52 protein-coding genes and 2 pseudogenes are annotated in these 57015 nt (G+C 58.3%); 24 read left to right on the forward strand and 30 right to left on the reverse strand.

Annotation, left to right across the window (positions count from 1 at the left end; translation table 11 throughout):
- The first annotated feature begins 279 nt into the window (after positions 1 to 279).
- Positions 280 to 711, forward strand: a complete 432-nt coding sequence (locus BV390_RS22050) for a VOC family protein (protein WP_032687806.1) — start codon at positions 280 to 282, stop codon at positions 709 to 711.
- A 36-nt stretch (positions 712 to 747) separates the two neighbouring features.
- Here the strand turns inward: BV390_RS22050 and fdnI are convergent, their stop codons facing one another.
- From fdnI to fdnG, 3 genes are read right to left on the reverse strand one after another with little or no spacing between them, the layout of a single operon-like run.
- The gene (gene fdnI, locus BV390_RS22055; RefSeq protein WP_085397345.1) at positions 748 to 1416 is read right to left on the reverse strand and encodes a formate dehydrogenase-N subunit gamma; all 669 of its coding nucleotides are present in this window, start codon (positions 1414 to 1416) and stop codon (positions 748 to 750) included.
- A complete protein-coding gene (fdxH, locus tag BV390_RS22060; RefSeq protein ID WP_032687809.1) occupies positions 1409 to 2293 on the reverse strand; it encodes a formate dehydrogenase subunit beta in 885 nt (294 codons plus the stop codon). The genes fdnI and fdxH overlap by 8 nt, the downstream gene beginning before the upstream one ends.
- Before the next feature lie 11 nt (positions 2294 to 2304).
- Positions 2305 to 5352, reverse strand: a complete 3048-nt coding sequence (gene fdnG, locus BV390_RS22065; protein WP_139156007.1) for a formate dehydrogenase-N subunit alpha — start codon at positions 5350 to 5352, stop codon at positions 2305 to 2307.
- Between the two features lie 223 nt (positions 5353 to 5575).
- Here fdnG and yddG point away from each other — a divergent pair, with 223 nt between their 5' ends.
- Positions 5576 to 6454, forward strand: a complete 879-nt coding sequence (yddG, locus tag BV390_RS22080) for an aromatic amino acid DMT transporter YddG (protein ID WP_032699929.1) — start codon at positions 5576 to 5578, stop codon at positions 6452 to 6454.
- Here the strand turns inward: yddG and benD are convergent.
- The 7 genes from benD to BV390_RS22115 all read right to left on the reverse strand — a co-directional run bounded on the left by benD (position 6451) and on the right by BV390_RS22115 (position 12749).
- On the reverse strand, positions 6451 to 7224 hold the full coding sequence (benD, locus tag BV390_RS22085; protein ID WP_032687814.1) for a benzoate diol dehydrogenase BenD: 774 nt from the start codon (positions 7222 to 7224) through the stop codon (positions 6451 to 6453). The genes yddG and benD overlap by 4 nt on opposite strands.
- 9 nt (positions 7225 to 7233) lie before the next feature.
- Positions 7234 to 8247, reverse strand: a complete 1014-nt coding sequence (gene benC, locus BV390_RS22090; RefSeq protein WP_032687815.1) for a benzoate 1,2-dioxygenase electron transfer component BenC — start codon at positions 8245 to 8247, stop codon at positions 7234 to 7236.
- A 9-nt stretch (positions 8248 to 8256) separates the two neighbouring features.
- Entirely contained in the window at positions 8257 to 8742 is a 486-nt protein-coding gene (benB, locus tag BV390_RS22095) for a benzoate 1,2-dioxygenase small subunit (protein ID WP_032687817.1), read from the reverse strand.
- Positions 8742 to 10124 (reverse strand): Rieske 2Fe-2S domain-containing protein, encoded by a 1383-nt coding sequence (locus BV390_RS22100; protein ID WP_032696248.1) that lies wholly within the window; start codon positions 10122 to 10124, stop codon positions 8742 to 8744. Before BV390_RS22100 ends, benB begins: the two co-directional genes overlap by 1 nt.
- 141 nt (positions 10125 to 10265) lie before the next feature.
- Positions 10266 to 11195 (reverse strand): catechol 1,2-dioxygenase, encoded by a 930-nt coding sequence (catA, locus tag BV390_RS22105; protein ID WP_032696249.1) that lies wholly within the window; start codon positions 11193 to 11195, stop codon positions 10266 to 10268.
- A gap of 77 nt (positions 11196 to 11272) precedes the next feature.
- Positions 11273 to 11563: a muconolactone Delta-isomerase gene (catC, locus tag BV390_RS22110; RefSeq protein ID WP_032687819.1), complete on the reverse strand. Its 291-nt coding sequence runs from the start codon at positions 11561 to 11563 to the stop codon at positions 11273 to 11275.
- Positions 11564 to 11582: 19 nt separating this feature from the next.
- Complete coding sequence (locus BV390_RS22115; RefSeq protein WP_369804349.1) at positions 11583 to 12749, reverse strand: muconate cycloisomerase family protein; 1167 nt, start codon at positions 12747 to 12749, stop codon at positions 11583 to 11585.
- 112 nt (positions 12750 to 12861) lie between these two features.
- On the opposite strand from BV390_RS22115, the pseudogene BV390_RS22120 reads away from it, so the two are divergent.
- Positions 12862 to 13759, forward strand: a pseudogene (locus BV390_RS22120) (IclR family transcriptional regulator domain-containing protein).
- Between the two features lie 2 nt (positions 13760 to 13761).
- On the opposite strand, the gene BV390_RS22125 reads toward BV390_RS22120, so the two are convergent.
- Complete coding sequence (locus tag BV390_RS22125; RefSeq protein ID WP_085397347.1) at positions 13762 to 15252, reverse strand: SmvA family efflux MFS transporter; 1491 nt, start codon at positions 15250 to 15252, stop codon at positions 13762 to 13764.
- A 120-nt stretch (positions 15253 to 15372) separates the two neighbouring features.
- Here BV390_RS22125 and BV390_RS22130 point away from each other — a divergent pair, with 120 nt between their 5' ends.
- From BV390_RS22130 to BV390_RS22160, 7 genes are all read left to right on the forward strand, one after another.
- Positions 15373 to 15963: a TetR family transcriptional regulator gene (locus BV390_RS22130; RefSeq protein WP_032696252.1), complete on the forward strand. Its 591-nt coding sequence runs from the start codon at positions 15373 to 15375 to the stop codon at positions 15961 to 15963.
- A 276-nt stretch (positions 15964 to 16239) separates the two neighbouring features.
- The gene (locus BV390_RS22135) at positions 16240 to 17628 is read left to right on the forward strand and encodes a NarK family nitrate/nitrite MFS transporter (protein WP_032687826.1); all 1389 of its coding nucleotides are present in this window, start codon (positions 16240 to 16242) and stop codon (positions 17626 to 17628) included.
- A gap of 137 nt (positions 17629 to 17765) precedes the next feature.
- Positions 17766 to 21506 carry a nitrate reductase subunit alpha gene (locus tag BV390_RS22140; protein ID WP_085397348.1) on the forward strand — a complete coding sequence of 1247 codons (3741 nt, stop codon included), beginning with the start codon at positions 17766 to 17768 and terminating at the stop codon, positions 21504 to 21506.
- Positions 21503 to 23029, forward strand: a complete 1527-nt coding sequence (narH, locus tag BV390_RS22145; protein WP_032696255.1) for a nitrate reductase subunit beta — start codon at positions 21503 to 21505, stop codon at positions 23027 to 23029. Before BV390_RS22140 ends, narH begins: the two co-directional genes overlap by 4 nt.
- Entirely contained in the window at positions 23029 to 23724 is a 696-nt protein-coding gene (gene narW, locus BV390_RS22150; protein ID WP_032687838.1) for a nitrate reductase molybdenum cofactor assembly chaperone, read from the forward strand. Before narH ends, narW begins: the two co-directional genes overlap by 1 nt.
- Positions 23721 to 24401, forward strand: coding sequence for a respiratory nitrate reductase subunit gamma (gene narI, locus BV390_RS22155; protein WP_032687839.1), 681 nt, complete (start codon positions 23721 to 23723; stop codon positions 24399 to 24401). Before narW ends, narI begins: the two co-directional genes overlap by 4 nt.
- A 194-nt stretch (positions 24402 to 24595) precedes the next feature.
- Positions 24596 to 24868 carry a hypothetical protein gene (locus BV390_RS22160; RefSeq protein ID WP_032687840.1) on the forward strand — a complete coding sequence of 91 codons (273 nt, stop codon included), beginning with the start codon at positions 24596 to 24598 and terminating at the stop codon, positions 24866 to 24868.
- Between the two features lie 45 nt (positions 24869 to 24913).
- Here BV390_RS22160 and BV390_RS22165 read toward each other — a convergent pair whose 3' ends face one another.
- Entirely contained in the window at positions 24914 to 25822 is a 909-nt protein-coding gene (locus BV390_RS22165) for a LysR substrate-binding domain-containing protein (RefSeq protein ID WP_085397372.1), read from the reverse strand.
- A gap of 104 nt (positions 25823 to 25926) precedes the next feature.
- On the opposite strand from BV390_RS22165, the gene BV390_RS22170 reads away from it, so the two are divergent.
- Positions 25927 to 26241: a carboxymuconolactone decarboxylase family protein gene (locus BV390_RS22170; protein WP_032687841.1), complete on the forward strand. Its 315-nt coding sequence runs from the start codon at positions 25927 to 25929 to the stop codon at positions 26239 to 26241.
- Positions 26242 to 26251: 10 nt separating this feature from the next.
- Entirely contained in the window at positions 26252 to 26677 is a 426-nt protein-coding gene (locus BV390_RS22175; protein ID WP_085397349.1) for a tautomerase family protein, read from the forward strand.
- Between the two features lie 125 nt (positions 26678 to 26802).
- Here BV390_RS22175 and nhoA read toward each other — a convergent pair whose 3' ends face one another.
- The 4 genes from nhoA to BV390_RS22195 all read right to left on the reverse strand — a co-directional run bounded on the left by nhoA (position 26803) and on the right by BV390_RS22195 (position 31205).
- Entirely contained in the window at positions 26803 to 27648 is an 846-nt protein-coding gene (nhoA, locus tag BV390_RS22180; RefSeq protein ID WP_032687844.1) for an N-hydroxyarylamine O-acetyltransferase, read from the reverse strand.
- 76 nt (positions 27649 to 27724) lie between these two features.
- On the reverse strand, positions 27725 to 29380 hold the full coding sequence (locus BV390_RS22185; protein WP_085397350.1) for an ABC transporter permease: 1656 nt from the start codon (positions 29378 to 29380) through the stop codon (positions 27725 to 27727).
- A 155-nt stretch (positions 29381 to 29535) separates the two neighbouring features.
- Entirely contained in the window at positions 29536 to 30504 is a 969-nt protein-coding gene (locus tag BV390_RS22190) for an ABC transporter substrate-binding protein (RefSeq protein WP_032687846.1), read from the reverse strand.
- Positions 30501 to 31205 (reverse strand): ABC transporter ATP-binding protein, encoded by a 705-nt coding sequence (locus BV390_RS22195; RefSeq protein WP_163921533.1) that lies wholly within the window; start codon positions 31203 to 31205, stop codon positions 30501 to 30503. The genes BV390_RS22190 and BV390_RS22195 overlap by 4 nt, the downstream gene beginning before the upstream one ends.
- 211 nt (positions 31206 to 31416) lie before the next feature.
- Between BV390_RS22195 and BV390_RS22200 the strand changes: the two genes are divergently transcribed.
- The 4 genes from BV390_RS22200 (at position 31417) to BV390_RS22215 (ending at position 34403) form a co-directional block, all read left to right on the forward strand.
- Positions 31417 to 31998, forward strand: coding sequence for a flavin reductase family protein (locus tag BV390_RS22200; protein WP_004861659.1), 582 nt, complete (start codon positions 31417 to 31419; stop codon positions 31996 to 31998).
- Between the two features lie 488 nt (positions 31999 to 32486).
- Positions 32487 to 32996 carry a MarR family winged helix-turn-helix transcriptional regulator gene (locus BV390_RS22205; protein ID WP_032699942.1) on the forward strand — a complete coding sequence of 170 codons (510 nt, stop codon included), beginning with the start codon at positions 32487 to 32489 and terminating at the stop codon, positions 32994 to 32996.
- Positions 32986 to 33765 (forward strand): DNA alkylation repair protein, encoded by a 780-nt coding sequence (locus tag BV390_RS22210; RefSeq protein ID WP_085397351.1) that lies wholly within the window; start codon positions 32986 to 32988, stop codon positions 33763 to 33765. The genes BV390_RS22205 and BV390_RS22210 overlap by 11 nt, the downstream gene beginning before the upstream one ends.
- A 119-nt stretch (positions 33766 to 33884) precedes the next feature.
- The gene (locus BV390_RS22215; RefSeq protein ID WP_085397352.1) at positions 33885 to 34403 is read left to right on the forward strand and encodes a ClbS/DfsB family four-helix bundle protein; all 519 of its coding nucleotides are present in this window, start codon (positions 33885 to 33887) and stop codon (positions 34401 to 34403) included.
- 8 nt (positions 34404 to 34411) lie between these two features.
- On the opposite strand, the gene BV390_RS22220 is transcribed toward BV390_RS22215, so the two are convergent.
- Entirely contained in the window at positions 34412 to 35233 is an 822-nt protein-coding gene (locus BV390_RS22220; protein WP_004861650.1) for a helix-turn-helix domain-containing protein, read from the reverse strand.
- Between the two features lie 205 nt (positions 35234 to 35438).
- On the opposite strand from BV390_RS22220, the gene BV390_RS22225 reads away from it, so the two are divergent.
- From BV390_RS22225 to BV390_RS22235, 3 genes are read left to right on the forward strand one after another with little or no spacing between them, the layout of a single operon-like run.
- A complete protein-coding gene (locus tag BV390_RS22225; protein ID WP_085397353.1) occupies positions 35439 to 37010 on the forward strand; it encodes an alpha-L-rhamnosidase-related protein in 1572 nt (523 codons plus the stop codon).
- A 25-nt stretch (positions 37011 to 37035) separates the two neighbouring features.
- Positions 37036 to 38418, forward strand: a complete 1383-nt coding sequence (locus tag BV390_RS22230; protein WP_085397354.1) for an MFS transporter — start codon at positions 37036 to 37038, stop codon at positions 38416 to 38418.
- 44 nt (positions 38419 to 38462) lie between these two features.
- Complete coding sequence (locus BV390_RS22235) at positions 38463 to 40067, forward strand: carbohydrate porin (RefSeq protein ID WP_085397355.1); 1605 nt, start codon at positions 38463 to 38465, stop codon at positions 40065 to 40067.
- Positions 40068 to 40274: 207 nt separating this feature from the next.
- On the opposite strand, the gene pptA is transcribed toward BV390_RS22235, so the two are convergent.
- From pptA to BV390_RS22250, 3 genes are all read right to left on the reverse strand, one after another.
- A complete protein-coding gene (gene pptA / locus BV390_RS22240; RefSeq protein WP_064794255.1) occupies positions 40275 to 40502 on the reverse strand; it encodes a tautomerase PptA in 228 nt (75 codons plus the stop codon).
- A 67-nt stretch (positions 40503 to 40569) separates the two neighbouring features.
- On the reverse strand, positions 40570 to 41187 hold the full coding sequence (locus BV390_RS22245; RefSeq protein ID WP_085397356.1) for a glutathione S-transferase family protein: 618 nt from the start codon (positions 41185 to 41187) through the stop codon (positions 40570 to 40572).
- 97 nt (positions 41188 to 41284) lie between these two features.
- Positions 41285 to 42289: a LacI family DNA-binding transcriptional regulator gene (locus BV390_RS22250; RefSeq protein ID WP_032696265.1), complete on the reverse strand. Its 1005-nt coding sequence runs from the start codon at positions 42287 to 42289 to the stop codon at positions 41285 to 41287.
- A 303-nt stretch (positions 42290 to 42592) separates the two neighbouring features.
- Here BV390_RS22250 and BV390_RS22255 point away from each other — a divergent pair, with 303 nt between their 5' ends.
- From BV390_RS22255 to BV390_RS22260, 3 genes are read left to right on the forward strand one after another with little or no spacing between them, the layout of a single operon-like run.
- The gene (locus BV390_RS22255; protein ID WP_085397357.1) at positions 42593 to 43789 is read left to right on the forward strand and encodes an L-talarate/galactarate dehydratase; all 1197 of its coding nucleotides are present in this window, start codon (positions 42593 to 42595) and stop codon (positions 43787 to 43789) included.
- A gap of 14 nt (positions 43790 to 43803) precedes the next feature.
- Positions 43804 to 43926, forward strand: a complete 123-nt coding sequence (locus BV390_RS31820; RefSeq protein WP_255380357.1) for a hypothetical protein — start codon at positions 43804 to 43806, stop codon at positions 43924 to 43926.
- Between the two features lie 42 nt (positions 43927 to 43968).
- Positions 43969 to 45279 (forward strand): MFS transporter, encoded by a 1311-nt coding sequence (locus BV390_RS22260; RefSeq protein WP_032699957.1) that lies wholly within the window; start codon positions 43969 to 43971, stop codon positions 45277 to 45279.
- Between the two features lie 66 nt (positions 45280 to 45345).
- On the opposite strand, the gene BV390_RS22265 is transcribed toward BV390_RS22260, so the two are convergent.
- From BV390_RS22265 to BV390_RS22310, 9 genes and pseudogenes are all read right to left on the reverse strand, one after another.
- Positions 45346 to 46239: a transporter substrate-binding domain-containing protein gene (locus tag BV390_RS22265; RefSeq protein WP_085397358.1), complete on the reverse strand. Its 894-nt coding sequence runs from the start codon at positions 46237 to 46239 to the stop codon at positions 45346 to 45348.
- Entirely contained in the window at positions 46236 to 47012 is a 777-nt protein-coding gene (locus BV390_RS22270; RefSeq protein ID WP_032696269.1) for an amino acid ABC transporter ATP-binding protein, read from the reverse strand. The genes BV390_RS22265 and BV390_RS22270 overlap by 4 nt, the downstream gene beginning before the upstream one ends.
- Entirely contained in the window at positions 46996 to 47925 is a 930-nt protein-coding gene (locus tag BV390_RS22275) for an amino acid ABC transporter permease (protein ID WP_032699961.1), read from the reverse strand. The genes BV390_RS22270 and BV390_RS22275 overlap by 17 nt, the downstream gene beginning before the upstream one ends.
- 9 nt (positions 47926 to 47934) lie before the next feature.
- The gene (locus tag BV390_RS22280) at positions 47935 to 48444 is read right to left on the reverse strand and encodes a GNAT family N-acetyltransferase (protein WP_032687859.1); all 510 of its coding nucleotides are present in this window, start codon (positions 48442 to 48444) and stop codon (positions 47935 to 47937) included.
- 11 nt (positions 48445 to 48455) lie between these two features.
- Positions 48456 to 50723: pseudogene (locus BV390_RS31190) on the reverse strand (NtaA/DmoA family FMN-dependent monooxygenase).
- Positions 50724 to 50775: 52 nt separating this feature from the next.
- Complete coding sequence (locus BV390_RS22295; RefSeq protein ID WP_032699965.1) at positions 50776 to 51897, reverse strand: M20 peptidase aminoacylase family protein; 1122 nt, start codon at positions 51895 to 51897, stop codon at positions 50776 to 50778.
- On the reverse strand, positions 51894 to 52895 hold the full coding sequence (locus BV390_RS22300) for an LLM class flavin-dependent oxidoreductase (RefSeq protein WP_085397360.1): 1002 nt from the start codon (positions 52893 to 52895) through the stop codon (positions 51894 to 51896). Before BV390_RS22300 ends, BV390_RS22295 begins: the two co-directional genes overlap by 4 nt.
- A 105-nt stretch (positions 52896 to 53000) precedes the next feature.
- Complete coding sequence (locus BV390_RS22305; RefSeq protein ID WP_049267654.1) at positions 53001 to 53546, reverse strand: AAA family ATPase; 546 nt, start codon at positions 53544 to 53546, stop codon at positions 53001 to 53003.
- A gap of 117 nt (positions 53547 to 53663) precedes the next feature.
- A complete protein-coding gene (locus tag BV390_RS22310; RefSeq protein WP_032696274.1) occupies positions 53664 to 54062 on the reverse strand; it encodes a (R)-mandelonitrile lyase in 399 nt (132 codons plus the stop codon).
- Positions 54063 to 54175: 113 nt separating this feature from the next.
- Here BV390_RS22310 and BV390_RS22315 point away from each other — a divergent pair, with 113 nt between their 5' ends.
- Positions 54176 to 55063, forward strand: coding sequence for a LysR family transcriptional regulator (locus BV390_RS22315; RefSeq protein ID WP_032687866.1), 888 nt, complete (start codon positions 54176 to 54178; stop codon positions 55061 to 55063).
- Positions 55064 to 55252: 189 nt separating this feature from the next.
- Positions 55253 to 56716 (forward strand): L-asparagine permease, encoded by a 1464-nt coding sequence (gene ansP / locus BV390_RS22320; RefSeq protein WP_032687867.1) that lies wholly within the window; start codon positions 55253 to 55255, stop codon positions 56714 to 56716.
- Positions 56717 to 56761: 45 nt separating this feature from the next.
- Here the strand turns inward: ansP and BV390_RS22325 are convergent, their stop codons facing one another.
- Positions 56762 to 56983, reverse strand: coding sequence for a YgdI/YgdR family lipoprotein (locus BV390_RS22325; protein WP_032687868.1), 222 nt, complete (start codon positions 56981 to 56983; stop codon positions 56762 to 56764).
- Positions 56984 to 57015: the final 32 nt, after the last annotated feature.

The raw sequence follows: 57015 nt of genomic DNA on the forward strand, positions 1-57015 counted from the left end.
GGCGCGGGAATAAAATCCCATTCAGACGCCGGATAGATTCAAGCAAGCCAACTTGTCGTCAAAATCGGTGTTGCAAAAACGGGAGTGACCATAGATTCCGTTTTATTGCCGAGCGCTTCTGAGCGCGAACTGCGCCTTGCCCGCCTCGGGCCCTTCTGCCGGAGCGGGAAAGGTCCCCCCTTTTCTGGGGAGCTCAAATCGACAAATCCGCCGTTTACCTCAAGTTAACCTCAGGTATTACGCTTAACGCATACCGTCAGGCCACAATAAGGACATGATATGCATGAGATTGACAGCGGTTTTACCCACGTTGCCTTTATGGTGCGGGATCTCGACAGGAGCATCGATTTTTATACCCGCTATACCGCTATGCAGGTGATTCACCAGCGCTCGCCGAATCTCCCCTCCGCTCGCCACGTGGCGTGGTTAAGCGATCGTACCCGCTTATTCGCCCTGGTGCTGGTGCAGGCCGATGAGCCGACCGATACCCCGCTGGGGCCGTTTGGTCATTTAGGTGTCGCCTGCGCGACAAAAGAGGAGATCGACGCCAAAACCGCGATGGCGCGGCGGGAAGGCGTGCTGAGAAAGGAGCCGGAGCAGTCTGGGGAGCCGGTGGGCTATTACGTTTTCTTCAGCGACCCGGATGGCAATACGCTGGAACTCTCTTACGGCCAGCGCGTTGGGCTGGAAGTCCTGCGTAGCGAGAAGTGAAAACACATGGCGCGACCGGGTCGCGCCATGAAACGGTCAGGGACGGCGTGATGTGATGCCTTCCAGACTCTCTTTTTTCGCTTCCAGACGCTCAACCTCACGGTACCAGCGCGGGTGATGTTTGCTGGCCCAGCGACGGCTGACTTTGCCTTCGACCATCCCCTTAATCGACCCTTTCACCCAGAATGCCATATACATATGGATCAGGATGGCGTGAATCAAAATAATCGCCGAGGTGGCGTGAATCAGCAGGCTGTAGCGAATGACCTGGATCGGGAAGAAAGGGGCAAACCAGGGACGCCAGATGATCACCCCGGTTACCAGCAGCACGAAAATCATGCTCATGATGGTCCAGAACATCATCTTCTGCCCGGCGTTATATTTGCCGACGCGGGCCACTTTATGTTCATTGCCCTTCAGCACTTCAACAATGCCCTTCAGCCACGGGATGTCCTGCTTGTCCGGAATGTTATGGTGGACAAAGCGTACAAACATAAACATCAGCGCAATGAAGATAGCCACGCCGAAGAACGGATGCAAAATGCGTCCCATCTGCGGCGTACCGAAGGTTTCCGTCAGCCACTGCAGCGTCGGGAAAAAGAACGAGATCCCGGAGAGCGCCACCAGAAAGAAGCAGATAACCACCGTCCAGTGACAGGCGCGGTCGATAAACTTCGTGCGCACAATCATTTTCGACTTATTCATCATGCTCCTCCTCGTCGTCATCCACTTCCTTGTTCGGCCCGATGCCGATGTAGTGATAAATCAAGCCGGCAAAGGTAGCGATAAAGCCGGCCGCTGACAGCGGCTTCAGCGCCCCCTTCCACAGATTAATACTGGTATCAATCTGCGGCTGTTTCGGCAGATTGTGGTACAGCTCCGGCTGGTCAGCATGGTGCAGGACGTACATCACATGGGTACCGCCCACTCCCTGCGGGTTGTACACCCCGGCCTGTAAATAGCCGCGCGCTTTCAGCTTGTTGACCCGCTCCTGCGCCACCTCCAGCATCTCTTTCTTGCTGCCAAAGTGGATGGCGCCAGTCGGGCAGGTTTTCACGCACGCCGGTTCCTGGCCGACGCTAACGCGATCCACGCAGAGGGTACATTTATAGACCCGGTTATCCTCTTTATTGAGACGCGGGACATTAAACGGACAGCCGGCAATGCAGTAGCCGCAGCCGATGCAGTTCTCCTGCTGAAAATCGACGATACCGTTGGCGTACTGAATAATCGCCCCGGCGGAGGGACAGGCTTTCAGACAGCCTGGCTCCTCGCAGTGCATACAGCCATCTTTACGGATCAGCCACTCCAGCTTGCCGTTTTGCTCGGTTTCGCTAAAGCGCATCACCGTCCAGGATTTGGCGCTCAGGTCTGCCGGGTTATCGTACACCCCGACACAGTGCCCCACCTCATCGCGGATATCGTTCCACTCGGAACAGGCCACCTGGCAGGCTTTGCAGCCCACGCAGGAGGAGACATCAATCAGCTTAGCCACTTCCGCCTTGTAGTCCCGCGCACGCGGCGCGGGGGTTATCGGGTTGGTTGCGGAGCGCTTAATAATGTCTTGTGTTTCCATCGCCATTGAATCGCTCCTTACGCTTTCTCGATGTTGACCAGAAACGCTTTATACTCCGGCGTTTGCGAGTTGGAATCGCCGACGTTTGGCGTCAGGGTATTGGCGATATAGCCTTTCTGCGCCACCCCTTCAAAGCCCCAGTGCAACGGGATCCCGACGGTTTCCACCTGCTGGCCGTGAACGTTGAGGGTCCGCAGACGGCGAGTCACCACCGCCACCGCGCGAATAAAGCCGCGCTGGCTGCTCACCGTCACCCGATCGCCGTTGGTAATGCCTTTCGCCTGCGCCAGACCTTCGCTGATTTCCACAAACTGTTCCGGCTGGGCGATGGCGTTAAGCCGCGCATGCTTGGTCCAGGTGTGGAAATGCTCGGTCAGACGATAGGTGGTGCCGACGTAAGGGTACCGATCTTTTTTCCCTAAGCGCAGGGCGTCGTCTTCATACAGACGCACCACCGGACTGGAGATCACGTTCGGGTGCAGCGGGTTGGTACCCAGCGGCGTTTCCATGGGCTCGTAATGTTCCGGGAACGGCCCTTCCGCCAGCTTATCGAGCGCAAACAGACGCCCCAGCCCTTCCGGCTGCATGATAAACGGCCCGGTGTTGCTGCCCGGCGCGGCGGTATTGAAGTCAGGGATATCGTTCCCCGTCCACTTGCTGCCGTTCCACTGGATCAGCATCCGCTTCGGATCCCACGGCTTGCCGTTAATATCCGCCGATGCCCGGTTGTACAGCACGCGTCGGTTCAGCGGCCACGCCCAGGCCCAGCCCAGCGTATTGCCCAGTCCTGACGGATCGGCGTTATCGCGGTTGGCCATCTGGTTACCCTGCTCCGTCCAGCTACCGGCGTAGATCCAGCAGGACGACGCCGTGGTGCCGTCATCACGCAACAGTGCGAAACTGCTCAGCAGCTGGCCTTTTTTCGCCAGCAGGACGCCGTTGCTGTCATAGAGATCCGCCAGCGCATAGCCGTTGTTCTCTTTCGCCACCTCTTCCGACTCCGGATGATCCGGCTGCCTGTAGCTCCAGCTCATCTTCAGCAGCGGTTCGGCGCCTTTCCCGCCTTCACGGCGATACATCTCGCGCAGACGGTGGTAAATCCCGGCCAGAATTTCACCGTCGTTACGCGCTTCGCCCGGCGCATCCTGGCCTTTCCAGTGCCACTGCAGCCAGCGCCCGGAGTTAGCAATCGACCCGTCCTCTTCAGCAAAGCAGGTGGAGGGCAAACGGAACACTTCGGTCTGAATCGCCGCCGGGTCAACATCGTTCGACTCGCCGTGGTTTTGCCAGAAGGTCGAGGTTTCAGTCACCAGCGGGTCGATAACCACCATGTACTTCAGCTTGCTCAGGCTGCGGACCACCTTGTTTTTGTCCGGGAACGAGGCCACCGGGTTGAAGCCCTGGCAGATATAGCCCGTGACCTGTCCTTTATCCATCATGTTGAAATACTTGATGACGTCGTAAGACTGATCCCATTTCGGCAGCCAGTTAAAGCCCCAGTCGTTCTCTTTCTGCGCCGCATCGCCGTAAAACGCTTTCATCAGGCTGACCGCAAACTTCGGATAGTTGCTCCAGTAATTCACCTGATCCGCTCGCGTGGCTTTTGGCGTATTCGCCGCCAGCCAGCTGTGCAGATCGGTCTGTTTTTCAGAGGGCAGCGTCAGATAGCCCGGCAGGCTGGTCGACAGCAGACCGAGGTCGGTTAAGCCCTGAATATTGGAGTGGCCGCGCAGGGCGTTGACGCCGCCGCCGGCCATCCCCATATTGCCAAGCAGTAGCTGGATCATCGCCATGGTGCGGATGTTCTGCGCGCCGACGGTATGCTGCGTCCAGCCCAATGCGTACAGGAAAGTGGTGGTCCGGTCCGCGGCGCTGGTGGAGGCCAGCACTTCGCACACTTTGAGGAAATCGGCTTTTGGCGTCCCGCAGATGTTCTCCACCACTTCCGGCGTATAGCGGGAGACGTGCTGCTTCAGCAGGTTCCATACGCAGCGCGGATGTTGCAGGGTCTCGTCGCGCAGAGCGTAGCCGTTTTCGTCGAACTGATAGTTCCACGATGTTTTATCGTACTGCCGTTTTTCAGCGTCATAGCCGCTGAACAGGCCATCTTCGAAGGCAAAATCGTCGCGCACCAGCAGGTTGGCGTTAGTGTAGTGTTTAACGTACTCCGCGTTGATTTTGTTGTTTTCAATCAGGTACCGCAGCACGCCCGACAGGAAGGTAATGTCGGTACCGGAACGAATCGGCGCATAGATATCGGCGACCGAAGCCGTACGCGTAAAGCGCGGGTCAACGACGATAAGCAGAGCATCGTTGTTGTTTTTCGCCTCCATCGCCCAGCGGAATCCCACCGGATGGGCCTCAGCGGCATTGCCGCCCATCACCACCACCACGTTAGCGTTTTTGATATCAACCCAGTGGTTGGTCATCGCACCGCGACCAAATGTTGGAGCAAGACTTGCTACCGTTGGTCCGTGTCAGACGCGCGCCTGGTTATCCACTGCCAGCATGCCGAGCGAACGCACGAACTTCTGCGTCAGCATGCCGGTTTCATTACTTGCCGCCGAGGCGCACAGCATCCCGGTTGAAAGCCAGCGGTTAACCACGGTGCCCTGCTCGTTTTTCTCAATAAAGTTGGCATCACGGTCGGCTTTCATCAGTCTGGCAATACGGGTGAAGGCATCGTCCCAGGAGATGCGCTGCCATTTGTCAGAGCCCGGCGCGCGGTATTGCGGATAACGCAGACGATTCTCGCTGTGAACATAATCCAGCAGCCCCGCCCCTTTCGGGCATAACGCGCCCCGGCTGACCGGGTGATCGGGATCCCCTTCAATATGATAAATGGCTTCTTTCGCGTTCTTCGCGCCGTCGCCCAGGCTATACATTAATAGCCCGCAGCCCACGGAACAGTATGTGCAGGTGTTGCGGATCTCTTTGGCGCGCAATAATTTGTAATTACGCGCCTGAGCCAGCGCCATTTTGGGTGCGAAACCCAGTGCAGCAGCTGTTGTTCCGGCCATACCGCCTGCGCAGATTTTAAAAAACTTTCTGCGGCTGACGTCCATTGATTTTCTCCATGCAGGATGCGTGTTCATCGCGGGGGAAACTAACAGCAATGCCCCTTATTTTTTTGCGTCAAATCAATGTCGAAAACCATCGCCCCCTTAATAGTCAAGGTCAGCGGATTTCATTACTCCCTTTGTATTAAGCGCGAAGGAAAACAGGGGCCAGAAGGAATGAAAAAGTGTTATAAATCGTCTCTTGATGAATATCGGTGTCAGGTTTGACATGGAAAAGAAAAAAGCAACGTTGACCGGTCTGGCTGCCATTGTGCTGTGGAGCACGATGGTCGGATTAATTCGTGGCGTCAGTGAAGGGTTAGGTCCGGTCGGCGGCGCGGCAATGATCTATACGCTGAGCGGCTTATTACTGCTGGCCACCGTCGGGTTTCCCCGGCTGCGGCAAATGCCGCGCGCCTATCTGCTGGCCGGCAGTCTGCTGTTCGTCAGCTATGAAATTTGTCTGGCGCTGTCGCTGGGCTTTGCCGGGAGTCGCCAGCAGGCGATTGAAGTCGGGATGGTCAATTATCTGTGGCCCAGCCTGACGATTCTCTTTGCCATTCTCTTTAATGGTCAGAAAACCAGCTGGCTGGTCATTCCCGGCTTATTTCTCGCGCTGCTTGGCGTCACCTGGGTATTAGGCGGTGAGCATGGCCTGAATATCGATGAAATTACCCGCAACGTCGTCTCCAGCCCGCTGAGCTATATTCTGGCCTTTGTCGGCGCATTTATCTGGGCGACCTATTGCACGGTCACCGCAAAATATGCGCGCGGCAAAAACGGCATCACCCTGTTTGTTTTATTAACCGCTCTGACCCTGTGGCTGAAGTTTATGCTCAGCGATCAACCGCCGATGATTTTCAGCTGGCCGGTGGTCATTAAGCTGGTGATGTGCGCGGTGGCGCTGGGGTTTGGCTATGCGGCCTGGAACGTGGGGATTCTCCACGGTAACGTCAGCCTGCTGGCGGCCGCCTCTTACTTTACCCCGGTGCTCTCTTCGGCGCTGGCGGCGGTGTTGCTCAGCGCGGTCCTCTCCTGGCCATTCTGGCAGGGCGCCGGCATGGTTTGCGCCGGCTCCCTGCTCTGCTGGTATGCCACCCGACGTTAGCCGAGGTCGCCACCGGCCACCGGCAGCGTAACGCCGGTGATATAGCTTGCTTCATCGCTGGCGAGAAACAGGATCGCGTTCGCCTGTTCCGCCAGCGTGCCGTAGCGATGCATCAGGCTGCTCTCCACGGTTTGCGCGACCACCTGCTGATACCACGCCTGCTCCTGCGCCGTGGGCGTTTCATGATTCCGTGGGGTTAAGCGCGCCGGGGCCTCGGTTCCGCCCGGCGCCACGGCGTTGATGCGAATCCCGCTGCCGCTGTACTCCATGGCAATCGAACGGGTCAGCGCGTTGACCCCGCCCTTCGCCGCCGAGTAGGGCACCCGGTTAATCCCCGCAGTGGCGACGGACGAGACGTTAACGATGCTGCCCTTGCCCTGTTTGAGCATCCACGGTAGCGCCGCGCGGCAGCCCCATAGCGTCGGAAACAGCGAACGACGAATCTCTTTTTCAATCTGATCCGGCTGATATTCGGCAAACGGGCGCGCCCAGATCGTCCCACCGATGTTATTAATCACCACGTCCAGTCGGCCAAAATGGGCGACCCCGGCGGCAAAAGCCTGCTCGGTGCTCTCCCACTGTTCGAGGTCCGCCTCCAGCGCCAGCACCTCGCTGCCCCCCTCGGCCAGCGTCGCCGCCAGCTCATGGACATAGCGCGAACGGTCGATCAGCAGCAAACGGGCGCCTTCGCGGGCGGCTTGTTCTGCCGTCTGACGGCCAATACCCTGGGCGGCGCCGGTAATGGCCACCACTTGATGTTGAAAACGCATCGATCCTCCTTATGCCGCCGCACTCTGGCTGGCGAGAAATTTTTCGTACCAGAAACCTGCCGGGTTAATTCCCCGCTCGCGAAGCGCGCCGGAGACCGCGTTGACCATCGGCGGTGGGCCGCACAGATAGATGTCGACATCGCCATTGTTAAGCATCGCCTCATTAAGATGCCCGGTGACAAACCCGCGCTGCGGGCAGGCGCTCTGTTCATCGGCGACCACCGGCAGCCAGCGATAGTCGGAAAGCTGGCCGACAAACGCATCCAGCGCCTCGGTTTTCACTAGATCGCCATCGCGGGTGACGCCGTAGAGCAGCGTGATCGGCCGGGTGCTGCCCTGCCGGGCAAGGGTGTGCAGCATCGACAGCAGCGGCGCCAGCCCGGTTCCGCCCGCCAGCATCAGCAGCGGGCGTTCCCCGTTGCGCAGGTAGAAGCTGCCCATCGGGCCGCTGAGGGTGAGACGATCGCCCGGCGCCGCCTGGCGTGTCAGCCATTGACTCATTACCCCGCCGGGCACGTTGCGGATCAGAAACCGGCCTTCGCGCTCGCCCGGAAGCGAGCTGAAAGAGTAAGCGCGCACCTGCGGCGTGCCCGGGACCTGAATGTTGATGTATTGTCCTGGCAGAAAAGCCAGCGGCTCATCCAGCTGGAGCACCAACTCAATGGCGCTCTCCGACAGGTGATTCACCTGCATCACCGCCGCACCGGTGCTGGCCAGCGCGGTTTTGCACTGCGCCGCAGCAACCGGGACGTCAATCACGCAATCGCTGGTCGGGATCATCTGACAGGTCAGCACCTGACGGGCATCGGCCTCTTCTTCGCTCAACGCCTCCTCCAGATACTCTTCCCCCATGCCATAGTCGCCGCTGGCGCAATGGCATTTGCAGGTCCCGCAGACGCCGTCCGAGCAATCCATCGGCAGGTTGACCTTCTGTCGGTAGGCGGCGTCCAGCACTTTTTCTCCCGCATTGCACTGGATAAAACGGGTAATCCCATCCTCAAAATTGAGTGCGATAGTAAACATATCCACCTCTTAAATATGGTAAACGTCGATCACCTGACGGATATAATCGTTATTCAGGCGCACCGTTTTACGCAGGATCTGCGGTTTGCCGTCGCAGGCCGTCAAGGTGACGCAGGTCGAGCCAAACCACGCATCGGTGTGCTGATAACGGTGGTTGTAAGTCACCCAGTTGTAGCGCACCTCCACCCCCTGCTCATTTTCGCCAAGCAGCTCAACGTTGCTAATCATGTGGGTGGTGCGCGGCTCCGGCGTACTAGCGCCAGAACGTTCCGTTTTGATGCGGTAGACGCGGTCTTCCAGTCCCTCGCGGTTGGGGTAATAGATCAGCGATATTTCGCGCTGCGGATCGCGGGTCAGCTTGTCGTCATCGCCCCATGCCGGCATCCAGAACACCACTTTGGGGCTGTAGCACGTCAGCCACTCATCCCACTGGCGGTCGTCCAACAGACGGGCTTCGTAATAGAGAAACTGGCGAACCTGCTCAAGCGTCAGCATCACACCACCTCCACACGTTGGGTTATGGACTGTTCATAGCGCTGCTGCTCTTTTTCCAGCGCGGCCAGCATGACCTTTTGCCAGTGATGGTGATGGGCAATGTACAGCGCTTCATCCTCCGATTTCACCCCGCTAAGCAGCGGCGTAAATCCGCCATGCCGCGCGTGCTCATCCGGACCATCAACCCAGTGCAGCGCGCCGCGACTGAGATCGCTCCACGCCAGGTTCTCACCGAGATAGCCGCGCTGACAGGCGCTGAACTCTTCCAGATCGTCCGGCGTTCCCATGCCGCTGACGTTAAAGAAATCCTCGTACTGACGAATGCGCAGCGCGCGGGCCTGGTCCGGCTCACCTTTCGGGGCAAAGCACCAGATAGTGACTTCGGTTTTATCTACTGCGAGCGGGCGAATGACGCGGATCTGCGTGGAAAACTGGTCCATCAAATAGACGTTGGGATAGAGACAAAGATTGCGCGTTTCATTGACCATCTGGTCGGCGCGCAGCTCGCCAAACTCGGCCTGTAAGCGGGCCTGATGGGCGAAAACCGGGCGCACTTCCGGGTTCAGCGCCCGGGTCCACAGCAGCATATGGCCGTTTTCGAAACCGTAACCGCCGCCGAGACTTTTCGACCAGCCGTTGGCATCGACGGAATGCGTCCCTTCGGCTTCGTAGTTGCGGCGCGACATCGTGGAAGCGTAGTTCCAGTGCACCACGCTGACGTGATAGCCGTCGGCGCCGTTTTCCGCGCCCAGCTTCCAGTTGCCCTCGTAGACATAGCTGGAGGAGCCTTTCAACACTTCCAGCCCTTCCGGCGCCTGATCGACCATCAGATCGATAATCTTGCAGGTTTCGCCGAGATAGGTTTCCAGCGGCTGCACGTCCTCATTGAGGCTGCCGAATAAGAAGCCGCGATAAGAGGCAAAGCGCGGCAGTTTTTTCAGGTCGTGCGACCCTTCATGTTTAAAGGTCTCCGGATATCCGCCGGTACTTTCATCTTTGGCTTTCAGTAATTTACCGTTGTTACCGAAGGTCCAGCCGTGGAACGGACAGGTAAACGAGTTTTTATTGCCGGTTTTACGCCGGCAGAGCATGGCGCCGCGATGGGCGCAGCTGTTAATTAACGCGTGCAAGGCATGTTTTTTATCGCGGGTGATAATAACCGGCTGACGCCCCAGGGTCAGGGTGAAATAATCGCCGGGCTCAGGGATCTGACTTTCATGGGCGAGGAATACCCAGTTCCCTTCAAATATATGCTTAATCTCAAATTCAAATAACTGAGCATCGGTAAAAATCGAACGATGGCAGCGGTAAATATGTTTTTGCCGGTCAACAATTAATGCATTGCTGATTTTATCTTTTAATAGCGAGAGTGTTTTTTGCATGAGCTTAGCCCTCCTGCAGAATTCAGGAATTAATGAAATCAGAGAGAATAATCAATTCGGCAATATCCCCGGCCGCGCGTGGCAGGCCGGGTAACAGCATGGCTCACCGCCCCGGGCGCACCGGCCCGGGAGGTGCGCCGATCATGACTCTTGCGCGCGCAGGCGGGAAATACGCTGTTCTTCTTCGGCGTTCAGGGCCGTGCACAAAGTAAAGTCGAAGCGAACTTCGGTGTGTTCGCCGTCAAGCTTACGCTGCTGAATCAGTTCCCGATCGGTGATTTTAACCGGGTCGGCAATCAGGCCATCGCGGGTCGCGAAGGCAAAGTCATCCCACAGATACTTATCGCCGTTAAGGTTAATCTGGCTGGTTAAGTGCTTGTGGCCCGGCGCGGAGACAAAGAAATGAATATGTGCCGGACGATTGCCGTGACGACCCAACTGGTTAAGCAGCTTTTGGGTCGGGCCATCCGGCGGGCAGCCGTAGCCAGAAGGCATGATGCTACGCACGCTGTAGCGGCCATCTGCGCCGGTGCGGATGCGGCGTCGCAGGTTATAGTCGCTCTGACTCCGATCGAAGAACGAGTAGTTCCCCAGGGTGTTGGCATGCCAGATATCAACAATCGCATTGGCAACCGGACGGCCCTGGGTATCGCAAACCTGGCCGTGCAGCCACATCACCTCGCCGGCGTCACGACCGTCATCCATCCGCGCATACCCTTCTGCAAGCGGCGCATTGGCGACATACAGCGGCCCTTCAATGGTGCGCGGCGTGCCGGTTTCGCGATGCTGCGCGGCATCGATCGCATCCTGACGCAGATCGAGGAAGTGTTCCAGCCCGAGACCTGCTGCCAGCAGCGCCGCTTCCTGACGCCCGCCCAGTTCATGCAGATAGTTCACCGCATGCCAGAACTCTTCCTCGGTAATATTATAATCGTCGATCAGGGTGCACATATTTTCCAGTAAACGATGCACAATGGCTTTAAAGCGTTCATTACCGCCGGGAACATTTAACCCGGCACTTTCACGTAATAATTTCTGCACGGCTTCTTGTTGTACGAAAGAATTTTTCATTGTGATTCTCACTTATTGCTTGCAGGTGGCTTGTAGGGTTAACGCCGGAATATCCGGCGCGAGGTTTCTTATTATTTTTAGCTATCGTCTTCACGAATCGAGGAGGGATGACGACACAAGGCCTCGACGCGGATTTCCATAAACGGGTATAACGGCAGAGCCATTAATATCTGGTGCAACTGGTCGGCATCACGCACATCAAAAATACTGACATTGGCGTACAGTCCGGCGACGCGCCAGATATGTCGCCAGGTGCCTTCACGCTGTAATTGCTGCGAATAGGCTTTTTCTCGTTGTTTAATATCCTCAAGCTCGTCGGCGGGATATCCCAGCGGGATCTTGACAGTCATATCCACTTTAAACAGCATATTTTTCTCCTGTCATGTCCTACGCTTTACGGGCATAGAACTGCAATTTATCTTCATCGAGTTCGACACCTAAACCCGGGGTCTGCGGCAGGACCACGCTGCCGTTAGCGAACGTTAGCGGTACGCTGACGATGTCATCTTTGAGCAGCAGCGGGCCAAACATTTCGCTGCCCCATTGCAGCGGCAGCGTCGACCAGGCGTGCAGCGATGCGACGGTGCCCACGGTCCCTTCCAGCATGGTGCCGCCATACAATCCGATGCCGGCCGCCTGCGCGACGTGCGCCAGGGCTAAAACGCTGGCCGGACCGCCCGCTTTGGCAATTTTCAAGGCAAAGGCGCCGCTGAAGCCTTGCTGCGCCAGGCGATAGCCATCGAAGTACGTCGCCACCGCTTCATCCGCCAGAATCGCGGTTTCAATGTGATGGCTGAGGCGAACCAGCGCCGCGTTGTCCTGCGCGCTGACCGGTTGTTCAATTAAGTCGATGCCCATCGCCGCCAGTTCACGACATCCTTTAGCCGCCGCGGTGGCGTCCCAGGCCTGGTTGACATCGACACGAATGCTCGCCCGATCGCCCAGCGCTTCGACAATCGCCCGGGTGTGGCGTAAATCGCTAGCCAGTTCGCTGGCGCCAATTTTCAACTTAAATGCCTGATGGCGACCTTCGGCCAGCAGCCTTTCCCCTTCGGCGATGTCCTTGTGGGTATCTCCGCTCGCCAGGGTCCACAGCACCGGCAGCGAGGTCTGCAGCGCGCCGCCAAGCAGCGCCGAAACCGGTAGCCCCAGCGCCTTGCCCTGCGCATCCAACAGCGCGGTTTCAATCGCGGATTTGGCGAAGGTGTTACCTTTGATGGCGCTGTTGATACGCTGCGTCAGCGCATTGAGGTTATCGGCGGGCTGCCCTTTGAGCAGCGGCGTCAGGTAATGGTTAATGGCGCTGGAGATAGCTTCCGGACTCTCGACGCCATAGCTCAGCCCGCCGATGGTGGTCGCCTCGCCGATACCGCAAATACCGTCAGAGCGCGTGATGCGGACAATCACCAGCGTCTGGCAGCCCATGGTTGTCATTGAGAGTTTGTGCGGGCGGATGGTCGGGACGTCAACCAGCCAGCTTTCAATGCGTTCTACGGTCGCGGTCATGTTTTCTTCCTGATCGTTAAATTCATAACTTTTTGTGACGCCAACCATAACGAGGGGTGACGATGACTTTGACAATAGGGGGGAGCCGGTGAAATGGTCAACGGCGATAATCGAAATGTTGTGCGATTATCGACGCGCTTGTTAAAATGAGGTTAATAGTGTGATCCGGGTGGTAAAACAGGCACATTCCGTCGCCGCCCTTTTTCCCCACGGTATAGTGGTGTCCCGTGAGCTTTTGTTTTCGAATGGAGAGGAATTCAATGAGCGCGACACCACCAACCCCCCTCAGCGCCAGGCAGGCCGAACACGACCCGAACTTCATGCTGTCGCTGGCGCGCGGGCTGGAGGTTCTCAACGCCTTTACTCCCCAGCGCCAGCGGCTGACTATCTCGCAGCTCAGCCAGAAAACGCAGATTTCTCGCGCCGCCGTCCGCCGCTGCCTGTATACCCTGGCCGCGCTCGGCATGGTGCACAGCCCTGACGGACGCTGCTATGAACTGCTGCCGCGAGTGTTGGCCGTCGGCCACGCCTACCTGGCCGGGACGCCGCTGGCGAAAGTGGCCCAGACCGCGCTGGATAACCTCGGTAAGAGTCTCGGCGAGTCCTGCTCCGCCGCCACCCTCGATGGCGATAACGTGCTCTATATCGCCAGAGCCGCAGTCAACAATCTGCTGAGCGTCGACATCGGTCGCGGCAGCCGTCTCCCCGCATGGGCGACCTCAATGGGCCGCGTACTGCTTAGCGCCCTGCCGGAAGATCAGCTTGACGTGACATTGTCACGCGCAAATTTAATTCGCTATACCCCGCATACGCTGTGTGATTTAGCGGGATTGCGGGAGGAAATAGCCAGAGTACGTATGCAGGGATATGCCATCGCCGATCGGCAAATTGAGGTCGGATTATGTTCGCTGGCGGTACCGCTGCTGTCACGCAGCGGCCAGGTAGTAGCGGCGCTCAACGTCGGCGTGCCCGCCAGCGCCATGAGCGCCGTCGCGCTGAGAGAGAAAGCGCTGGCCCCGCTGCGACGGGCGGCCATGGAGCTTTCTCTCCAGCTGTAGGGCTAGTTCATTTTCGGCGCCTGCGCCAGACTGCGCCAGATCCCGGCGGCCAGCAGCAGTAGCAGCACCCCGGCGGTGGCCAGCACGATGCTGTGGGCGCTGATAAATGCGGTTTTCGCCGCTGCAATCAGCGAATGCGCCGGAACAGCGGGCAGCGATTGCGCCAGGGCGATCGCTTCGCTGATGGACGACGAGGCCTGCGCTGCGGCCTGACCGTCCATCCCGCCAGGCAGCACAATCGATGAGCTGTAGCTGCGGGTCAGAATCAGGCCGAACAGCGCGATCCCCAGACCGGCCCCCAGCTCGTAAGCCATCGTTTCAATGGCGCCGGCCGCCGCCGCTTTCTCTTTCGGCGCTGCCGCCATAATGGCGGCGCCGGAAGCCAACAACGCGCTGGCGACGCTGAAGCCTAAAAGAGTCATCAATCCCCACGCCAGCCACTGCTGGGAGCTGAAGTCAGTCATCGACAGGCCGAGGAAACTGAACGCGCTCAGCAGCATACCGCCAGTTGCGACCTGCCGCAGGCCCAGGCGGGAAACCATCACCCCGGCAACAGGTCCGCTAAATCCGCTCGCCAGCATCAGCGGCAGCATAAACAGCCCGGCTTCAAACGGCGTTTTGCCGTGGACGAACTGTAGCTCCTGCGCCATCAGTAGCTCAAAGCCCACCAGGGTGATCAGTGCGGTCATCGCCATCATCACGCCGCTTAAGATAATGCGATGCGTAAACAGGCGCATATCGACCATCGGGGTCGCGGCGGAAAGCTGCTGGCGAACAAAGCGCACCAGCAGCGCCAGGCCCACCAGCGCGATCAACCCGGTCATCCATAATGCCATCTGCCCTTTCAGCGCCGATTTTGCGCTGAACACCAGCATCAGGATCGCCACAATAAGCATCAATGCCTGGGTCAGATTAAGCGGCTGTTCGCGGCGCGCCGGCTGGCGCGGTACCATCCGGGCGCTGAAGGCGATAACCGCCAGCACGATGGGCACGTTGATCAGGAACACCGATCCCCAGTAAAAATGTTCCAGCAGGATGCCGCCTACCAGCGGGCCGAAAGCGGCGCCGCCAGAGCCAATCGCCGCCCACAGACCAAGCGCCATGTTGCGATGCCGCGCCTGCGAAAAAGTGTTACGGATGCCGGCAAGCGTCGCCGGGACGATCATCGCCGCACCAATGGCCAGCAGCGCGCGGGAGGCGATCAGCGCCAGCGCGGTGGGTGAAAATGCCGCCGCCAGCGACGAAACGCCGAAAATAGCGCTGCCGAGCAGCAGCAGCCGTTTAAAGCCAATTTTATCGCCGAGCGCCCCCATCGGCAGCACCATGCCGGCCATGACTAATGAATAAATATCAATGATCCACAGCAGCTCATTGCTGCTGGTCCCCAACGACATACTAAGCGTTGGCGCGGCGACATGCAGCACCGTGGCATCAATCGCCACCGGTAAATACACCAACAAAATCGCCACCAGCGTTAACCATTGCCGAGACATACTTTTTTTCCTCAACTTTACAAATTGGACACGTGTCCAGGATTGCGATCCTGCCGGATTGTTGAACAACTGTCCAACTTTTTGTTACTATCGAGGAAAACCACGGCTCAGCGGGGAAATATGCACTACTTAAATCGGGAAGCTCGTCGGGAGGTGATCATGCTGGCGGCGATGCGCGTCGCGCTGCAGGGTGGCTTAGGTGCCATGACCGTCCGGCAAATCGCCGCCGAAGCCGGAGTCTCTACCGGGCAACTGCATCACCATTTCACCTCTATCGGCGAACTTAAGGCCCAGGCCTTCGTTCGGTTAATTCGTGAGATGCTGGATATCCAGCTGGTAGCGGAAGACGCCAGCTGGCGCGAGCGCCTGTTTTCCATGCTCGGCAGCGAAGATGGCCGCCTGGATCCCTATATCCGTCTGTGGCGCGAGGGGCAACTGCTCTGCGGGAGCGATAGCGACATCAAAGAGGCCTACCTGCTCACCATGTCGATGTGGCACGAAGAGACGGTCAATATTATTCGTCTCGGTAGCGCAAGCGGTGAATTTCATCCCGCTGACAGCGCGGAGAATATCGCCTGGCGTTTAATTGCCCTGGTCTGCGGACTGGATGGGATTTATGCGCTGGGAATGGAAGCGATCGACGACAGCGCATTTACACGCTATATAAATCATTATATATCGTTAGAGCTGCTATGCCCGCCAACCATTTAGCCCCCTGAGCTTCAGATGTCCCGGGACGGCATGGGCTGTCGGCCCGACAGAACCTGTCGCCGCTGCTAACAGGGGCACATTTTGAATCACATTTCATTTACATTTAGTAACAAATAATAAACTCCTATTCCGTGCACGCTTTCCTGAAGCGTTTTTTTTTATCTATTCTTCAAACACTACAATAATTAATTCGGCCAGCCTTGATCGCCTCTTCTGCTTAATTTGCGGTGTTGTCATCTTTAAATTTTCTTTGGTTACTGGGCACGCGAGGGCACTATGTCAAGAGAAAGTGAGAAAGATAATCATTACCTTTTAAAAGGATGGCGCCCGGAAAATCCGGCATTCTGGGAAAATAAAGGCAAAGCCATTGCGCGAAGAAATCTTATTATTTCAGTGAGTTGTTTACTTCTCGCCTTCTGCGTATGGATGTTATTCAGCGCGGTTGCGGTTAATCTCAATAAAGTCGGTTTTAATTTCACCACTGACCAGCTTTTTTTATTAACCGCGCTTCCTTCGCTGTCCGGGGCAATATTACGCGTACCCTATTCTTTTATGGTTCCTATATTTGGCGGACGCTACTGGACGGTGATCAGTACCGTTATTTTAGTGGTGCCCTGTCTGTGGCTTGGGATCGCGGTGCAAAACCCGGCAACCCCATTCTGGATATTTATTCTTATCGCTCTGCTGTGTGGGTTTGCCGGGGCTAACTTTGCCTCCAGCATGGGCAACATCAGCTTTTTCTACCCGAAAGCGAAGCAAGGCAGCGCCCTCGGCGTGAACGGCGGCCTGGGCAACCTCGGCGTCAGCGTGATGCAGCTGCTCTCGCCGGTAGTGATCTTCGTGCCGATCTTCACTTTTGTTGGCGTTCGCGGCGTCGACCAAGCGGACGGCGCGACTCTGTGGCTCGGCAACTCGCCGCTAATCTGGGTGCCGCTGCTGCTCGCCGCTACCGTGGCGGCGTGGTTCGGAATGAACGATATCGCCGGCGCCAAAACCTCCATTCGCGATCAGCTCCCGGTGTTGAAACGCCCGCATATGTGGCTGCTGAGCCTGCTTTATCTCGCCACCTTCGGCTCGTTCATCGGTTTTTCCGCCGGCTTCGCGATGCTGGCCAAAACGCAGTTTCCGGAGGTGAATATCCTGAAGCTGGCCTTCTTTGGCCCATTTATCGGCGCCCTGGCGCGATCCTTCGGCGGCATCATTTCCGACCGTCTGGGCGGCGTCAACGTCACCCTGGTGAACTTCATTCTGATGGCGCTGTTTACCGGCCTGCTGTTCCTCACCCTGCCCGGCTCCGGTTCCGGGAGTTTCCTCGCATTTTACGTGGTGTTTATGGGGCTGTTCCTCACCGCGGGTCTTGGCAGCGGCTCCACGTTCCAGATGATCGCCGTGATCTTTCGCCAGATAACCCTCGATAGCGTCAAGAAACGCGGCGGCAGCGATGAACAGGCCCAGCACGAAGCGGTCACCGATACCGCCGCCGCGCTCGGGTTTATCTCCGCCATTGGCGCCGTCGGGGGGTTCTTCATCCCAAAAGCCTTTGGCACCTCGTTAGCCATGACCGGCTCCCCGGTCGGCGCCATGAAGGTTTTCTTTGTCTTTTATGTCGTTTGCGTACTGGTGACCTGGCTGGTCTATGGTCGTCGTAAACCGGCAAAAAAATAACGGCATATTTGTCGGATGGCGGCTGACGCCTTTATCCGGTCTACGGGATCGTGCGGTCTTGCGGGGCGGATAAGGTGCAAACGCGTCGCTTCCGGTAAGGGCTTGATGCCGGACATTATCGGAGCAGGAGAAACGTCATGAGTAAACTACTGGATCGCTTTCGCTACTTTAAGCAGAAACGCGAGACCTTTGCCAACGGCCACGGTCAGGTCCTGGATACCAATCGTGACTGGGAAGATAGCTACCGTCAGCGCTGGCAGTTCGACAAAATCGTCCGTTCCACGCACGGAGTAAACTGTACGGGCTCATGCAGCTGGAAAATTTACGTCAAAAACGGGCTGGTCACCTGGGAAACCCAGCAGACGGACTATCCGCGCACCCGCCCTGATCTGCCCAACCACGAACCGCGCGGCTGCCCGCGCGGCGCCAGCTACTCCTGGTATCTCTACAGCGCTAATCGACTCAAATACCCGCTGGCGCGTAAACGGCTGATTGAGCTATGGCGCGCGGCGCTGGACCGCCATCCCGACCCGGTCGATGCCTGGAACAGCATCATGGAAGATCCGCAGCAGTGCCTCAGCTACAAGCAGATGCGCGGCAAAGGCGGGTTTATTCGCTCGACCTGGAAAGAGTTGAACCAGCTGATTGCCGCCGCCAACGTCTGGACCATCAAGCATTATGGCCCGGACCGCATTGTCGGCTTCTCGCCGATCCCGGCGATGTCGATGGTCTCTTATGCCGCCGGCACCCGCTACCTGTCGCTGATCGGCGGTACCTGCCTGAGCTTCTACGACTGGTATTGCGACCTCCCCCCCGCCTCGCCGATGACCTGGGGCGAACAGACCGACGTGCCGGAATCTGCCGACTGGTATAACTCCAGCTACATTATCGCCTGGGGCTCTAACGTTCCGCAGACCCGAACGCCTGACGCCCACTTTTTTACCGAGGTGCGCTATAAAGGCACCAAAACCATTGCCATTACGCCGGACTATTCGGAAGTGGCGAAACTGTGCGATCAGTGGCTGGCGCCGAAACAGGGTACCGACAGCGCGCTGGCCATGGCGATGGGCCATGTCATCTTAAAACGCTTCCACCTCGACAATCCGAGCGATTATTTCCTCAACTACTGCCGCCACTACACCGACATGCCGATGCTGGTGTTGCTCGACGATCGCGACGACGGTACCACCGTCCCCGGACGAATGGTGCGCGCTTCGGACCTGCTGGACGGACTGGGCGAGAGCAACAATCCGCAGTGGAAAACGGTGGCCTTCAGCACCGCCGGTGAACTGGTCGCCCCCAATGGATCTATCGGTTTTCGCTGGGGCGAAAAAGGGAAATGGAACCTCGAACAGCGGGCCGCCGGGCAAGAGACCGAACTCACTCTTTCGTTGCTGGATCTCAAAGATGAGGTCGCTGCCGTAGGCTTCCCCTATTTTGGCGGCAATGAAAACCCGCATTTTCGCAGCGTGCCGCAGCAGCCGGTGCTGGTTCATCGGCTGCCGGCCAAACGTCTGACCCTGGCCAGCGGCGAGAGCAGACTAGTGGTTAGCGTCTATGATCTGGTGCTGGCTAACTACGGCCTTGACCGGGGGCTCGACGATGAGAACGCCGCCGGTGATTTCAGCGAAGTGAAAGCCTACACCCCGGCCTGGGCGGAACAGATTACCGGCGTTCCCCGTCACCACATCGAGCAAATCGCCTGGGAGTTCGCCGATACCGCGCATAAAACCCACGGCCGCTCGATGATTATCCTCGGCGCCGGCGTCAACCACTGGTACCACATGGATATGAACTACCGGGGGATGATCAATATGCTGGTGTTCTGCGGCTGCGTCGGACAAAGCGGCGGCGGCTGGTCGCACTATGTCGGCCAGGAAAAACTGCGTCCGCAGACCGGTTGGCTGCCGCTGGCGTTTGCCACCGACTGGAGCCGCCCGCCGCGCCAGATGAACAGCACCTCGTATTTCTACAACCACTCCAGCCAGTGGCGCTATGAAAAGCTGACCGCCCAGGAGCTCCTCTCGCCGCTGGCGGACGCCAGTCGATATACCGGACACCTGATTGATTTCAACGTGCGCGCCGAGCGCATGGGCTGGCTGCCTTCCGCCCCGCAGCTCAGCGTCAATCCGCTGACCATTAAGCGGCAGGCCGATGCCGCCGGCCTCACACCCGCCGACTACACCGCGCAGGCGCTGAAATCCGGCGCCATCCGCTTTGCCTGCGAGCAACCGGATAACGGTAAAAACCACCCGCGGAATATGTTTATCTGGCGCTCCAACCTGCTGGGTTCCTCCGGCAAGGGGCATGAGTACATGCTCAAATATCTGCTGGGTACCGACAGCGGCATCCAGGGCGATGAACTGGGGGCGACGGACGAGGTTAAACCGGAAGAGGTCGAGTGGCAGACCGCGGCGATTGAAGGCAAGCTCGATCTGCTGGTGACCCTCGATTTCCGCATGTCGAGCACCTGCCTGTTTTCAGATATCGTTCTGCCGACCGCCACCTGGTATGAAAAAGACGATATGAACACCTCGGATATGCATCCGTTTATCCACCCGCTTTCCGCCGCCGTCGACCCGGCCTGGGAAGCCAAAAGCGACTGGGAAATCTATAAAGAGATCGCCAACGTCTTTTCAACGGTCTGCGTCGGCCACCTCGACGCGGAGACCGATGTGGTACTTCTGCCTTTACAGCATGACTCTGCGGGTGAGCTGTCCCAGCCCTTCGATGTGGTTGACTGGCATAAGGGCGAGTGCGATCTGATTCCGGGGAAAACGGCCCCCACCATCGCGGTCGTCGAGCGCGATTACCCTGCCACCTACGAGCGCTTCACTTCCCTGGGCCCGCTGCTGGATAAGCTGGGCAACGGCAGTAAAGGCATCAGCTGGAAAACGCAGGATGAGGTCGATTTCCTCGGCAAACTCAATTACGTCAAGCCCGACGGCCCGGCAAAAGGCCGCCCGCGCATCGACAGCGCCATCGACGCCACGGAAGTGATCCTCAGCCTGGCGCCGGAAACCAACGGCCAGGTGGCGGTCAAGGCCTGGCAGGCGCTGGGAGAGTTTACCGGGCGCGATCACACCCATCTGGCCATCAACAAAGAAGATGAGAAGATTCGCTTTCGCGATATTCAGGCCCAGCCGCGTAAAATCATCTCCAGCCCGACCTGGTCCGGCCTGGAAAGCGAACATGTCTCCTACAATGCCGGCTACACCAATGTCCATGAACTGATCCCCTGGCGCACGCTCTCCGGCCGCCAGCAGCTGTATCAGGATCATCCGTGGATGCGCGCCTTCGGCGAAAGCCTGGTGGTCTACCGACCGCCGATTGATACTCGTAGCGTCAGCCATATGCATGAGATTCCGCCCAACGGCTTCCCGGAAAAGGCGCTCAATTTCCTCACCCCGCACCAGAAATGGGGGATTCACTCCACCTACAGCGAAAACCTGCTGATGCTGACCCTGTCGCGCGGCGGGCCGATCGTCTGGATCAGTGAAACCGACGCCAGAGAGCTGGGCATCGAAGACAATGACTGGATTGAGGCTTTTAACGCCAACGGTGCGCTCACCGCCCGGGCGGTGGTCAGCCAGCGCGTACCGCCCGGCATGACCATGATGTACCACGCGCAGGAGCGCATCATGAACATTCCCGGATCTGAAGTCACCGGCCGTCGCGGCGGCATTCATAACTCGGTGACCCGCATTTGCCCGAAACCCACCCATATGATTGGCGGCTATGCGCAGCTGGCCTACGGCTTTAACTATTACGGTACCGTCGGCTCCAACCGCGATGAGTTCATCATGATTCGTAAAATGAGCAATATTAACTGGCTGGATGACGAAGGTCGCGATCAGGTACAGGAGGCGAAAAAATGAAAATCCGCTCACAAGTTGGCATGGTGCTCAATCTCGACAAATGCATCGGCTGCCATACCTGCTCGGTCACCTGCAAGAACGTCTGGACCGGACGCGAAGGGATGGAATACGCCTGGTTTAACAATGTCGAAACCAAACCCGGTATCGGCTACCCGAAAAACTGGGAAGACCAGGAGGAGTGGCAAGGCGGCTGGATCCGCGGGATCACCGGTAAGCTGACGCCGCGCCTCGGCAACCGCGTTGGCGTATTGTCAAAAATCTTCGCCAACCCGCAGTTGCCGGGCATCGACGACTATTACGAACCCTTCACCTACGACTACCAGCATCTGCATACCGCGCCGGAGAGCCAGCATCTGCCTACCGCCCGCCCCCGTTCGCTGATCAGCGGTAAGCGGATGGACAAAATCAGCTGGGGCCCCAACTGGGAAGAGCTGCTCGGCGGCGAGTTTGAAAAGCGCGCCCGTGACCGCAACTTCGAAGCCATGCAGAAAGAGATGTACGGCCAGTTTGAAAATACCTTCATGATGTATCTGCCGCGCCTGTGCGAACACTGCCTTAACCCGAGCTGCGTCGCGACCTGCCCGAGCGGCGCTATCTATAAGCGCGAAGAGGATGGCATCGTACTGATCGATCAGGATAAATGCCGCGGCTGGCGCATGTGCATCAGCGGCTGTCCGTATAAAAAAATCTACTTCAACTGGAAAAGCGGCAAATCGGAGAAGTGCATTTTCTGCTATCCACGGATTGAATCCGGCCAGCCGACGGTCTGTTCGGAAACCTGCGTCGGACGCATTCGCTACCTCGGCGTGCTGCTGTATGACGCCGATCGGATTGAAGAAGCGGCCAGCACCGAACATGAAACCGACCTCTATGAGCGCCAGTGCGATGTGTTCCTCGATCCCCACGACCCGGCGGTGATTGAAGAGGCGTTGAAGCAAGGCATCCCGCATAACGTCATCGAGGCGGCGCAGAAATCGCCGGTCTATAAACTGGCGATGGACTGGAAACTGGCGCTACCGCTGCACCCGGAGTATCGCACCCTGCCGATGGTCTGGTACGTCCCGCCGCTGTCGCCGATTCAGTCGGTCGCCGATGCGGGCGGCCTGCCGAATAATGGCAGCATCCTGCCCGCCGTCGAAAGCCTGCGCATTCCGGTCCAGTATCTGGCCAATCTGCTGAGCGCCGGCGATACCGGGCCGGTGCTGCGCGCGCTGAAACGGATGATGGCGATGCGCCACTACAAACGCTCACAAACCGTCGAAGGGGTGACCGACACCCGGGCTATCGAAGAGGTGGGCTTAAGCGTGGAGCAGGTCGAGGAGATGTACCGCTACCTGGCCATCGCTAACTATGAAGATCGCTTCGTGATCCCCACCAGCCATCGGGAAATGGCCGAAGATGCCTTCCCGGAACGCAACGGCTGCGGATTTACCTTCGGCGATGGTTGCCACGGGTCGGATAGCAAATTCAACCTGTTCAACAGCCAGCGCATCGATGCGATCAACATCGGGGAGAAAGAGTAATGCGGATCCTCAAAATCATCGGTCTGCTGCTGGAGTATCCGGATAGCCTGCTATGGGACAACCGTGAAGAGGCGCTGGAGTTGGTCCGTGCCGATGCGCCGGCGCTGCTGCCGTTTGTTGCATCGCTGCTGGCCGCCCCGCTGCTCGACCGCCAGGCCGAATGGTGCGAAGTGTTTGACCGCGGACGGGCCACCTCGCTGCTGCTGTTTGAACATGTTCACGCCGAATCCCGCGACCGCGGCCAGGCAATGGTCGAGCTCATGAATCAGTATGAGCAGGCCGGGCTGCACATCGACTGCCGGGAGCTGCCTGACCATTTACCGCTCTATCTGGAGTACCTCAGTAGCCTGCCGGCAGATGACGCCAGAGAAGGCCTGCACAACGTTGCCCCGATTCTGGCGCTGCTTGGCGGGCGCGTCAAACAGCGCCAGTGCCAATACTATCAGCTGTTTGACGCCCTGCTGGCGCTGGCCGGCAGCACGCTCAGCAGTGACAGTGTCACCAGACAGGTGGCGGGTGAACAGCGCGATGATACCCGCCAGGCGCTGGATGCGGTGTGGGAGGAAGAGCAGGTGAAGTTTATCGAAGATAACGCCACCGCCTGCGACAGCTCTCCGATGCAACATTATCAACGACGCTTTAGCCAGGACGTCGCGCCGCAGTACGTCGACGTCGGTGCCGGAGGCCCGAAATGATACAGTACCTGAACGTCTTTTTTTACGATATCTACCCCTATCTGTGCGGGACCGTGTTTCTCATCGGCAGTTGGCTACGCTACGACTACGGGCAGTATACGTGGCGCGCCGCCTCCAGCCAGATGCTCGACAAACGCGGCATGGTGCTGTGGTCGAATCTGTTCCATATCGGCATCCTGGGCATTTTCTTCGGCCACCTCTTCGGGATGCTGACCCCGCACTGGGTTTACTCCTGGTTCCTGCCGATGTCGCAAAAGCAGCTGATGGCGATGATTCTCGGCGGGATCTGCGGCGTACTGACGCTGGTGGGCGGCGCCGGGCTGCTGATTCGTCGGCTGACCAACCCGCGTATTCGCGCCACCTCATCGACGGCGGATATTTTGATTCTGAGCATTCTGCTGATTCAGTGCGCGCTGGGTCTGACGACGATCCCCTTCTCCGCTCAACATCCTGACGGCAGCGAAATGCTCAAGCTGGTGGACTGGGCCCAGGCGGTGGTCACCTTCCACGGCGGCGCCTCGGCGCATCTGGATGGCGTGGCGTTTATCTACCGCGTGCATCTGGTGCTGGGGATGACCATCTTCCTGATCTTCCCGTTCACTCGCCTGGTGCACGTCTGGAGCGCGCCGATAGAGTATCTGACCCGCCGCTACCAGCTGGTGAGATCCCGACGCTGAATGTTTTACCTCTCGCTCTGTCAGCCCTTATAAGCTAACCAATCAGCCTCCGCGCCAGGAGGCTGATGCGTTTAAAACAGGCGGAAAAGAGTAACCCTGTAGTCGCTTCCCGCAATGACTTATACTGTTCCCGCGCGCGATCTCTTCTCTTGAAAAGCGCTGACTCAACCGGATGATACGGATGTGAGGGAACCATGGGTAAATACGTCATTTTTATCAGCAGCCGCGGCGGGAAAGCCGTACCAAAAGAGGCAGTGACATCCTCTTTGATTAAAGAGATGAAACGACAGGGGTTCAGAAAGCATCACGTTGCGGTAGAAGCTGAAAACGAAAAAGATGCCGTTAACGCGTTAAATAAATTTAATGACGATTATCTGACGGAGGTAAAGGAGTACACCGCAAGCGTTATATTTATGTGCCTGTGTGCAATTCTGATGTTCATCGTTTATCTTTTTGCAAACAGATAGCAAATTTACGCCGCCAGGCGCCAAAAACAGCTTAACAGACCGGGTTCAGCGCTCAGCGGAATTATCCGTCGGCGGTATATGCAGCGCAAAACAGGCGGTAATGGTATGCAGCAGCAGTTTCGCCGGCCCGGTAAGCCGATGTTCATCGCCATATAACCCCACCCCGATGTCACCCGCCGCGGGCAATTTTGCGCAATCAACGACCTGCAGCGAAGCAGGCATGCCAATCGTGGTGCGTAGCGCCACCCCCAGTCCTGCGGATGCGGCGGCCCAGATACCGTTCAGGCTGCGGCTGGTAAAGGCAATCCGCCAGGGTATTCCGGCGTTGTCTAACGCCGCGGTGGCGGCGGTGCGCATGACGCACGGCGCTTCAAAAGCCAGCAGCGGCAGCGGCTGGTTTCTGTCGAGGTAACGGGCAGGATCGAACTCCGCCGCCGCGATCCACTGCAGCGGCAGTCTCCCCAGCAGACGATCAAAAACCGGTTGATCGCGCCCTTCCCAGCTCAGGGCCAGATCGAGCTCCTGGCGCATCATCGCCTCGCGCAGCGGCGCATTGCGCGTGACGGTAACCGCAATCTCCACTTCGGGACAGGCGCGGGAAAACTGCCCGAGGACCGCCGGCAGTAACACCTCGCCAAAGTCCTCCTGCAGTCCGAGGCGAACCTCGCCGCTCACTCCTCTGGCCTTAAGCGCAGCCCAGGCTTCGTCGTTCAGGCTAAGCATTCGCCGCGCGTAGCTCAGCATAATCTCCCCTTCCGCCGTCAACGCCAGATGACGCCCGGCCTTTTGTACCAGCGCCATGCCGCTCTGCTGCTCAAGCTTTTTAAGCTGAGCGCTGATCGCCGACGTTGAACGCCCCAGGCGTTCGGCGGCAAGGGCAAAACTGCCCAGTTCCATGCCGGTCACGAAAGCGCGCAGCGCATCGGCATCAAAGGTCAGTGGTCGTCTGGTCATCATTAATCATCCCGCTTTTCAGGATTGTTGATCACAAATTATATGATTATCGAAACCATCATAACCGGATATCGTCTCCGTGACATCCACCTATGAGGTTGCAAATGGACAAAGTTAATCTGACCCGGGAAAATCTGGCGGCGCTGGCGCCAAAGCTGGCATCACTGAGTGAAGAGGTTCTGTTTGGCGATATCTGGCAGCGCCCGGCGCTGTCACCGCGCGACAGAAGTCTCATCACTCTCAGCGCGCTGGTCGCCATGTATCGCCCTGAACAGCTTGCCTGGCACCTGAAATTGGCCCGCAAAAACGGCGTAACGGAGAGCGAAATCACGGAGCTTTTTACCCACCTGTCGTTTTACGCCGGATGGCCAGCGGCGGTTTCGGCGCTCAATGTGTTTAGCCAGCTCGATACCGAATGAGGGGACGCTTATGCCCATGACCCGCATCGCCATTTCTGCGCAGCATTTCGAGAAATGGCACGTTCAAATCTCCAGGGATTTGCAGCAGGCGCTTGAAGAGCATTTTTCGGTACCGGCTGGCGACTGTTTTCAGCTTTTTGACTGCTACAGCCCACAACAGCGCGTGTTTGACCCTGACTATCTCTGCGGCGCAGAGGGCAGCCGCAGCGACGATTATCTGCTGTTTCAGATAACGGCTGGCAAAGCGCGCAGCCCTCATCAGAAACAGGCTTTTTATCAAAATTTAGTCGCCAGACTGGAACGTTCGTTGGGGATCGGCCCGCAGAATATCATGGTGGTCATTGGATTTACCGGGCCGGAGGACTGGTCGTTCGGCAGCGGCAAAATATTCAGCTTAACGGATATTCCTGCGCCGCGGTACCCCACGCGAGGATAACGGAGGCGGAGACCTGCCAGGGGCCGGAAGCAGACTGTCGTCCCGGCGGCCGTGCGGGTCTACCGATGCGATACAGGCGGTCCGCCTGCGCGGCCGACCGCCTCTCTGCCTGGACGGAGTAACCCTTACTTCCCCGCCTCCGGGTGGGTATCAAACGCCGCCATGACCGCTGCGAGCTCGCCTTCCGTAAAGCCATATCTGGCATCATCGACGCCAATACCGAAGCGGGTTTGCAGCGCTTCATACAGCGCCGGAACATCCGGTAAATCAATCTTCTCGACCACATGGGCGTTATCCCAATGGGTGAAGTGGAAGTTGGTTAAAGTCATTTTCCCGCCGTCCGGTAAATGACGGCACATCAGCAGATGGTGGCGGAAATGCGACTGCGGCCAGTGCGCCGACCAGAAATTCCCCATGACATAGTCAGCGGCATACTGGCGCCCGAGGTCGAAAACGTACATCGACTGCCAGTGGCCGTGATGGCTGTACTGCAACGTCCACTCATCCCCTTCGCAAATCAGTCGGTAGACACCGTGCGGGGTTGACTGTTCCGCATCCGCCAGCAGCCGGACAGGCGCGGTCAGGGTCTGGCCGCCGAAGCCGACATCGGCAATCCAGCGCTCACCGTCGACCTCGACCAACAGCAGACGATGGGTTCGCGGCGGCATCTGCGCCGGATTGGCCAGCACTACGCGCCCCAGCAGACTACGGACGTGAAAACCCAGCTCGCGAAGTACCCGCTCCAGCAGCCCATTTTGCTCAAAGCAGTAACCGCCGCGACGGCCATGAATCAGCTTCTCTTCCAGCGTTCGGTCGTCGAGATGGATCTCTCTGGGCAGCAGGACATCCAGATTTTCAAACGGGATCGCGCCATTGTGGTGAATATGCAGTTCGCGCAAGGTGTTAAGCGATACATCAGGGGTTCCCGTCCAGCCCAGACGAGAAAAATAAGCGCTTAAAAATCGACTCATCAATGCCTCCAGCAATCGGTGTCCGACATTTATAGCCTGGTTTTCCCCGCCGATTGCATATTTTGTGCGGTCACCATTAACCGCGCGTGCTGCGTTGCATCAGGGCCAGCGCGCCGAGCATCAGCGCCAGGCCGCTCAACAGCGTCAGCGAAGCCATGGCCATCCCCTGGCCGATTGACCCCTGCTCAAACTGACGCCAGATAAATACCGCCACGGTTTGCGTCCCCGCCGGCGCCAGCAGCAGCGACGTCACCAGTTCGCGCGAAGCGACGGCAAACACCATCAGCATCGCCGCCAGCAGCGCCGGAAAGACCAGCGGCAGCACAATCAGCCGCAGCGCCCGCAGCGGCGATGCGCCGTGGACCCGCGCCGCCGGTTCGAGATTACTCCCCAGCTGGCGCAGGGCGCTGCCAACATAGCGCACCGGCCACGGCAGCAGCAGACAACAGTATGACAATAGCAACATCCATCCGCTGTTATAGGGCGAAACCGGCCAGAACGGCTGGTTCCACAGCAGAATCAACCCGACGCCCACGACAACCCCGGGCAGCGCCGCCGGCATCAGCGATAGCGCATCGACGATGCCACGGCCTTTGATTTTCTGCACCAGCACCAGCCACGCGACAATCAGCCCCACCAGGCCGACGATCAGCGCCGACGCCAGCGCCAGAGAAAGGCTGGTGCCCAGAGCCGACAGCGCATCCCCCTGGCTGGCAAACAGCGCGGCAAAATGGCGGAAGGTAAAATTATCGGCATGAATGCCGCCTGATAAGGTCCCCATCAGGCCGGTCAGGACCATTGCCGCCCCCGGCAGCACCACCGCGATGCCTCCGATACCCAGCATCAGTAGAACAGCGGGCAACGCCAGCCACCCCAGTTCCGCCCCGCTATTTTCCCCCGGCTTACCGGTCACGCTGGTGACCTCAGTATCCCCCACCAACCGCTTTTGCAGCCACCAGGCCAGCAGCGCAACCCCAATCAGCAGCAGCGACAGCAGCGACGCGCCGGGCAGATCGATGGGCCAGTCGGCCAGCTTTTTCTCAATACCGACGGTAAGCATCACCAGTCCGGCCCGCGATCCCAACGCCGCCGGGACGCCAAACTCCTCAATTGCCAGAGTAAACGCCAGCAGCATCCCTGCCGCCAGCGCCGGGGAAAGCATCGGCAGCGTAATATGCCAGAAGGCTCGCCAGGCGCTGGCGCCATGAACACGTGCGACAATCGCCAGCCGCTGACCGCTCGCCAGCAGGCTGCGGGAAACGGCAAAATAGACCACCGGGAAGATATTAAAGGTCATCACCAGCACGATCCCGCCGCGGCTGAACAGCAGATCGTTCAGATCCCAACCGGTTAACTGTTGCAGATAGCCGTTGCTTTGCAGCACCAGCATCCACGACAGCGCCGCGATATACGGCGGCGTGAGGAACGGGATCAGGAACAGCAGATCCCACAGGCGCGGCAGCGGAACATTAAACAGGCCGCGCAGCACCCCCAGCGGCAGGCCGATAACCACGCTCATCAGCGCGACGCCGCTGGCCACCCACAGGGTACCGCGGAGCATCGGCAGGAGCTGAGGATCGGCTAACAGCATCGGTACGCCCGTCAGCGCCCCGCTCAGGGAACCGGCGCTAAAATGAGGGAAAATAGCCTGCAAGACGATGAATAAAAGCGGTAACGCCACCAGCACCAGTAGCACCGTCAGGGTGACGCTGGAAATCAGTTTCTCTTTCACGGTAGAGTCCTGGATACGATCTTACCCGGCTCGCGCTGCGCTTAGCCGGGCTACAGGTTCACAGCCGTCTGCGGTCCAGTAGCCCGGACAGGCGCGCCAGCGCCGCCTTCGGGAAATGTGCCCGAGCAAACTTTCGCAACCCGGGAAAAGTTGGTTTACTGGGCGAAAAGCGTATTAAAGCGGGAAAGCACCGCGCTGCGTTCGCTGCTGCCATCGCCGGTGGTCGGCAGAATTTTCAGTTCATTAAGCAGCGGACGTTTAGCCGGAATATCGCTACGGGCGGGCATCAGCCACGCGCCGGCGACCAGCGCCTGGCCTTCCGGCGACAGGACATAGTCGACGAAGGCTTTGGCATCGTCAGCATGCGCCGTGGTTTTGAGGATCATCATCGGCCGCGGGGCAATCACCGTACCGCTGGCGGGGAAAATCACCTTCAGGGACTCCCCCTGGTCGATATTACCGTAAGAGACATAGTCCACCGCGCCGAACACCGCCGCTTTCGCCCCCTGCATCACCGGTGTCACCGCCTGAGCGTTCGGCCCGCTGACCACCATACCGTTCTTTTTCAGATCGTCGAACAATGCCCAGGCCTTGTCGCCCATGCCATTTTGTAACCCGATCAGCAAATCCAGCGATGCGCCGGAGAGCGCCGGATCTGGCGTGGTGACCTTATCTTTAAACGCCGCTTCGGTCAGGTCGCGCCACTCTTTCGGCTCCGGGGTTCCGCTTTTGCTGTTCCAGACGATCCCCAGTGCGGATATCCCCTGCGCAACATAATCCGCAGATTTCAGGTTCGCCGGGACCTTATCGGCATTGGCGCTTTGGTACGGCAGCAGCCAGCCGCGTTGATGCAAATCTTCCGCGGTATCCCAGGAGGCGGAGATCAGCACATCCGCCTGCGGATTGGCCTGCTCCGCGTCGAGACGCGCCATCACCTTACCGGTTGTGGCCTGGAAAATATTGACCTTCACCCCGGTTTTCTTTTCATAGCCGCTGGCGAGACTTTTCGCCAGCGAACCCGGCCCGGCGGTATATACGGTCAGCGCGTGGGCGCTGGACATCATGGTGGCAGACAACAACATCGCGAGCACAGCTCCTTTCTTAACGGTCATAACGGTTTTCATGCGAGTTCCCCGGAGGATGAAGTGATGGTGCGAACGGCGGCAACAGTGCCGGCAGATAAATGAACAATTCGGTCGGCCAACAGCTCGGCTTCGCGGCGGTCGTGAGTCACATACACCGCGGTGATCCCCAGCTGACGCAGCAGACGGCTCATCTCAACGCACAGCGATTCGCGCAATTCGCTATCGAGGTTGGAGAGCGGTTCGTCAAACAACAGCACGCGCGGTTCGGCAACAATGGCGCGAGCCAACGCGACGCGCTGCTGCTGACCGCCGGAAAGGCCGGAGGGCTTCCTATCGGCAAAACCGTTGAGGCCAACCATCGCCAGCGCGTCATTCACCCGCTGTTGTCGTGCAGCGCGCGCTACGCCGCGCATACGCAGAGGAAAGGCGATATTCTGCGCCGCCGTCATATGCGGCCACAGGGCGTAGTCCTGAAAAACCATGCCGATGTCGCGCTGCTCCGGCGCCATCCCCCAGCCGGGTTTCGCCACCAGACGATCGCCAAAGCGTATCTCGCCTGCTGCCGGGACGCTGAGACCCGCCAGCAGACGCAACAGGGTACTTTTGCCGCAGCCCGATGGCCCCAGCAGCGCCACGATGCTGCCAGCATCGATATGCAGGTCTATTTGATTCAGTACAGTATGAGTGCCGAAGGCGAACGAAACGCCGTCGAGTTTGATGCCGGTAAGCGCACGCATTATCGCCCTCCCCGCCGGGAAAGCGTTGCTCCGCCCGCCGTCAACAGCCGACGGGCCGCACTCACCTGTGATAAAGACAGGAGAGCTAACATATTGTTATCCTCTTTGGGATTTAGTGGTGCCGACTATAGGCAGCCTGTATGACGTATTGATTACAATTTCATTGCGGATTAACGTGTTGTCTGGCACCAGACCCATTTACCAAGGAACGCTTATGAGCCGTTTTCGCCACGTGGAACTCCAGTACGCCAGTCGTCTGCTCAATCATGGCCCGACCATTCTGATAACCAGTTACGATGCCGCATCTCAGCGCCGTAACGTCATGGCCGCTGCGTGGTCGATGCCGGTGGAGTTTGCCCCGCCCCGGCTCGCCATCGTGGTGGATAAAAGTGCCTGGACAAGGGAGATCATTGAGCGCAACGGGACCTTCGGCATCGTGGTTCCCGGCGTAGAAGCTGCCAGCTGGACCTACGCGGTCGGCAGCATCAGCGGACGCGATGAGGATAAATTTAACGCTTACGGCATTCCCGTTGTGCAGGGGCCGGAACTGGGATTACCGCTGATTGAAGAGAAGTGTCTGGCGTGGATGGAGTGCCGACTGCTGCCGCCAACGGCAGCGCAGGAGCAGTACGATACGCTGTTTGGCGAGGTGGTTTCCGCCGCCGCCGATGAGCGCGCTTTCGTCACCGGACGCTGGCAATTCGACGACGATAAGATCAATACGCTGCATCATCTCGGCACCGGCAACTTTGTCGCCAGCGGCCGACATGTGCGGGCCAATACCCCGGAAGAATAAACCCCATTCGTCGACACAGGCAGGATTTACCGACCTGCCTGACTTGCTGACTGCATATGCGTTTCAGGGCATTACCCGGCGGCGCTTCGCTTACACAGGCCTACACGATCGGCGCATGACATCAACTCCCTCGCCAGGAGGGCCTTTCGCTATCACATCCACAACCACCTGTATTTACCTGCAGGCTTGCTGACTGCATAGTGCGCTTCAGGGCATTGCCCGGCGGCGCTTCGCTTACACAGGCCTACACGATCGGCGCATGACATCAACTCCCTCGCCAGTCTGGGCCTTTCGCTATCACATCCGCAACTACCTGTAGGCCGGGTAAGGCGTCAGCCGCCACCCGGCAAAATGTCGGCACGCTCTCGCGGCAGGTTTGCCATCACTCTCTACGTTTTACGCTGATGTTCACAAAACGCGCGTTTACATTTGATTGTCTGTGAACCCACCCATATAGTTAGGCACCATACTATGTTTCAGAGGCCGCTATGGAGCTTGAACAGAAATATCTTTCGCTATTGCAGGAGGCCCGGCGTCTTCAGCTTGCCGGTGTCGATAGGATCCGTCTCTGTTTTCAGACCCTCTCACTGGCCGCTGCGATTGATCGCGATTGCGCGATGCTACTGGCGCCATGGGGATTATCCGAGGGGCGCTTCGTACTGTTGTTTTTACTCGATGGCGCGCCTGACGGTCTGGCCCCCAACGTACTGGCGGAAAAAGCCGGCGTCACCCGGGCAACCATTACCGGATTACTTAACGGTCTCGAACGCGACCGGCTGATTGAACGCCACGCTGACCCCCTTGATGGCCGAGCCATGCGTATTGCATTAACCTCTGAGGGTAAGCAACTTATCGCCCGCGTTTTTGCCCAACATAGCCGCTGGATAGCCAGTTTGTTCAGCCCTCTCTCGGCGCAAGAACGCACCCAGCTATCTGAACTGCTGGCGAAAGTTGCCGCCGGTGCCCTGGCGGGAAAAGGAGATACCCATGCCGGTTGAACAACAACGTAAAGGCGCAACCCGCGTCGCGGATATCCCTGACGACATTTTGCACCGGCTTTCGCGGGGAGAGTTGCCAGGCGCCAACCTGACGGAAATCCTGGCCATCGATCAGGCCGTTCTGCTGCGCTCAGTCTTTCCAGAACTGTCGCCGGTTTCCCACCAGGCCGCAGAGGAATTGGCTGCGCAGGGTATTGTTAAACGAATGGCGGGTATGGCTCGTCTGCTGCTGAGCGAACTCGGGGAGAGTGGATTCGACCGCTGTGCGGCTCATTCGTCGGATACGGTGCGCGGCTGGGCCTGTTTTATGCTCGGCGCCGCGCCGGATTTAACGCTCGAGGCGCGCTTACACGCTATCTATCCCCTGGCCAACGATAGTCATTTTGGTGTTCGCGAATGGGCGTGGCTGGCGCTGCGTCCGCATCTGGCGCACGATCTGGATCTTACTATCGCCCTGCTCACCCCCTGGACCTGTTGCGCATCGCAGTACATTCGCCGTTTTGCCTGCGAGTCCCTGCGCCCGCGCGGCGTCTGGTGCGCGCATATCGTTGAGCTGAAACAACAGCCCCAGCGGGCGCTGGCAATACTTTCCCCACTGCGTGCTGATCCGTCGAGATATGTCCAGGATTCTGTGGCCAACTGGCTGAATGACGCGGGTAAAGAGAGAGCGGAGTGGGTACAATCTCTCTGCGCGCAATGGCTGGCAGACAATCCTTCTCCCGCCACCTTGCGCATTTGCCAGCGCGCGAGGCGAAATTTAATCTTATGAGCGACGCAGGCGCCCTGCCCGGGCGACAAACGGCGCCGATTGTTGAGCACGGTCGCCCCCTGCGTCGTTCTGCGCAAACATACCGTATAACCAACTCATCCCACCGAAAGGAACTCGCTATGAGCGTACCGCAAACCCAGGCGCAACTCCTGCAAGCCATCAATAAAAACTACGCTAAACTAGCCGGCTATTTGACGCATATTCCCCCGGAGATGACGGAGCAAAAGACCCTTCCTGGTCATGCACAGAACACCGAAATGAGCGTTCGCGATCTGGTCTGTTATCTGCTGGGATGGAATGAACTGGTTCTCAAATGGCTGGCTCGCGATGAAGCGCAGCAGCCCATCGACTTCCCGGAAACCGGTTTTCAATGGAACCAGCTTGGGCTGCTGGCGCAAAAGTTCTACCTCGATTACCCCGCGCAGGACTACCCGGCTCTGCTCGATTCTCTGCATCAGGCTAAACGGCGGCTTATCGCCTGCATCGAAGCCCAGGACAATGATTCGCTTTACGGTCGGCCGTGGTATGGGAAATGGACTCTTGGGCGGATGATTTCACTCAACACCTCGTCGCCTTATGCCAACGCCAGCGCCCGCCTGCGCAAGTGGGCGAAGGCACAAAATGTCGCCTTGAAATAGTGGCTCCCTCAGCGCAGCAAACGACGCCTGTCTTCGCTGGGGGTCACCCCAAAAACCTTTTTGTACAGGGTCGTGAAGTGGTTACTGTTGGCAAATCCACACAAATAAGCCACATCGGTAATCGTCATATCCGTTTCCCGGAGCTTTACTCGCGCTGAGACTAAACGCAGGCGTTTTAAATAATTATCCGGCGTCATCCCGGTGGCTTCTTTTATATGGCGAAAAGCAGTACGTGACGTCAGATGAAATTTTTCGGCCAGCTGTTGCCAGTTATGGTCTTCAAAACAGTGCTCCTGTAACCAGGTCAGCAGCTTATGCAGTTTATATTTGGTATTGCTGTATTCCGCTTCGGTTTCCGCATACATTATGGTCGTGACCAGCTGGAAAAAAGCGGCTTCCCGCAGCGCCCTGTTTTCCCCCCGCTGGCCATCCGCTGAAAATATTTTCCCCACCAGTTCCTTGCAGATATGGCGGGCATCTGGCGCCAGCCAGCCGTAGCAGGAGGCCTGCCGGGAAGAGAAGGTCTGCAATAGCGAATCGAGATGCTGTAAATAATGAAATTCAACCTCGGGGTTAATCAATACATTAATTAATTTCAGTGTTCCAAGCTCATCATAATAATGTACATCCCCAGGCTGAACATAAAAAACGTCGCCCTGCTGAATATATAATGGCCGGCCGTTAATAATATGTAAGCCGTGCCCCTCGTCCACTATCACCAGTTCAGCAAACTCGTGACTGTGTTCATGACTGTTATCTTCCGGATCGCTAGCGTACATCCCTAGCTTATCCTGCGGATCGGCGAAATAATACTCAACGGTTAATATCATCGTTAACAATATCCAAAACGGCATTCGGGCAGTGGCACGATAATGCATTTTACTGACTGCCACGAACAAGATTTATAGAATTGTGATCGTCAACCGGCCCACCCCACTATCAGTGCCATTTTCACAACGGGATTGGCATTGCCAGAGTGGTTGTGGCGGGCGTCGACATCTTATGCTGCGTGAAAATCAATTCAGAGGACGCAGTATGTCACAGGCCATTCAACGCAACGCGCAGGTCGCGATGACCCGCCACCCGCATTTTTTACGTACCGCCGAAGCGCTCAGACCTGTACTGCACAGCCAGTCGCGCCAGCCGATGGCGGTGATACAAGCCCATGCCGACCCCGAGGCCCTGTTCGGCTGGCGCGGGGATGAAGTAGGCACCTTAGCGGACTTTTCCCGGCGTGAACTGACCAGCGGTGACAGTGCGATCATCGATTTCGGCAGCCACATCGTCGGCTATCTGCACTTCACCTGTCTGAGCGCCGGCAGCCCCCCCGACGCCCCGGCCCATTTGCAATTGACCTTCGGCGAAACCCTCTGCGAAGTGTGCGAACCCTTCAGCGATTATCAGGGCTGGCTCAGCAGCAGCTGGTTGCAGCAGCAGGACCTGTGGCTTGACGTGTTGCCCGCCGCCGTCGACCTGCCACGCCGCTACTGCTTTCGCTACCTGAAAGTGGAGGTTAAGGCGGTGTCGGAGAAATTCCGCCTGCGTCTCAACCAGATCCAGGTCAATGCCGTGACGTCAGCAACGCAAACCTGCCCACCGGCGGTGACCACCGATCCGCAGCTTCAGGCTATTGACCGGGTTGCCGTCCTGACCCTGAAGAACTGTATGCAGGAGGTGTTTGAAGATGGTCCGAAACGTGACCGCCGCCTGTGGCTCGGGGATTTACGCCTGCAGGCGTTGGTCAATGATGTCACCTTCGCGCACCACGATCTGGTCCGCCGCTGTCTGTACCTGTTTGCCGGTCATACCCGGGAAGACGGGATGGTGTCAGCCAACGTTTTCGTCCAGCCGGACGTGCTGGCTGATGATACCTTTCTCTTTGATTACTCTCTCTTTTTTGCCGACATTCTCTATAACTATCTGCACAGTACCGAAGATGACAAAACCGCTCGCGAACTCTGGCCGACGGCGCGTCGACAAATCGACCTCGCCCTGGCCCGCTGCGAAGCGTCTGGCCTGGTGCGCGACAGCGATGACTGGTGGGTCTTTATCGACTGGCAGGCATCATTGAATAAACAAGCCGCGGCTCAGGGCGTGCTGATCTATTGCCTGCGCCGCGCCATCCGGCTGGCCGAGCGCTTTGAGCCTGAGCGAGTGCCGGACTACCGCGCCCGTTTGCAGCAGCTCTGCGCAGCGGTACAGGAGAGACTGTGGGATGAGAAGCAGGGATTTTACGTCAGCGGCGCACAGCGCCAGGTCTCCTGGGCCTCGCAGATCTGGCTGGTGTTGGCGGAAGTCGGTAGCGCCGGGCAGCGTCGGGAGATCATGCATAACCTGCGACGCCATCCGCCGGCCATCGCCATGAATACCCCCTATTTGCGCCATCACTATATCGCCGCCCTGCTGCAGTGCGGGCTCCGTGAAGAAGCCATTGCCGAAATCAAGGCCTACTGGGGCGCGATGATCAACTACGGCGCCGATACCTTCTGGGAAATTTTTGACCCGGCGGATCCTGAGTTTTCCCCTTATGGCAGCAAACTGATCAACAGCTATTGCCATGCGTGGAGCTGTACCCCGGCCTGGTTTATTCGCCAGTACGGACTTTAACAACAACAATAAGCGAGTGCATTTTATGGCAGAAACATTCTTTACCCGATGGCGGCAGCGCATTGGCTATGGCATCGCCGACCTCTCCTGCAACCTCGTGTGGCAGATGATCTCTTTATATCTGATGTTCTTTTATACCGATGTGATGGGCCTTCCCGCCTACTATGTCGGCCTGATGTTCCTCGTCACCCGTCTGGTTGATGGCGTCGCTGACGTACTGATGGGGCTGGTGATCGATAATACCGCCACCCGCTGGGGGCGCTGCCGTCCGTACCTGCTGATTGGCGCAGTACCCTTCGGTGTGCTCTGTATTCTGGCCTTCTACGTGCCCGATTTTGGCACCACCGGTAAGCTGCTCTACGCCTTTGTGACCTACCTGTGTCTGTCGTTTCTCTACACCCTGGTCAATATTCCATTTTGCGCGATGCTACCGTTTCTGACCAACGACTCGCGGGAGCGCACCACACTATCGGCGGTGCGTATTCTGCTGGGCTCACTTGGGGCAACGATTGTCGCGGTCGCTACCCTACCGCTGGTCGGGGCGCTGGGCAACGGTAGCCAGGCCGATGGTTTCTTCTATACCGCGGTGGTTTTCGGCGTGATTGCCACCTTCTTCCTGCTGGTGAGCTTCCGTAACGTCAAAGAGAACATCCGCATCACCGAAGAACGGATGACCTTAAAACGTGCGTGGGTCAGCCTTCGCGCCAATCGTCCCTGGTTGGTCTTCGCGGTGAACATTTTCCTGATGTGGGGCGCGTTCTTCTTCCAGACCGGGGCGCTGGTCTATTTCTTCCACTACTACGTTGGCAATAACGATCTGACGGCGATCGTTGCCGGGATCTCCACGTTTGTCCCGCTGCTGGGCACTCTCACCGTTCCGCTGCTCGCCAGCCGGATGAAAAAGCGCCACGTTTATCTGTGGGCGAGCGTGATTAACCTCATGGGTATGGGCATGATGATGGCGGCCGGCGCTAACAGCTGGGGGCTGATTGCCGGGGCGGTGGTACTGTCCCTCGGCGCCGGTCAGCGAACGGCCATTTACTTCTCCATGCAGGCGGATCCCGTGGATTACGGCGTGTGGAAAACCGGTATCAATACGGCGGGGATTTTAACCTCCATCAACGGTTTTTTGGGGAAAGTGGCGATGGCCGGCGCGGGTGCGATCACCGGCGTGCTGCTCTCTTCCGGCGGCTATATCGCTAACCAGGTACAAAGCGACAGCGCAATGTTGGCGATTAAAGCCTGTTATCTCTACATCCCGGCGCTGCTGATCGTTGCCTCAATGCTGTGGATCGGGCGCTTCTATCGCCTTGACGATCATTACGAACAGATTCGCGCCGACCTCAATGCAGGCCGCCGCGCGCCGCCCGACCCGTCGGTGGCTTCAGGAGAAAAACACGCCATCTAAGGCGCCCCTGCACCGTTCTACCTCTGGAATAAATAAGGATTGATATGCGCATCTCTGTGATAAGCGCAGCGGTTTGCTGCGCCCTTTTTTCGGCCTTCGCCGCCGATGCCACGCCGCTTTCTGTCGAACAAAGGCTGGCGCAGCTGGAGGCTCGCCTGAACCATGCCGAACGTGAGGCGGGAGAAGCAAACCGCCGGGTGCAACAGGCGGAACAACGGACCACCGCCGCCGAGCAACGTGCGGCGGCAGCGGAAAAACAGATACAGACCCTGAGCCAAAGAACCGCGGTGGCCGAACAAAAACAGCAGGCGACCGACAAGCAGCTGGCGAAGAGCAGCCTAAGCGACGGGTTTGAGTTCAATGCCTATGCCCGCGCCGGGATGCTGGTTGACAGCCACGGCAAAGGCGCACGCGGTGGCCCGGGTATCTCTCCGGCCAGTTCGCTCAACGGTGATGCCCACGTTGGCCGTCTTGGCAATGAAAAGGATAACTACGTCGAGCTAAGCTTTGGCAAGAAGATGACCTTCAGCGACGGGTCGTGGGCACGCTTCAAAACGATGCTGGCCGATGGTGCGACCAACCCGGACCCGTGGGTACAGGATAACGACAGCCATCATCTGAACGTGCGCCAGCTGTACGTCGAGATGGGAAACTTCGCCGACTTCTCCGGACCGTTTAAGAACGCGTCGATCTGGGCGGGTAAACGCTTTGACCGCGATAACTTTGATATCCACTTTACCGACAGCGATATCATGTTCCTTGGCGGCACCGGCGGCGGGATCTACGACGTCAACTGGGGCAACAGCCTGCGCGGCGATTATTCGCTCTATGCGCGTAATTTTGGCGACCTGGGAAGCGATAACTACACAGATAACGACATTCAGAACCTGATGTTCACGGCAAACCACTTCTGGCAAAAATGGCAGCTGATGACCACCGCGATGACCGCTCAGGGCAATGATTCGCTGAAAGATAATACCTCCACCACCGGCAGCTACGCTCTGCGCAGCGACAATACGGCGAAAAATGGCTATTACGCGATGCTCGCGTATCACGACAAAGAGCGGTTCTACGGTCTGGCACCGGGAGTATCGGAAAGTGCTCTGCAGTACGGCAGCGGACTGGGCGCCGAGGCGCGGCAGCCCGGTAGCGATGGCGACCTCACCGAGAATGCCAAATCGTTACGTTTTGCCTCGTACGGCATTTTACCGCTGGGGAAAAACTGGCAGCTGGCGCCATCGGTGATTGCCCAGCATAGTGAAAACCGCTACCGCGACGGCGACCGCTACGACTGGGCGACCTTCAACCTGCGCGTCTCGCAGGCGCTGACCCGTAATTTCGCTCTGCTGTATGAAGCGTCATGGCAGTATATGGACCTGAACCCAAACGGGCGCAGCTACCGTTATAACGACCATCTGTACCAGTATCAGGCGGTGAGCGGTGATTTCTATAAACTGACCTTTGCGCCGACATTTAAGGTCGGCGATGTGTTTGATATCAAGGCTCGCCCGGAAATTCGGTTCTTCGTGACGTGGATGAACTGGGACAAAGCGCTGGATCACTACGCCATCAATGATGATTTTGGTAGCAAAGGCTTTACCGCCGGGGGTAACTGGAACTTCGGCATCCAGTCGGAGATTTGGTTCTAATCGGCAAAACCGTGGTCGCTTCTGGGGATGATGGTCTGCAAAAAACAGGTCGCCCGGACCCTGCACAGCAACACCCGGGCGACAACATCCGCCCCTTTTAAAACCGTACTCCGTGACAACAGACCGCCACGGCGACGGGCCTGGCAGCGGCCTGAGGGCAGCTTTCCCGGACAGGGGCGACAGCATCTGTCCGGAAAAGGTTCGCGACTACATGCTGTAACCCGGCTTCTTAATCAGCCTCTCCATCTGCGGGGCGATTTCGCTATCCCAGACTTTTTGCCAGTCGCTTTGCGCTACCTGATTGAGGGCGACGCTCACCGCCCCGTCTTTACTGTTCAGATGGCGGATCAGCACCTCGGTAATGTCGGCGGCCAGGGCGCTTTTTTGTTCATCGGTCAGTTCGCGGGGAAAACATTTAATATCAACATGTGGCATAGCAGGCTCCTTATTGTCAGATCGATAAACTAGCATAGCGGTGGTCAGTCGGTTCGCCTTTTGTGCTTTAAATCAACTCGTTGTCACGCAGAACCTGCTGTAGCTCCGGCCGCTGGTACACTTTGTCCGCCACGGCGACAAACTTTGGCGTGTGCGTCATAAACCACGCCCGCCGCGGCCCCCAGCTGCACATCGCCGCGATATAGCAGTCGAGCAGCGACATGTCGGCCCCCAACGCATAAGGCGCCGCCGTCAGCTGCTGTTCCAGCCACAGATACAGCGATTGGCGATAGCGGATGCAGTTCTCCCGCAGCTGTTCAGGCGCATCGGCGGTCCAGCGCTGCGGATAATCGGCATAGGTGAACGTAGGGTAGACATTGGCCACCAGCCAGATCAACAGACGCTGAAACTGCTGGCGCTGCGGTGTGCCCTGCGCCGGTGCCAGATCCGGACGGCTATCGAGGATCATCAGGGCAATCGCGGCGGATTCGGTCATCACGCTGCCATCGTCCAGCCGCAGGGTCGGCACCTGACACAACGGATTTATCTGCATCAGGCTGTCGCGCTGCGTGCCCGGCTGGTCGAAGCCTGCCACGTTAACGAAATGGTAAGGAATGTTGGCCAGGGTCAGCATCAGCTCACTAATCGCCGATCCCCAGCCGGGTACGCCATAGACGGTCATCATCATCGGCCTCCACGATAAAGCTTAAGTTTAGGCACAAAATCGGACTGACATGCTGGCGGTACCGGGCGCTGCGCTTGTTCCCTTCGGCGCGCTGTCGCTACGCCGATTCGCGCGCCACCAGGTGAAAGCCGATATCAATAATCACACCGCCTTCACCATGGCCTTCTATCCTATCGGCCAGCAGCGTCGCCGCCTGTTCGCCGATGGCGTGGCGATCGACGCTGACGGTCGTTAACGCCGGACGATTGCTGCCGGCGAAATCAAGATCGCCGAAACCAATCACCGCCAAATCCTCAGGAACGCGCAGACCGCGACTTTCAGCTTCCATAATCGCCCCTTGCGCAAGCGTATCGGAGCTACAAACGATGACATCAAACTCGCCGGAATCCAGTAACTGCGCCAGTCCACTGCGCCCCAACGCCAGAGATGCCGGCAGCGGCACTTCAACCTGAGGCACCGCCGGCAGACCGTTTTTGCTCAATACAGCGCACAACCCCTGCTTACGCAGCGCTGCGCGGGAATCTCCTGCCCACAGTAATCCCGGGCGGCGGTAGCCTTTTTGCCACAGAAATTCACCAATAGTTTCACCCACCTTCTCGTGAGAAAAGCCCACCAGCATATCCAGCGGCGTAGGGGTCAGATCCCAGATTTCTACTACCGGCGTGGCGGCGTTAAGGATCGTTTTTTTCAGCGCCGGAGTATGCTGAATCCCGGTCAGGACCACACCATCCGGGCGCCGTGAAAGCAAGGTTGCGACCAGCTCAGCTTCGGTCTGACGGCTATAGCCTGCCACACAGAGCAGCATGTGATAGCCGCGCGCGGCGAGGGTATCGCTGAGAGCCTGAATCGTATCGACGAACATATTGTTGTTAATCTGCGGTACGACGACGGCCACCAGTTTGCTGCGCCGCGATGCCAGACCGCCCGCCAGCGCATTGGGGATATAGCCGGTAGCCTGTACCGCCTGCATGACTTTCTCCACCGTTTTCGGCCGCACCAGCTGCGGGGTATTTAGCGCGCGGCTGACCGTCATCGATGACAACCCGGCGCTGCGGGCGACATCATCCAGCGTTGGTGCACGCGACGGTTTTCTGCTTTTCACGACGAAGCCCCTGTATTGAATCGTTTTCCTGCGGGCATTATTGATGATGACCCACGCAATTGCCAGTCTCCTTCGACATATCCCCAATGGAATCAATTACCTGAAAAACAAAATGTTATCGCTATCATTTTTGTTTGTGCTTTTTCACAAATCTGATTGGATCGTGATATCTAATACACAATTTTACCATTAATAACCGCTAATTGTGATCATTTGTACAAATTAACGCCATCGCCGTAGCGGCGATTTAAAATCAGGATTAAAAATGTTAGCGCAAACATTTTTAACTTTAAGGAACTAATCATGACCTTCAGCGCTAACTCTGAGTCCGTAACCTACGCGAAAACCCTCGGCGTCAAAACCGCTGCCGAAACCGGCGATCGCATTAAGCACGTCAAACTGTCGCTGGCCTTTTTACCGCTGGCCACGCCGGTCAGCGATGCCAAGGTGCTGACCGGTCGGCAAAAGCCGCTGACCGAAGTGGCGATTATCATCGCCGAAATTCGCTCCCGCGATGGCTTCGAAGGCGTCGGTTTTAGCTACTCGAAACGCGCGGGCGGCCAGGGGATCTACGCTCACGCGAAAGAAATTGCCGATAACCTGCTCGGCGAAGACCCGAACGATATCGATAAGCTCTATACCAAACTGCTGTGGGCCGGCGCATCCGTTGGCCGCAGCGGCATGGCGGTGCAGGCCATCTCCCCTATCGATATCGCGCTGTGGGATATGAAAGCCAAACGTGCCGCGCTGCCGCTGGCCAAACTCCTCGGCTCGCACCGGGATTCCGTGCAGTGCTACAACACCTCGGGCGGTTTCCTGCATACACCGCTGGATCAGGTGTTGAAGAACGTGGCTATTTCGCGGGAAAACGGCATCGGCGGAATCAAACTGAAGGTCGGTCAGCCTGATACCGCTGAAGATATCCGCCGACTGACGGCAGTGCGCGAGGTGTTGGGCGACGATTTCCCGCTGATGGTCGATGCCAACCAGCAGTGGGATCGCGAAACGGCCATCCGCATGGGACGGAAAATGGAATCGTTTAATCTTGTCTGGATTGAAGAGCCCCTCGATGCCTACGACGTTGAAGGCCATGCCCAGCTTGCCGCTGCGCTGGATACCCCCATCGCGACCGGCGAGATGCTGACCAGCTTTCGCGAGCATGAACAGCTGATTCTCGGTAACGCCAGCGACTTTGTGCAGCCGGATGCGCCGCGTGTGGGCGGCATCTCTCCATTCCTCAAAATTATGGACCTCGCCGCAAAGCATGGTCGCAAACTGGCGCCGCATTTTGCCATGGAGGTGCATCTGCATCTGGCCGCCGCCTATCCTCTGGAGCCGTGGCTGGAGCACTTCGAATGGTTAAATCCGCTGTTTAATGAACAGCTTGAATTGCGCGACGGGCGGATGTGGGTATCTGAACGCCACGGTCTGGGCTTTACGCTGAGCGAGCAGGCCCGCCGCTGGACCCAACAGAGCTGCGAGTTTGGCAAACGCCCCTGATAAATGCGCCCCGGATGACGCTACCAATCGGTTTATCCGGGCTGTCACGTCATCACATCGCCGGAAAAGGTGACGATACCACCGGATTTGCTGATAACGACAAGCGGGAGCGCCTGGTCTTTATCTCGTGCTCCTGACAGACAGTATTTACATCAACAACCCTGCAAAGGAGTTGACTCATGACCACCACCGCAAAGCGCAGCAATGTGCGCTATGGTATTTTATTATTTCTTTTTTTGGCTACCGTATTTAATTATGCCGATCGCGCGACGTTATCCGTCGTTGCCCCGATGATGAGTAAAGAGTTAGGTTTTGATCCGGAAGCCATGGGGTTGGCTTTTTCGGTTTTCGGCATCTCGTATGTGGTGATGCAAATACCCGGCGGCTGGCTGCTGGATAAATACGGTTCACGACTGGTCTACGGCTGCGCGCTAATTGGCTGGTCGCTGGTGACCATGCTGCAGGGCACCATCTATCTGTATGCCAGCCCGCTTATCGTGCTGATTATCCTGCGCTTGATGATGGGAGCGATTGAAGCACCGGCGTTCCCGGCCAACAGTCGCCTCAGCGTCCAGTGGTTCCCGAATAAAGAACGTGGCTTCGTCACCTCGGTTTATCAGGCCGCGCAATATATTTCATTGGGTATTGTTACGCCATTGATGACGATTATTTTGCATAACCTCAGCTGGCACTATGTCTTTTATTATATTGGCGCCATTGGGGTCGTGCTGGGGATATTCTGGCTGATCAAAGTCAAAGATCCTCTGCACCATCCGGCAATTAATCAACAGGAACTTGATTATATTCGCGACGGCGGCGGTGAACCGGAACTGGGCAGCCGAAAAACGCAGTCGAAGCTTACGCTCGCGCAGGTCAAAAGCGTCTGCGTGAACCGGATGATGATCGGGGTCTATATTGGCCAGTTTTGCGTAACCTCGATCACCTGGTTCTTCCTCACCTGGTTTCCCACCTATCTTTATCAGGCCAAAGGCATGTCGATTCTGAAGGTTGGCTTCGTCGCCAGTATCCCGGCGATTGCCGGGTTTATCGGCGGCCTGCTCGGCGGCGTCTTCTCCGACTGGTTACTCAGGCAGGGCTATAGCCTGACTACCGCCCGCAAGCTGCCGGTGATCTGCGGAATGCTGCTTTCCTGCGTCATTGTTGTCGCCAATTATACCGGTTCGGAAGTGGTGGTGATTGCCGCCATGAGTCTGGCCTTTTTCGCGAAAGGCTTTGGCAACCTTGGCTGGTGTATCCTCAGCGACACATCGCCGAAAGAGATGCTCGGCATTGCTGGCGGCGTCTTCAATATGTGCGGCAACCTGGCAAGTATTATCACCCCGCTGGTGATTGGCGTCATCATTGCCAACACCCACTCATTTGATTACGCCATTTTGTATGTCGGTTCGATGGGAATAATAGGTCTGCTCTCGTATCTGTTTATCGTCGGCCCGCTGGATCGCATTACGCTCACACCGCGCGCCGCCTGATTTAATACCGCTGGCGAAGATTCGCCCCCGCTGTTTCGCCCTACACTCCGGCGAAACAGCGGTTTTTTAGTAGGTGATCCCCGAGGGATTCACCTGAGACTGTGCTACCGCCTCGCCCTGCTCTCCCCAGCGTGCCAGCACCTGCTGGTATTCGCCGCGCGCAATGGCGCCATCGAGCGCCGCCTGCAACGCAAACACCAGGCCATTGCCCTTTTTGGTGGTGGTGGCGACCCAGGCTTTTTTCGGCCCCAGCCCGACAACTTTGGTGGTCCCGGTCAGCGCCGCTTTGTAGGCCGCCACCGACTGGGGGCCAAAGAAGACATCGGCGCGCCCGGACTGGATGTACAGATTGCCGGAGGCGTCGTCGGTTAAATAGATCGGCAAGGCCAGCTGGCGCCCCGCCGCTTTATTCTCCCCGTTCCAGCCGAGCAAAATACGCTCCTGATTGGTGCCGGATCCGACGATAACCTTCCGCCCGGAGAGATCCGCCGCGCCGCTGATTTTCTCAATGGCGCTGGTGGATTTAACCGAAAATGCCAGCGAATCGACGCGATAGGTGGCGAAATCGAATTTCTCCTTACGCTGTTCGGTGACCGCGATATTGACCAGCGCCACGTCGTAACGCCCGGAGGTGATCCCCAGCGGCCAGTCTTCCCAGGCCGTCGGCACCAGTTTCAGCTTGAGGCCTAAACTGCCGGCCAGTAGACGGGCAATATCCGGGTCGCTGCCGATGCGCGTCCGGTTGTCGCTGGCCAGCAGCGCCAGCGGCGGTGAATTAAGCGCTGAAATCGCCACCGTCAGCGTACCGGGTTCAACAAAGCGATAGCTGGCCGGGATCCTGGCGATCGCGGCGTTGTCCACCGTTACCGGCAGCGGCTGTTCGTTCGCCCGGAGATCAATTTCCGCCTGCGCCCCCGCCGAGAGCGTGCCCAGCGCCAGGGCAACTATCCTTTTTCTCATGCCAGCACCTTTGATAAAAATTGCCGCGTACGCTGATGCTGCGGATGATTAAGCACCGCGTCGCTGCTGCCCTGCTCAATAATTTTCCCCTCGACCATAAACACCACCTGATCGGCCACTTCGCGGGCAAACCCTATCTCATGCGTCACCACCACCAGCGTGGTACCGGAGCGGGCCAGCTTCTTAATCACATCGAGCACTTCGCCCACCAGCTCCGGGTCCAGCGCCGACGTCGGTTCATCGAACAGCAGCACTCGCGGCTTGAGGGCCAGCGCCCTGGCGATGGCAATCCGCTGCTGCTGGCCGCCGGAGAGATGGCGCGACCAGGCATCGGCCTTGTGGCGCAGCCCCACCACATCCAGCAGCTCATAGGCGCGTTCGACCGCTTCCTTACGGCTGACCTGCTTGTGGGCGATCGGTGCTTCAATCAGGTTTTCCAGCACCGTCAGATGCGGGAACAGGTTGAAGTTCTGAAACACGTAGCCCACGTTAACGCGCTGGCGCAGAATCTCTCTCTCCTTCAGCTCATAGAGCTTATCGCCCTGGCGCCGATAGCCAATGTAGTCGCCATCAATCTGAATAAACCCTTCATCCACTCGCTCAAGATGGTTTATGGCGCGCAGCAGGGTTGATTTCCCCGAACCGGATGGCCCGAGGATCACCGTCACCGTGCCGGGCGGAATTTCCAGCGAGACATCATCCAGCGCTTTATGGCGGCCGAAATACTTACTGACGCCGGTAATCGAGATATGACCGTTATGAGAGTTGGGCATGAATGGCCTCCTGCGGTTTCTGCGGCTGACGTGCGGAGTCATCGGCGCGCGCGCGGCGCGGCGAGTTGACCGCCGAACGGCGTTCGCTGCGCGCGAGGGCGCGTTCCACCAGATATTGAATCAGCGACAGGACGCTGGTGATCGCCAGATACCAGACGGCGCCCACCATCAGCAGCGGAATCACTTCCTGGGTACGGTTGTAAATCATCTGGATGGTGTAAAACAGCTCGGGCATCGCCAGCACATAAACCATCGCCGTCCCTTTGGCGAGGCTGATAATTTCATTAAAACCAGAAGGCAAAATCGTGCGCAGCGCCTGAGGCAGAATAATCCGCAGCGTACGCCGCCACGCCGGCAGCCCCAGCGCCGCGGCCGCCTCATACTGACCGTGGTCAACGCCGAGGAAGCCGCCGCGAATGATCTCCGCAGTATAGGCGCTCTGCACCAGCGTCAGCCCCACAACCGCCGTGGAAAACTGCCCCAGCACGTTGATGGTCTGATAACTCCCCCAGCTGATCCCGGTAAACGGAATACCGAGCGATAGCGTGTCATAGAGATAAGAGAAGTTGTAGAGGATTATCAACACCACAATCAGCGGCAGCGAGCGAAACAGCCAGATATAGCCCCAGGCCAGGCTGCTCAGCAGCCATGAGGAAGAGAGTCTGGCCAGCGCCAGCAGGCCGCCAAAAATCACGCTCAGTACCGTACCCAGCAGCGTCAGCAGCAGCGTTTGTCCCAGCCCTTCAAGAATGACCGGGTCAAAGAACCAGCGGGCGAAGACCGCCCACTCCCAGCGCGGGTTAAAGGCCACCGACTGCACGACGGCCGCCAGCACCAACAGCGCCACCACTGCGCCGACGGCGCGCAGCGGGTAGCGTGCCGGGACCACTTTAATCGTTTCCGATCTGTTCATGTTCTCTCCTCAGGCGCTGTGGCTTAGGGCGCTTACCGCCAGCGCTTTGGTGAACCGTAGCCGGCCGTCAAATGGCGGCTGGCTGTACTCTTCCGGGTTGCGAGCCAGGTCAAACTGCGCGTCGTAGCCCTGGCTCAGATAGAGCCTGACCGCTTCCGGCTGGCGAAAGCCGGTGGTCAGGTAGATATGGCTGTAGCCTGCCAAAACCGCCCGCCGCTCCAGCTCCTGTACCACTTTCGCCGCCAGTCCCTGCTGGCGCAGGGCCGGATGGGTCCAGATACGTTTAATTTCCGCCGTGTGGCTGTCCTTCGGCTTATAGGCGCCGGTGGCGATAATTTCCCCCTCCCGCTCCAGCACGATAAACAGCCCCTGCGGCGCCAGATACCATTCGGTCAGTTCGACTTCCGCATCGCGGGAAAAATAGTCGCCGTAGCGCGACGCGTATTCGGCGAACAGGCCGTTGATAATCGGCTGGAGTTCAGGCGCTTCGGGTGAGATATCGCGGAATGCTGCACTCATATTGCCTCCTGTTAATCGCCCAGCCCGGCCGGGTTAATTTCTGATTGCGGGATGCTCTCCACGCCTTCGCCCCAGCGGGTAAGCACTTTGGCATAGTCACCGTTCTGAATGGCGCCGTTTAACGCGGTCTGCACCGGTTCAACCAATCCGCTGCCTTTTTTCAGCGTGACGGCAATGTGCGCCGCTTTCGGCCAGCCGCCATCCACGCTGCCCACCAGTTTGGTTTTCCCGGTCAGCGCAGCCTTCCAGGCGCCGATCACGTTCGGGCCAAAGAAGGCGTCGGCACGCCCGGACTGGATCGCCAGCGTCTGGGCGGCATCATCTTTGGTGTAGACCGGGGTAAACGGCTTCAGCCCCTTCTTCAGGTTTTCCGCATTCCACGCCAGCAGAATGGCTTCCTGGTTGGTGCCTGAGCCGACGATAATGCGCAGCCCGGCAATGTCTTCCGCCTGCTCAATTTTGCTCAGCGGGCTGCTACTCTTGACGTAAAAGCCCAGCGAGTCCTTACGATAGGTGACAAAGTCGAACTTCTCTTTGCGCTCTTTGGTGACGGTAATATTGCTGATCGCGGCATCATATTTGCCGGAGGAGACGCCCAGCGGCCAGTCCTCCCATGACGTCGGCACCACGTTCAGCTCCAGCCCGAGGCTATCGGCGACCAGGCGGGCGATATCAACTTCGCTGCCAAGCAGGGTCTTGTTGTCATCGGAAAATACGGTCAGCGGCGGCGAATTCAGCGCCGCCACCGCCACGGTGAATTTCCCCGGTACCGCGAAGTGATAGTTAGCTGGCAACAGGGCAATGGCCTGCGGATTTTTCGCCGTGTGCACCGGGGCTTTATTGGCCTCCACGCTGACGCCGGTACCGTTAATGTTGACGTCCTGGGCCCATAATGGCGCGCTGAAACCCAGCGCAAGGGCCAGTAAAAGTGACTTTTTCTGCATAGCGAGCGTTCTCTGTTGTTATTGTTGTTGGAATTGATTAACCGGCGGCGTCAGCCCCAGGCTTTCGCGCAGCGTCGTTCCCGGATACTCCCGACGGAACAGCCCGCGCTGCTGCAAAATCGGCACCACCCGATCGACAAAGCGCGGGAAGGTATCCGGCGTGCCGCCCTGGATAATAAAACCGTCGGCCCCTCGTTGTTCAAACCAGTGCTGCAAACCGTCGGCGACCTCCTGCGGCGTCCCGGCGAAAAGCGGGCGCGGGCTGGCGGCTTCCAGCGCGACCTGGCGCAGGGTCAGTCCGCGCTCGCGCGCGTTGCGCTTAATTTCGTCGGTGGTGCTGCGGAAGCTGTTTTTGCCGAGATCGCCGATATCCGGGAACGGTTCATCCAGCGGATACTGCGCAAAGTCGTGGTGTTCGAAATAGCGTCCGAGGTAGTTGAGGGCGTCCTCAATCGATACCAGCGCGGCGGTGGTCTGGTATTGCTGTTCGACATCGTCGGCATCGTCACCGACAATCACGCTGACGCCCTGGAAGATATGTAATTGGTTATCCTGACGACCATAGGCCGCCAGTTGGTTCTTCACATCGCGATAAAACGCCTGCGCTTCTGCCAGCGACGCCTGATGGGTAAAAATGGCATCGGCATGACGCGCCGCCAGCTTTTTGCCGTCATCGGAGGCCCCGGCCTGAAAAATAATCGGCCGCCCCTGCGGCGTGCGGGAAATATTGAGCGGGCCGGCAACCTGGAAAAAATCACCGCGATGGTCGAGAGTGTGCAGTTTATTTTTATCGAAGAATTGGCCACTCGCTTTATTACGCACGAAGGCGTCCTCTTCCCAGGAATCCCATAATCCTTTCACCACCTGCAAATATTCATCGGCAATCCGGTAGCGCAGCGCGTGGTCAGGATGTTGGGCGCGGGAAAAGTTCTTCGCCGATCCTTCCAGCGGCGAGGTCACCACGTTCCAGCCCGCGCGTCCCTGGCTCAGATGGTCAAGGCTGGCAAACTGTCTCGCGGTGGTAAAAGGCTCGCTGTAGGAGGTGGATAAGGTGCCCACCAGCCCGAGATTGCGGGTGACCGCCGCCAGCGTCGAGAGCACGGTCAGCGGTTCAAAGCGGTTTAAAAAATGCGGGATCGATTTCTCGTTAATATATAAACCATCGGCAACAAATAAAAAGTCCAGCTTGCCCTCTTCGGCTTTTAAGGCCGTCTGCTTGACGAACTCAAAATTAATACTGGCATCCGCCTGCGCGGCCGGATGACGCCAGGCGGACATATTTCCCGATGCGCCGTGTAATATTGTGCCCAGACGCAATTGTCGTTTTTCAGACATAGCAACCCCTTTCCTTGCCGAAAATGAAAACAGAAGCCCGAACGCTCAGGCGTCAGATCTGGCGTAAAGCCTGCTCCGCCAGCGCCGCAAAATAGCGGGCCGCCGGGGCAATTAAGTTGTCATCCGGGTTGTAGGCCGGGTGGTGAAGACCGAATTCGCTGGCGCTGCCGATGCTGACAAACGCGCCGGGAATATGCTGCAGGTAGACGGCGAAATCTTCGCCGCCCATATGCAGATCCGCATGACGGGTGCGGTAGCCGGACTGCGCGGCAACCTCGCTGGCAAATGCCGCCCAGCGTGGGTCATTGACCAACGCCGTAGGACCGGCGTACCAGAAGACGTCGATTTGCGCGCCAAAGGCGCTGGCGAAACCAGCGGCAATGTCGCTGACCCGCGCCTTGACCCGCTGCTGCACCTCGCTGCTGTGGGTACGCAGGGTTCCTTCGAGCTCCACGCTTTCCGGCAGCACGTTCCAGGTATTGCCGCCCTGGATCCGCGTCACGCTCAGGACCACCGAATCGAGGGTATTGACCTCGCGGCTGGCCACGCTCTGCAGGACGGTGACCAGCTGGCTGGCCAGTAAAATCGCATCTTTGCCTTCGTGCGGCCGGGCGGCATGCGCCCCTTTGCCGGTAACTTTAAAGACGAAGCGATCGACGTTGGCGTAAAACGCCCCGCCGCGGGTAGCAAACTCGCCCAGCGGCAGACCGGGTTCATTATGCATACCGAAGATCGCCGCGACCCCCTCCAGCGCCCCGGCGCGAATCAGGGTTTTCGCCCCGCCAAAGTTCTCTTCCGCCGGCTGGAACAGAATCCGTACCCGCCCCGGGAGTGTCGCTTCGCGTTCTTTCAGCAGCAGCGCCGCCCCCAGCATCACGCTGGTGTGAATATCATGGCCGCAGGCGTGCATCACCCCCTCGTTTTGCGAGCGATACGGCAAACCGGTGGCCTCCGCAATCGGCAGCGCGTCGATATCGGCACGCAGGGCGATAATCTTATCGCCGCTGCCCACTTCGACCACCAGGCCGGTTTTCAGCTCATAGGGCAGCACCCGCAGGCCGCCGCTCTCAAGCCAGTCACGGATGCGCGCGGTGGTCGCCACCTCCTGCAAGGAGAGTTCCGGGTACTGATGCAGCTCGCGCCGCCAGGTAATCAGCTGTTGTTCAAAGCTCATGACAGCGCCTCCGCACCAAGATGGGCCTGGGCCAGCAGGCGCAATGAGTCGAGACGCGTCTGCCCTTCGCTGAGCGGCGTGTCGATAATGAATTCGTCAATATTCCAGGCGCTATGCAGGGCGTCGAGCTGCGCTTTAACCTCGTCTGCGGTTCCTGCCAACAGCGAGGCGTCGCGGCGGGCGATGCGAACCGGCGGACTTCCGGCCTGACGGGCAAAGGTGGCCGCCTGGGCTTCGCTACCTACCGTTACCCGCTGGCCGTTTTCCAGTTCGACGCCCCAGATTTCAACCTGTTTCGCCAGCTCAATCGCCGTGGCGCTATCCTCCGCCACGATGACCTGCACTGCGACGATGGCGTCCCGGCGGCTGAGGGCGCGCCAGCGGGTCAGGACATCACGCAGCAGGGTTTTATCGCCATTAAGATGGGCGGCAAAGACAAAGTTCCAGTCCAGCTGAGCGGCCAACTGGGCGCTTTCGAGGCTGGCGCCGAGCAGGAACCCGTCGGCGCGGCGCGGGGGGATTGGCGTGGCGCGCAGGTTCTCTTCCCCTGCGGCATCGGTGAGCGACAGCCAGTTATCCAGCTGCGCGAGGCGGTCGGCAAAGGTTCCCCCTTCATCAGGATGCAATCCCTGTTGCAGAGCGCGGGTGGACAGCGGCAGGCCGCCCGGGGCTTTACCGACGCCCAGATCGACGCGGCCAGGCGCTATCGAGGCCAGCAGGTTGAAGTTTTCCGCCACTTTATACGGGCTGTAGTGCTGTAGCATGACGCCGCCGGAACCGACGCGAATCTGCCGGGTCTGGCCGAGGATCCAGGCGATCACCACTTCCGGCGACGGGCTGGCTAATTGATCGGTATTATGGTGCTCGGCAATCCAGAAGCGGTGATAGCCCCAGGCCTCCGCCTGTTGCGCCAACGTTAATGTACGCGTCAGCGCCTGAGCGGCCGTTTCTCCCGCCGCCAGCGGACTTTTATCCAGGATACTGATTCGATAAGACATTTCGCAGGCTCGTATTAATTAACATGCCTGCATTATTAGAATCTGCCGCGGCCACTGAGAAACAATTTATTTACATGTACTCTGCCGGAAAATAGATATACGCCCTCAACCCGGCGCCACCTGCCGCTGTAGCTGGCGGATAAAATCCTCGGTCTGCCGCGGGTGACCCAGGCGTACGAAGCGAATATGTCGATACGCCGGGTCGGCCATATCAGACTGATAACGCTGGCGATTTTTCTTCCAGGTTTTGAGGGTCCACCAGATAATGGAGTCGCGGCTGAGGAAGGCGCGACGGAAGCTTTCACGGTTGCCGGTTCCCGGCCACAGCTCCTGACCGCGGCTTGCCCGGGAGATGGCCCGCCAGACGGCCTGGCGCAGAGTTCGGGCGAACCCATAATCCACCCACACCACCAGATCGACATTGCGCCACTTAACCGGGCGGCTGCGGTTATAATTGCCGTCCAGCACCCAGCCGGAGGCCTCGGTGGCCGCAGCCACCCTGGCGAAGAATACCTCATCCGGCTCGCCCTGCCACTCCGCGCGCCAGTAAAGCCTGTCCATCTCGATGTAGGGAACGGACAGGATCTGCGCGAGCCTTCGCGCCAGCGTCGATTTGCCGACGCCGCTGGTACCCACTACGTTGATATTCATCGCTGTCTCTCAGCCGTTGCGCCGCTGAGAATCATAGCCCGAAAAAGCGCGACGGCGCTACCGGCTGGCCGCAAAGGCGGGCGTCGGGGTATCCCGCCTGCCGGCAAGCGGCGACGATTAGTTTGCCGGATATTGCTCGTCGGTCACTTTTTCCAGCCAGGTGACCGGGCTGCCGTTTTCGGCTTCGGCAATCGCAATATGCACCATTGCAGTATCGCTGCTGGCGCCGTGCCAGTGCTTAACCCCCGGTGGAATCCAGGCAATATCGCCCTGATTCAGCGCCTGCGCCTCCTTGCCCCACTCCTGTAGCCAGCCGCGACCCTGGGTGACGATCAGCGTCTGACCCAGCGGATGGGTGTGCCAGGCGGTACGCGCGCCGGGCTCAAAGGTGACCGTCGCACCGCCCACTTTTGCCGGCTCGCTGGCCTGGAACGGCGCATCAATACGAACATCGCCGGTAAACCAGCTGTCCGGACCTTTTCTCGAAGGCTGTGAGCCGCTACGAATAATGTTCATTTCTGTTCCTCTCAACATGACGTGTCTGTTCAAAGTAGCGCAATCTGGCAACGAGGATTAGACTGCAAAATCAGAAAAGAACCATGAGCAAAATTCATTAATCAGGAAAAGTGATGTTAAAAGATAACGTTAACGACCTGCTATCATTTATGGTGGTCGCCCGCGAGCGCAGTTTCACCCGCGCGGCCGCTCAGCTTGGCGTCTCTCAGTCCGCCCTCAGCCACGCGATGCGTAACCTCGAGGCCCGGCTCGACGTGCGGCTGCTGACCCGCACCACCCGCAGCGTGGCGCCTACCGAAGCGGGCGAAAAGCTGTTCCAGCGCCTGAGTCCGCACCTGCAAGAGATAGAACAGGAGCTTCACGCTCTGCGCGATACCCGCGACCGTCCGGCGGGTAACATTCGCCTGACCGCCAGCGAGCATGCCACCGGCGCCGTGCTCTGGCCGGCGCTGAAAAACTTCATGTTGCAATACCCGGAGATCAATATCGAAGTCACCGTGGACAACGGCCTGACCGATATTGTCGATGGCCGCTATGATGCCGGCATTCGTCTGGGTGAACAGGTTGCCAGAGATATGATTGCCGTGCGCATCGGCCCCGATATGCGCATGGCGGTGATCGGCTCTGCGACCTATTTTCAGCGCTACGGTATCCCGCAAACGCCCTACGATCTCGCACAACATCGCTGTATTAATCTGCGCCTGCCGACCCTCGGCGGTATCTATGCCTGGGAGTTTGCGCAGGACAATCGCGAAGTCCGCGTACGGGTTGAAGGACAAATTACCTTAAACAGCCTGCCGCAGCGGATTGATGCCGCGGAGTCCGGGCTGGGTCTGGCCTATGTCCCGGAAGATAGCGTGCAACAGGCGCTGGCGGAAGGACGACTCATTCGGGTCCTCGAAGCCTGGACTCCCTCCTTCCCCGGCTATCACCTCTATTACCCCAGCCGCCGCCAGCATACGACGGCCTTCAGCCTGCTGGTGGACGCCCTCCGTCGTTGAACTCATTGATATTTAAGCAAGTGCGGTCGAGAAATGTTTTACGTGCGTGACTATCTCGATACGTGTAGGATGCTGCGCCATGCTCTGCTTATCTCCTACGTCAGAATGATGGGAAAGCCAGCATAACGTGCTGCTACTCAGCGGTGCGATGAACCACTCATGGACATTGACAGGAAAATGGGTACATCAATGAATACTAAGCAACACTCGACGGCGGAACACCATGCCGCCAGACGTCACTGGCTCAACTCTCAGGAATCGGGCTATCACAAAGCGATGGGCAACCGTCAGGTGCAGATGATTGCCATCGGCGGCGCCATCGGTACCGGTCTGTTCCTCGGCGCAGGCGCGCGTTTACAGATGGCTGGCCCCGCGCTGGCGCTGGTTTATCTGGTCTGCGGCCTGTTCTCGTTCTTTATCTTACGCGCCCTCGGCGAACTGGTGCTGCATCGTCCTTCCAGCGGCAGTTTCGTCTCCTACGCCCGCGAGTTTTTGGGTGAAAAAGCGGCCTACGTCGCCGGCTGGATGTACTTCGTTAACTGGGCGATGACCGGGATAGTCGATATCACCGCCGTGGCGCTGTATATGCACTACTGGGGCGCCTTTGGCGACGTCCCGCAGTGGGTCTTCGCGCTCGGGGCGCTGGCGATCGTCGGTACCATGAACATGATAGGCGTGAAGTGGTTCGCCGAAATGGAGTTCTGGTTCGCCCTGATCAAAGTGCTGGCGATTGTCGCCTTCCTGGTGGTAGGGACCATTTTCCTCGGCAGCGGTAAACCGCTGGACGGGAATGCCACCGGCTTCCATCTGATTACCGATAACGGCGGTCTGTTCCCGCACGGGCTGATGCCTGCGCTGGTGCTGGTTCAGGGGGTGGTGTTCGCCTTTGCCTCCATCGAACTGGTCGGGACCGCCGCCGGTGAGTGCAAAGAGCCGCAGACGATGGTGCCGCGCGCGATCAACAGCGTGATCTGGCGTATCGGCCTGTTCTACGTCGGCTCGGTGCTGCTGCTGGTGCTGCTGCTGCCGTGGAATGCCTATCAGGCCGGGCAAAGCCCGTTTGTGACCTTCTTCTCGAAGCTGGGCGTGCCGTACATCGGTAGCGTGATGAATATCGTGGTGCTCACCGCCGCGCTCTCCAGCCTCAACTCTGGCCTGTACTGCACCGGACGTATTCTGCGTTCGATGTCGATGGGCGGCTCCGCGCCGAAGTTTATGTCGAAGATGAGCCGTCATCAGGTGCCCTATGCCGGGATTCTGGCCACGCTGGCGGTGTATGTCGTCGGGGTGTTCCTGAACTATCTGGTGCCGTCGCAGGTCTTCGAAATCGTCTTAAACGTGGCTTCGCTGGGGATTATCGCGTCGTGGGGCTTTATCGTGGTCTGCCAGATGCGCCTGCGTAAAGCCATCAAGGAAGGGAAAGCAGCGGATGTCAGCTTCAAGATGCCGGGTGCGCCGTTCACCTCCTGGCTGACCCTGTTGTTCCTGCTCAGCGTGCTGGTGCTGATGGCCTTCGATTACCCGAACGGTACCTATACCATCGGTTCAATTCCGCTGATTGCGGTACTGCTGGTGGCCGGCTGGTTCGGCGTACGTAAACGCGTTCACGCGGTGCACAGCACGGCGCCTGGCGCACAACCTACGCAAAAATAACGTTATCGCGGTTTGTCCGTCACCGGGCAAACCGCCGCTTGCTGCTTAGTTATCTTCCACCAGCTGCGACACATCGCTGCTGTTAATCTGGCGACGGTTGCCGGATTCATCCACATAGCTGGTCATACCGGTGTCTTTATCCAGACGCGGCTTACCCTGAGTCACAATGGTCTGCCCGCTTTTCGTCGTCATGACATAGTTTGAAGTACAACCCGCAAGCAGTGCCAGCATCGCGCCAGCGCACAGAACCATAAATGGCTTATTCATACATCCTCCAGAATGATTAATTCCGCCAGGCA

Origin of the sequence: Klebsiella sp. YJ (assembly GCF_002108615.1) — a bacterium.
Classification (GTDB): Bacteria; Pseudomonadota; Gammaproteobacteria; order Enterobacterales; family Enterobacteriaceae; genus Klebsiella; species Klebsiella planticola.

What these genes read in the sequence shown, in the direction of transcription:
- BV390_RS22050 (WP_032687806.1), top strand. Translation starts at nt 280, where the DNA reads ATGCATGAGATTGACAGCGGTTTTACCCACGTTGCCTTTATGGTGCGG.
- fdnI (WP_085397345.1), bottom strand. Translation starts at nt 1,416, where the DNA reads ATGAATAAGTCGAAAATGATTGTGCGCACGAAGTTTATCGACCGCGCC.
- fdxH (WP_032687809.1), bottom strand. Translation starts at nt 2,293, where the DNA reads ATGGCGATGGAAACACAAGACATTATTAAGCGCTCCGCAACCAACCCG.
- yddG (WP_032699929.1), top strand. Translation starts at nt 5,576, where the DNA reads ATGGAAAAGAAAAAAGCAACGTTGACCGGTCTGGCTGCCATTGTGCTG.
- benD (WP_032687814.1), bottom strand. Translation starts at nt 7,224, where the DNA reads ATGCGTTTTCAACATCAAGTGGTGGCCATTACCGGCGCCGCCCAGGGT.
- benC (WP_032687815.1), bottom strand. Translation starts at nt 8,247, where the DNA reads ATGTTTACTATCGCACTCAATTTTGAGGATGGGATTACCCGTTTTATC.
- benB (WP_032687817.1), bottom strand. Translation starts at nt 8,742, where the DNA reads ATGCTGACGCTTGAGCAGGTTCGCCAGTTTCTCTATTACGAAGCCCGT.
- BV390_RS22100 (WP_032696248.1), bottom strand. Translation starts at nt 10,124, where the DNA reads ATGCAAAAAACACTCTCGCTATTAAAAGATAAAATCAGCAATGCATTA.
- catA (WP_032696249.1), bottom strand. Translation starts at nt 11,195, where the DNA reads ATGAAAAATTCTTTCGTACAACAAGAAGCCGTGCAGAAATTATTACGT.
- catC (WP_032687819.1), bottom strand. Translation starts at nt 11,563, where the DNA reads ATGCTGTTTAAAGTGGATATGACTGTCAAGATCCCGCTGGGATATCCC.
- BV390_RS22115 (WP_369804349.1), bottom strand. Translation starts at nt 12,749, where the DNA reads ATGGTTGGCGTCACAAAAAGTTATGAATTTAACGATCAGGAAGAAAAC.
- BV390_RS22125 (WP_085397347.1), bottom strand. Translation starts at nt 15,252, where the DNA reads ATGTCTCGGCAATGGTTAACGCTGGTGGCGATTTTGTTGGTGTATTTA.
- BV390_RS22130 (WP_032696252.1), top strand. Translation starts at nt 15,373, where the DNA reads ATGCACTACTTAAATCGGGAAGCTCGTCGGGAGGTGATCATGCTGGCG.
- BV390_RS22135 (WP_032687826.1), top strand. Translation starts at nt 16,240, where the DNA reads ATGTCAAGAGAAAGTGAGAAAGATAATCATTACCTTTTAAAAGGATGG.
- BV390_RS22140 (WP_085397348.1), top strand. Translation starts at nt 17,766, where the DNA reads ATGAGTAAACTACTGGATCGCTTTCGCTACTTTAAGCAGAAACGCGAG.
- narH (WP_032696255.1), top strand. Translation starts at nt 21,503, where the DNA reads ATGAAAATCCGCTCACAAGTTGGCATGGTGCTCAATCTCGACAAATGC.
- narW (WP_032687838.1), top strand. Translation starts at nt 23,029, where the DNA reads ATGCGGATCCTCAAAATCATCGGTCTGCTGCTGGAGTATCCGGATAGC.
- narI (WP_032687839.1), top strand. Translation starts at nt 23,721, where the DNA reads ATGATACAGTACCTGAACGTCTTTTTTTACGATATCTACCCCTATCTG.
- BV390_RS22160 (WP_032687840.1), top strand. Translation starts at nt 24,596, where the DNA reads ATGGGTAAATACGTCATTTTTATCAGCAGCCGCGGCGGGAAAGCCGTA.
- BV390_RS22165 (WP_085397372.1), bottom strand. Translation starts at nt 25,822, where the DNA reads ATGACCAGACGACCACTGACCTTTGATGCCGATGCGCTGCGCGCTTTC.
- BV390_RS22170 (WP_032687841.1), top strand. Translation starts at nt 25,927, where the DNA reads ATGGACAAAGTTAATCTGACCCGGGAAAATCTGGCGGCGCTGGCGCCA.
- BV390_RS22175 (WP_085397349.1), top strand. Translation starts at nt 26,252, where the DNA reads ATGCCCATGACCCGCATCGCCATTTCTGCGCAGCATTTCGAGAAATGG.
- nhoA (WP_032687844.1), bottom strand. Translation starts at nt 27,648, where the DNA reads ATGAGTCGATTTTTAAGCGCTTATTTTTCTCGTCTGGGCTGGACGGGA.
- BV390_RS22190 (WP_032687846.1), bottom strand. Translation starts at nt 30,504, where the DNA reads ATGAAAACCGTTATGACCGTTAAGAAAGGAGCTGTGCTCGCGATGTTG.
- BV390_RS22200 (WP_004861659.1), top strand. Translation starts at nt 31,417, where the DNA reads ATGAGCCGTTTTCGCCACGTGGAACTCCAGTACGCCAGTCGTCTGCTC.
- BV390_RS22205 (WP_032699942.1), top strand. Translation starts at nt 32,487, where the DNA reads ATGGAGCTTGAACAGAAATATCTTTCGCTATTGCAGGAGGCCCGGCGT.
- BV390_RS22210 (WP_085397351.1), top strand. Translation starts at nt 32,986, where the DNA reads ATGCCGGTTGAACAACAACGTAAAGGCGCAACCCGCGTCGCGGATATC.
- BV390_RS22215 (WP_085397352.1), top strand. Translation starts at nt 33,885, where the DNA reads ATGAGCGTACCGCAAACCCAGGCGCAACTCCTGCAAGCCATCAATAAA.
- BV390_RS22220 (WP_004861650.1), bottom strand. Translation starts at nt 35,233, where the DNA reads ATGATATTAACCGTTGAGTATTATTTCGCCGATCCGCAGGATAAGCTA.
- BV390_RS22225 (WP_085397353.1), top strand. Translation starts at nt 35,439, where the DNA reads ATGTCACAGGCCATTCAACGCAACGCGCAGGTCGCGATGACCCGCCAC.
- BV390_RS22230 (WP_085397354.1), top strand. Translation starts at nt 37,036, where the DNA reads ATGGCAGAAACATTCTTTACCCGATGGCGGCAGCGCATTGGCTATGGC.
- BV390_RS22235 (WP_085397355.1), top strand. Translation starts at nt 38,463, where the DNA reads ATGCGCATCTCTGTGATAAGCGCAGCGGTTTGCTGCGCCCTTTTTTCG.
- pptA (WP_064794255.1), bottom strand. Translation starts at nt 40,502, where the DNA reads ATGCCACATGTTGATATTAAATGTTTTCCCCGCGAACTGACCGATGAA.
- BV390_RS22245 (WP_085397356.1), bottom strand. Translation starts at nt 41,187, where the DNA reads ATGATGACCGTCTATGGCGTACCCGGCTGGGGATCGGCGATTAGTGAG.
- BV390_RS22255 (WP_085397357.1), top strand. Translation starts at nt 42,593, where the DNA reads ATGACCTTCAGCGCTAACTCTGAGTCCGTAACCTACGCGAAAACCCTC.
- BV390_RS31820 (WP_255380357.1), top strand. Translation starts at nt 43,804, where the DNA reads ATGACGCTACCAATCGGTTTATCCGGGCTGTCACGTCATCACATCGCC.
- BV390_RS22260 (WP_032699957.1), top strand. Translation starts at nt 43,969, where the DNA reads ATGACCACCACCGCAAAGCGCAGCAATGTGCGCTATGGTATTTTATTA.
- BV390_RS22265 (WP_085397358.1), bottom strand. Translation starts at nt 46,239, where the DNA reads ATGAGAAAAAGGATAGTTGCCCTGGCGCTGGGCACGCTCTCGGCGGGG.
- BV390_RS22270 (WP_032696269.1), bottom strand. Translation starts at nt 47,012, where the DNA reads ATGCCCAACTCTCATAACGGTCATATCTCGATTACCGGCGTCAGTAAG.
- BV390_RS22275 (WP_032699961.1), bottom strand. Translation starts at nt 47,925, where the DNA reads ATGAACAGATCGGAAACGATTAAAGTGGTCCCGGCACGCTACCCGCTG.
- BV390_RS22280 (WP_032687859.1), bottom strand. Translation starts at nt 48,444, where the DNA reads ATGAGTGCAGCATTCCGCGATATCTCACCCGAAGCGCCTGAACTCCAG.
- BV390_RS22295 (WP_032699965.1), bottom strand. Translation starts at nt 51,897, where the DNA reads ATGAGCTTTGAACAACAGCTGATTACCTGGCGGCGCGAGCTGCATCAG.
- BV390_RS22300 (WP_085397360.1), bottom strand. Translation starts at nt 52,895, where the DNA reads ATGTCTTATCGAATCAGTATCCTGGATAAAAGTCCGCTGGCGGCGGGA.
- BV390_RS22305 (WP_049267654.1), bottom strand. Translation starts at nt 53,546, where the DNA reads ATGAATATCAACGTAGTGGGTACCAGCGGCGTCGGCAAATCGACGCTG.
- BV390_RS22310 (WP_032696274.1), bottom strand. Translation starts at nt 54,062, where the DNA reads ATGAACATTATTCGTAGCGGCTCACAGCCTTCGAGAAAAGGTCCGGAC.
- BV390_RS22315 (WP_032687866.1), top strand. Translation starts at nt 54,176, where the DNA reads ATGTTAAAAGATAACGTTAACGACCTGCTATCATTTATGGTGGTCGCC.
- ansP (WP_032687867.1), top strand. Translation starts at nt 55,253, where the DNA reads ATGAATACTAAGCAACACTCGACGGCGGAACACCATGCCGCCAGACGT.
- BV390_RS22325 (WP_032687868.1), bottom strand. Translation starts at nt 56,983, where the DNA reads ATGAATAAGCCATTTATGGTTCTGTGCGCTGGCGCGATGCTGGCACTG.